Raw genomic sequence first — 57671 nt, forward strand, 5'->3', positions numbered from 1 at the left:
ACTAGTCGTGTATTCCCAAACGATGTAAATAATCACAATACTTTATTTGGTGGTCGGTTAATGAGTGATTTGGATCAAATCGCCTCCATTTCCGCAGCGCGTCATAGTCGGAGGGAATGTGTCACGGCTTCAACAGATTCAGTTGACTTTTTACATCCCATTCGACCAACAGATTCGGTCTGTTTCGAATCCTATGTGACATGGACAGGTACTTCATCAATGGAAGTATTTGTAAAAATTATTGCAGAAGACTTAAAAAGCGGTAAGCGTAAGATGGCAGCGACTGCCCTCATAACATTTGTTGCTCTTGATGAACATGAACGCCCAACGCGTGTTCCACAAGTTATTCCGGAAACAAAAGAAGAGAGAAAATTACACGAAACTGCTCCAGAGCGAGCAAGAATGCGCAAAGAAAGAAAACAAAAAAGTAAAGAACTAGCCGCATTTTTAACTACAAATTAGTTCTTGGATTAGTATAAAAGTTAAAAGCCTGTATCAATTAGGATCAGGCTTTTTTCTTTTTCTAACTATTGCTACTCTCATCAATTTTTTGTAACTTTTAAGTTGTTTTGTATTCTTCTGTATGATTGTGTAGGTCCTATTATAAATTAAAGCTATAGTATTAGAAATTATCTATGAGTCAATGAGAAAAGAGGAACATTAATCTTTTATTGGGGGAATTTTTAATGTGGGTAATCACTCTCTATTCAAACAAAAATACGTCGATGTTCGAATTTGATACAGAAAAAGAGGCAAGGGAAGCTTTCAAGAATATTAAAGGATGTAAGATTCTTTCCGAGATTATTTATTTTAATGATTATTGTTTTGCTTCAGCTACTTTTTAATTACAAAAATAAATTTGAAATCCACTACTTGAATGTTAAAGTAGTGGATTTGTTTTAGATAAATATGCAGGATACTACCAGAAAAAATCTAAAAGTATGTGTTTAAACGTCTTATTATTATATGGCCTTTTCCTTTTCTAAGGTTGAATCAACCTGAGAGAGTTCCCAACATTCAATGTTCTCATGATTCTTAATAGTATCTTTATAAAATACCGGATCTTTACCATCCTTTTTCTGTTTAATGTAATCGTTTAATGCACTAAATGCCACTTTTGATAATAGAAGAATGGCAATTAGGTTTACAATCACCATGAAGCCCATAAATAAATCAGCTAAATCCCATACAAGTTGAATCTTTGCAACTGAACCGAATATAATCATGGCGAATACGCTTATTCGGTAAAGCATCAACCATGCTTTACTTTTATGTAAAAAGCGAATATTTGTTTCCCCATAATAATAGTTACCAATTAACGCACCGAATCCAAATAATAAAATAAAGATGGCAAGACAGCCTGATGCCCACGAACCGATATGTTCACTTAATGCTGCTTGTGTAAGTGCAATACCATTTAGCCCGGGTTGTTTGTAAGCATCAGAAAGTAAAATAATAAATGCTGTGCTTGTACAGATGATCAGTGTATCCGTTAATACGCCAAATGCTTGAATAAGTCCTTGTTTCACAGGATGACTTGTTGTAGCTGTTGCGGCAACGTTTGGCGCACTCCCCATACCAGCTTCATTCGAGAATAAGCCACGTTTAACTCCATTCATGAGCGCAGCGCCGAGTGAACCGCCTGCCACTTGTTCAAAGCCAAAAGCGTTTTTAACAATAAGAGAAAGTATTTCCGGCATTTTTGTTATGTTCGTAGCAATGACAAATAATGCAACACCAATGTATAACATAGCTAAAAGCATAACCTTGTATTCAGCTAGTTTTGCAATACTCTTCAAACCGCCAAAGATAATCGCAGCGAAAGCAATTGCCATGATAATCCCTACAGTTAAACGATTTGTACCAAATGCGTTCTCAAAAGCAATTGTAACGGTATTTGATTGTACAGAATTGAATACAAGACCGAAAGAAAGCGTAATTAAAATGGAGAATAATACTCCCATCCAACGTTTGTTTAATCCTTTTTCCATATAATAGGATGGGCCGCCGCGGAAACCGTCTTTATCTTTTACTTTATATACTTGTGCTAACGTACTTTCAATAAAGCTGGATGCTGAGCTAATAATAGAAATAATCCACATCCAAAATACAGCTCCAGGACCGCCTACTGCAATCGCAATCGCAATTCCTGTGATATTACCTGTTCCAACGCGTGCAGCCATACCAACACAGAACGCTTGAAATGGGGAAATGCTGTCTTTAGAACCAGTTCTCCCCTCCATTAAAACACGGACCATTTCCTTCAACATTCGAAATTGTACAAATTTCGATTTAAATGTAAAATAAAGACCGAATAAAACTAGCATAAAAATTAATAACTTTGACCAAAGAAAATCATTTGATAATCTAATAATATCATGAAGTAATTGTTGCATGTTTATCACTCCTGTAAAAGTTTAGTAGTTTGATATCAAAATATAAAGATTTAGCGATTTATTGTCTTCCTTTATTATTTTCACCAGAGATTATGCTTTTTAGAAAATACTTAGATCCCATTCTTGTGCTATATGCTTCAATAACATAACACCTGTTAGGCTATTCCCATATTCATCAATAGCTGGTCCATATATACCAATACCACATCCAACTTGAAAAGGTAGTTCGCTTCTGACGTTTGGAGGAACTAATGCCATAATGCCCCCAGATACACCACTTTTGGCTGGCAAACCGACAAATGCTGCAAATTTACCCGAAGCATTGTACATTCCACAAGTAAGCATCAAGGCTTTGGCTAATTTAGCTACTTTTTTAGGCAGAACTTGTTCTTGACGAATAGGATGATATCCATCATGTGCAAGAATCAGTCCAATCAAGGCTATGTCTTCTGTATTTACTTCTATCGAACATTGTTTCATGTAAACCTCTAAAGCTACCTCTACATCCGATTCTAAATAATTCGTTTCCTTTAAATAATAAGCCAAAGCTCTATTTCGGTGAGATGTTTTCCACTCAGATTGATACACTTCCTTATTAATAGCCGGGCGTTTTCCTATCAATTTTTCAATTAATGTATAAAGGACTTCTAATTTTTTGTCTGAAGTTTCTCCTGGGAGGAGTGAAGCTATGGTAATCGCTCCAGCATTAATCATTGGGTTAAACGGCTTTCCCGTCTTATGCATTTCTAAACGAATAATTGAATTAAAGGCATCCCCAGTTGGTTCTACATCAACTCTCTCTAACACATAAGAAATACCAAAGCTCAAGCATGCGGCTATAAAGCTGAGCACTTTTGATATACTTTGCAAGGTGAAAAATTCTTCATAATCCCCTGACTTTATCGTTGTTCCATCCGGTCTTATGATGCAAATACCTAAATGCGATAAGTTTTTCTTTCTTAAAGCAGGAATATAATTCGCGGTTTGCCCTTTAGTAGCATAGGATCTATAATGTGCAACCCATTCATCTAAGCAAGCATTCCTTTGACTATAACGCTTAACGTTTTGGTCTTTGATCACCCATTCAACCATATTATTCCACCTCTCTTATTTTTTGAATTAAAACTTCCTACCTTTAATACTTTCTACTGAAAAAATAATAATAGACTGGTATAAAAACATAAAAATTAAATAACGTTAAGCGCTTTCAGAAAATTCCTACAAAAACCTAGCTTTAATTTATAACTGGAACTATATAATCTGACTGAAAACTACAAAAAAACTAAAAAATATATTTCAAACGTGGGATTAGCCCAATTAGAATGTTCGAGTTTAATAGATTATTTATAATAAATAATTTAAGCGTTGTATTGAGGTCGATGAGACTGTATACTGAGTTCAAATTAAACTAGGAGGTGATCTCCTTGAACCTAAGTACTTTAGTAAAAAAAGACGTCTATATTCTTGTTCTAATGGTGTTAACTGTTCCACTAGCAGGTGAAATAAAGTTTTATCCTTTAAATGAAACATTTCGAGTAAGCTTAGGTGCCCCGGCATTTTTCTTTTTCTTGTTAATGCTGCAGAAAACACCTGCAGTTATACCGGGTTTTTTAACAGGAACAGCTGTTGTTAATTTTCGGATTCTTTTAGACCTTATTGAGCAGGAGAATTTTGACTGGACAACCTCCTTCCAAGCCCAGTATCCAAGTTTTTTCTTTTATTTCACTTATTCTTTCCTCTTTTTTTTAGTGAAAACCAACCGCTTTCAAAATAAACCCTTGATGATCGGATTTATTGGCCTCTTAATCGAAAGTTTGTCCGACATTGTAGAACTAATTATTCAATATTTCGTATTAGAAACAACGATTACCTTCGCAAAACTAACTGTGATGATCATGATCGCATTCACCCACAGTTTTATTGTTCTAAGCTTTTTCAATATGATGAAGCTGTATGAAGTACAGACGAGGGAAAGACAAATTAGAAAACAAAATGAACACATGTTAATGCTTATTTCCAATTTATATGAGGAAAAGATTTATTTAAAAAAAACATTAAAAAATGTAGAGAATATTACAAAGGATTCTTATCATTTATATCGCAATTTAAAAGAACAGGAAAAACAACATAATGTATTTAAACACCAGTTTAGTCAAAAATTATTACGTATTGCTGGTGAAATTCATGAAGTTAAAAAAGATAATCAACGAATTTTTGCAGGACTCTCAAAATTAATTACTAATGAAAGTTTTCAAGACTATATGAAAGCTGCAGAATTAATTCAATTAATTATACGAATAAATGAAAAATATGCCGACTCACTAGGAAAAGAGATTAAATTTTTATATTCAGTAGAAGGGAACCATCCAAATTATCATGTTTATACCGTGTTATCACTCATCAATAATTTAGTAGCGAATGCAGTGGAAGCAATTATAGAAAAGGGAAGCGTTAGTTTAAATTTGCGTGAACTTAGCGATACTGTTGAATTTCAAGTTGCTGATACTGGACCTGGCATCCCTGGAAAATATGAGGATGCTATCTTTCAGCCTGGATTTACCTCGAAATATGATCATTTCGGAACGCCTTCAACAGGGATTGGACTTTCATATGTTAAAGAAGTAGTGAAAGACCTTGGAGGAGAGATCCTATTTCAGAATAAACATAACAACGGCGTTGTTTTTTCAATCAAGTTACCAATTATTAATTTGATACAGAAAGGGTAAGGGTGGTTCCATGCGTTTTTTTATAACTGATGATGATAGTGCTATACGTTCAATCTTAAGCCAAATAATAGAAGACGAAGATCTAGGAGAAGTGGTGGAGGAAGCGGAAGATGGGTGCCTATTAGAAGGACATATTTTGAATTTAAAACAAATTGATATTTTATTTATTGATTTATTAATGCCAATCCGCGATGGTATTGAAACAATTCGTCATATAAAAGGTGAGTTTTCTGGAAAAGTTATCATGATTTCACAAGTTGAATCAAAAGAACTAATTGGTGAAGCGTACTCTCTCGGGATCGATTATTATATTAGCAAACCAATTAATCGTATTGAAGTATTAACAGTTATTCGAAAAGTAATGGAACGGATTAATTTAGAAAGATCGATTAATGATATCCAAACCTCTTTAAATAGTTTATTAAATTTTAATCAGCCAAAATCTGACAAATCAAATATTTTAAATGAAAAAAGAATTCTAGAGGTCGGGGAATTTCTTTTGGCTGAATTAGGGATTGTAGGAGAAAATGGGCATAAAGATTTAATAGAAATTCTTCAATATTTATTTAAGTATGAACTTACTCATACTTTTGAACAACATTTTCCAACCCTTAAAGATATATTTGTACAAATATCGAAAAAAAAACTTGGACTATCAGCTACACAAGTTGATATCAATCGAGAGATAAAAGCTTCCGAACAACGCATTCGCAGGGCGATTACCCATTCGTTAAACCATTTTGCGTCTCTAGGTTTAACAGATTTTTCAAATCCTAAGTTTGAAAATTATGCTTCAAAATTTTTTGATTTTACCGTCGTCCACCAAAGGATCAAGGAATTGCAAAAAAATACAACAATACATGCAACTCAAACTCGAGTAAATACAAAAAAATTCATTCAAGTATTTTTTTATGAAGTGAAACGCTTGAATTCAGAGGAAATATTTAAGTATAGGTAGTTATTACATTATTTATATCCCAATTCAAGAGGAAATTTTTCGCATAAGACAAGATACCAGATAAGAAACACTTGCATATTTTACTACGAGGTGAATTCATCGTGAAAGTAAAATATGGTGAAAAAGGAACTTTTGATCCGGTGAAGGCAGCCAAGGGACTAATCGAATTGTATAATAAAATTAACAATCCAAATGTTCAAGATACAAAAGCAGAAGATAAAGCAAAAGATAAAAAAAATTAAACTCGTGTGCCATTATGGTATACGGGTTTAATTTTTTTATTACACAAGAGGTGATAATCCCTTAATAGTAAAACATTAATTATCCAATAAAATTAGAAAACTAACAGATGTAAAGTGGCTAGACGGGAAGTATGTATATGAAGTAAATAAAAGTGACGGATTATTCATTGAATCCGCCTTACAATTACTCTCAGAATTTGATGGCGTCGTAATGGAGAAAGAACAAATTGACATCGAATATAGTTTTTTCTTTGGTGATCTAGTTCAAGTAAGTGGATATGGCGCAGACTTGTTTAAAGTCGTAGGCTTCCGGACAGAAATTTGGCGCTATAAGGAAGATGCCTGGGAAGATGTCATTTACGAGCTATCAAGGGTTAGTGATGGTGAATGGCTTGAAGCAGGTGAAGAAGAATTGACACTGGTAGCCGATGCTGAAAATGCTGACACATTTATTCAAAAACTAGGGCTCCTATACTTAGTAAATAAGCAAGAAAAGGTAGTCGAAAATCCAAAAGTCCAAAACATGATTAGAAAAGCAGAATTTGAAGAAATTGAAAGAAAAAAAGAAAAAAAGGAACTAATCGATAATTTATTGGACATATTTAATGACTACCGGATTTTATATGAAATGTTTCAGGATCAGGAATATTATCAAGTCATGCGAGTGATTATCCGGAAATTAGAAAGTCTGGTCAGTAACGATGGCAAAAGCCATGTCTAATTACCATTTTGATATTTCAAATAGTAAATAGATAACAAATGGGATACCTGCCCATTTAATGAGAAAAAACATTGCATCTAAAAACTTCTCTAATATTTGGAGGGTGAGACCATCCTCCCGATTAACATCATCTATCCATGCCTCTAATTTTAATTGTAAATTTGACATCGAATCACCCCTTGGAAAGTTTCTTTCATTCATCTTATGCTTGTCCAATCAAAATAAGACATCAATTCTTGTTTAAAATTTCCAAGGCTAATATAAATGGTCACCATTATTGATATTCCGTTAGCTCTTCAAAGTAAATAGCATGAAAAAGCCATGTACATCATACATTCTCTAAAAAGGGGGCGATGCTATGAGAGAAATTGAAGTATTTATTGATACCGAGGAGATTGCCGAATTTTTCTTTCATGAGCTTGTGAAAAGGGGATACGTTCCTAGTGAAGAAGAATTGGAAGAAATTGCTGACATAACCTTCGAATATTTAATTGAGAAGAGTATTATCGATGAAGAAGAAGAGGATGAATAAAAAGTTAATTAGTCAAGAAGAGGAAAATATGTCTTTTCCTTTATCATAGATTAATACGAAAGACGAGCATTCAGTGCTCGCTTTTTGTTGTGTCTATATATATCTGTGAATTATATTTAAATAAAATTCACGATTGATGAAACCTTTACTTTTTGGATACGTATTATTATGTATTAAGCAGAGGAGGGAAATGAATTGTTAAAAAAAATCCTTAAAATGATTTTCGGAAGCAAATCATCTCACAAATATAGTTCCTCAAGTGATGCCTGGAAGAAAAAGAATCATTATAAACACAACAACCTAGGACATCATTATTATAAAAAGAAATATAAAAGTAGTAGTTTTTTTAGCAGTTAGTAGGGTTTTAAGTGATGATTAAAAAAATCGCTTTACTCTTTTCAAATTTATTTGAAAAACCCTTTTCCAAAGAGGAACTGATCGCTCGGCGTTATCAGGTGATAACCCATCTCGGAGCAGGTGGTTATGGTCATAGTTATTTAGTGTATGATTTAGAATGCAAACAGAAAATGGTTTTAAAAGCCTTGCGTCTCCATAAAAGATTGACACAATCGGGACGAAGAAACTTTGAATTAGAAAAAGAACTGTTAGAATCGATTGATCATCCAGGGTTTCCAAGGTATTTTGCGGGAGGGACCTATAAAAACATTCCCTTTTACACGATGGAATTTATCGAGGGAATGAATTTCGAACAGCTCATTTTTTCTGAAGGTAGGAAAATCTCAGAAAAAAAGGCTTTCCAAATTGTCAATGCATTACTTACACCATTAGAATATTTGCACAACCATAAAATAATCCATAGAGACATTCGTATTCCCAATGTCATTACCGATGGCTCAAACATTAGGCTAATTGATTTAGGATTGGGAAGACATTTTCATCAGGAAATTGAAGTTTTGTCAACGAGGGAAAGTCAATTGCGTAAAGAGATTACCTACCAGGCGGATTTTTATGGACTTGGACATTTCCTATTGTTTTTGTTGTATTCTAATTTTACATTTTCAAACGATACCCATGAAAAAAGCTGGGAAGATGAACTCAACATTTCGAACCCTGCTAAACACATAATCAGAAGGCTCTTGCAGATCGAACCAGCATATGAAAACTGTGCCCAAATAAGAGCTGAAATAATCAATTCATACTTAATCTAGGAGGAGAAACCATGTCTTTTTTTAACAAAGTATTTGCCAGTGTAGGAATAGGGTCTGCAGCTGTGGACACAAAACTAGAAAAGGATACGTATATGCCGGGTGAGACAGTTAACGGTGTAGTTGAAATTAAAGGAGGCAAGGTGGAGCAGCAGGTGGATGAGATTTACCTAACCCTGAATACCACCTACTTAAGAGAGTCAGATGACAAAAAGTATACCGTCACAGCTGCGATCGAACGGTTCCGATTAACAACTCCTTTTGTCATTCGTGCGAATGAGAATAAAGACATTCCCTTTTCCTTTCAGCTTCCATTTGATACACCTCTTTCGATTGGAAGATCGAAAGTTTGGGTAACAACGGGCCTTGATATTAAAGGCGGTGTCGATCCAAGTGATAAGGATTATCTTAAAGTGGTTCCCAATCCGTTAATGTCTGCTGTGTTTTCTGCCATTGATCAATTAGGCTTTAGAATACGGGAGGCCGATTGTGAAGAAGCACCGCGCCGATTACGAGGAAGATTACCATTTGTTCAAGAATTTGAATTTGTTCCAACGTCAGGATTATTTCGGGGCAAATTAGATGAATTAGAAGTTGTTTTCTTTCCCTCAGGGAATGGTAACCTTGATATTATGTTCCAGGTAGATCGACGGGCAAGAGGGTTATCAGGCTTGTTCTCAGAGGCTATCGGGGCAGATGAGACCAATGTACGCTTGTCAGTTACAAATGCAGATATCCCTTATTTACAACAAAAAATTCAAAATGTTATTCAACGATATTCATAAAATCCTGGAAAATAGGGCCCAATCGGTCCTATTTATTTTTATCCCATCAACTTGATTCGCTATTTTCTCGCAAGGAACAACCTGTCTGGATAAAAAAAGTGCGATTCGACAAAAAAAGAGTGCTTTCTATGGAGGAATTGACAAAGGGTATCGCTAATTATTAGAATAAGCATAAAATTCTAATAATTGGAGGTTCATGATGATCAATGTATTAACTAAGAGAGCTAATCTGCAATATGATGTAACGATCTTTCAAACTCCAAAGTACCGAGAACATAAAGGCCATAAAGAGGTTTATCGAACATCAATTCCTGCATCAAGTCGTAAACAATGCTTAGAGGAAACCTTCAGCCGCTTTAATGTGACTGATAGAATCCCTGCAAATTATCAAGGAAGATTTCTTTCAACAGGGGATATTGTTTTAATTGATGAAGGCCGCCGCGGCCAGCATTATTATCAATTAAAACCTGGTGGATGGTTTCCTATCAACAGAATCGTTCTCTTTTAACTCTAAAAAACCTAAGGACAATTCCTTAGGTTTATTTTACGCCGCGCAAAGGAAGCGAGTTTTTTTAGTTCAGTTCTTCCGTCCGCCTCTTGCATTGTGCTCTTTTGCATGTGCTTCATGCTCAGCTACGATGGCCTCAGCAGGGATATGATTATTTTTCTTTGGTGAATTAATGCGGCTTCGATGTTTTTTACCCATGATGATCTCCCTCCAATCTAAAAATAGCTTCCCACAAATTAAAAAATTCATGTCTAGTTCGTTGCAGAGTTTCTCATTGGAAAATGTTTATGATATATTGTCAATGATACAGTTTTAATAAATGAATACTGTGCGAAGTTCTTGATTGGAGGATTTTAAATGAGTGTACATATAGGTGCGAAGGAAAACGAAATAGCAGAGACGGTATTATTACCAGGTGACCCGCTTCGAGCGAAATATATTGCAGAAACATTTTTAGAAGATGCTAAATGCTACAACGAAGTCCGAAATATGTTTGGTTATACAGGAACTTATAAAGGAAAACGAATATCTGTACAAGGAACTGGAATGGGCGTTCCCTCGATCTCTATTTATATAAATGAACTGATGCAAAGCTATAATGTCCAGAATCTAATTCGGGTGGGGACATGTGGAGCTATTCAAAAAGATGTAAAAGTTCGTGATGTCATTTTAGCAATGACTAGCTCTACAGATTCTAATATGAATCGACTTACCTTTGGTCATGTGGATTTTGCCCCTACTGCCAACTTTGATTTACTTCGGAAGGCATATGATGCAGGACTAGCAAAAGGTCTTAACTTAAAAGTAGGAAATATTTTTACAGCAGATTCGTTTTATAATGATAACGCAGAATTGGAAAAATGGGCTAAGTACCAAATTCTCGCAATTGAAATGGAGACTACCGCACTTTATACTTTAGCGGCTAAATTTGATCGTAAAGCACTCTCCGTTCTAACCGTTAGTGACCACATTTTAACAGGCGAAGAAACCACAGCAGAAGAAAGACAATTAACGTTTAATGATATGATTGAAGTAGCATTAGAAGCTGCTATAAAGGAATAATCAACAAAAGCCTTTTCCATTAGGATAAGGCTTTTAATTTTCTCTCAAAAAACAGGAACTCCTCAACGGAATGGAGAATAAATAAAAATCAAACTTTTCTGTGACAAAAGTCATCGAAGCCCGACTATATAAGGCTTAAATTGAATAGAGCAGATTTTGTTTTTATTCGTTTGACCAACATCGCGGTTATATTATAAATAATAAGAAGGTGATCAAAATGAAAGAGCAGCTCAAGTTAGATATTACTGGAATGACATGTGCTGCCTGTTCAACACGAATTGAAAAAGTTTTAAATAAAATGGACAGTGTTGAAGCAAATGTTAATTTGGCAATGGAAAGTGCAGCTATTTCTTTCGATAAGGAACAGGTTTCAAGTAATGATATTATCACTAAAATAGAAAAGCTAGGATATGGAGTACGATTTGATGAAGCGGAACAAAAAAAACAATATAAAGAAGAGGAATTGAAACAGAAAAAACATAAGTTTCTTCTCTCGGTGATTTTGTCGATTCCACTTTTATATACCATGCTTGCACATATTCCTATTGATTTAGGTTTGCCCATGCCACATCTATTGATGAATCCATGGTTTCAGTTCCTCTTGGCAACCCCTGTACAATTTTATATAGGCGGACAGTTTTATGTTGGTGCCTTCAAGGCATTGAAAAATAAGAGTGCTAATATGGATGTCCTAGTGTCCTTAGGAACTTCAGCGGCCTATTTTTATAGCCTTGCTGAAGGAGTAAAATCAATCGGGAACCCTGCCTATATGCCGCATCTATATTTTGAAACAAGTGCGGTGCTGATTACGTTAATTCTTTTGGGGAAATTATTTGAAACGATGGCAAAAGGGAAAACAACTATTGCCATTTCAAAGTTGCTAAGTCTCCAAGCGAAAGAAGCGACCGTAATTAGAGATGGGAAAGAATTTCAAATTCCATTTGAAGAAGTGAAGGTTTCTGACCTTGTATTGGTGAAACCTGGGGAAAAAATTCCGGTTGATGGTGTTGTAACCTTAGGGCAATCTTCTGTGGATGAATCCATGATTACCGGTGAATCCATACCGGTTGAGAAATCGTTAGGGGATCAGGTCATTGGTTCAACAATGAATAAAAATGGAACTTTAACGATTAAAGCAGTGAAAGTTGGTAAAGACACAGCCCTAGCCGGAATCATTAAGATTGTCGAAGAAGCGCAAGGCAGCAAGGCTCCAATTCAACGTGTCGCTGATACCATTTCTGGATACTTTGTCCCCGTTGTCGTTGTCATCTCGCTCATTACATTTTTGATCTGGTATTTCTTTGTCCATCCTGGTGAGTTTTCAGATGCACTAGAAACAGCAATAGCTGTTTTAGTGATTGCCTGTCCTTGTGCGCTCGGCCTGGCAACTCCGACTTCGATTATGGTCGGGACAGGGAAAGGAGCTGAAATAGGCATCTTATTTAAAGGCGGAGAACATTTAGAAACTGCTCATAAGATTAATGCGATCATCCTCGATAAAACAGGGACGATTACCAAAGGACAACCAATGGTCACCGATTTTATTGCCTATGAGGAAGAGAAAAAAGTACTCCAATATCTTGTATCCGCTGAGAAGTCTTCAGAACATCCCCTAGCGGAAGCGATTGTAAAATATGGGGTTGAAAAAAGATCAAGTACACTTCCGGTTAAACGATTTAAAGCAGTACCTGGCTATGGAATTGAAGCAAAAATTGGTAAGGATGAAATATTCGTAGGAACCCGCAAACTGATGAATCTAAAAAATATTTCCAGCTTATCGGGAGAACAAGACTTGGCCCGTTTGGAAAACGAAGGAAAAACGGCTATGTTTATTGCTATTAATTCTAATATAATGGGTGTGGTTGCTGTGGCTGATACGGTGAAAGAAACCGCAAAATTAGCCGTACAGCAATTGCACCAACTAGGTATTGATGTGTTTATGTTGACTGGTGATAATGAACGGACCGCTAAGGCGATTGCTATTCAAGTTGGTATAACAAATATCATTGCAGAAGTCCTGCCAGAGGAAAAGGCCAATCATGTGAAACAATTACAACACAAAGGACTTAAAGTGGCCATGGTGGGAGATGGAATTAATGATGCCCCCGCACTTGCCGTTGCTGATATCGGAATTGCCATCGGTACAGGGACAGATGTGGCCATTGAAGCTGCCGATATAACCATTCTTGGCGGAGAATTAACCTTGATTCCAAAAGCGATAACTTTAAGTAAAAAAACAATGCAAAATATTCGTCAAAACCTTTTCTGGGCGCTTGTCTATAATTCAGGAGGAATTCCAATTGCTGCACTAGGTTTGTTAGCCCCATGGGTAGCTGGAGCAGCCATGGCATTTAGCTCAGTATCTGTAGTGTCTAATTCCCTTCGTTTGAAGCGAGTTAATATATAAAAAAATAGGCTATATTAAAGCTTATTGTTGATTTTGGCACCCTGTTGATTGGAGCGGAAGGCGCGAAGACTCCTGCGGGAGGCTCCCCGGACCGCCCGCGGAAAGCGAAGCGCCTGGAGTGGAAATCAACAGGCAAGTTTAACTAGCAAAAAAAAAAAGTGAGGTATTCGTCATGGAGAAAACAACTTTACAAGTGACAGGGATGACATGTGGACATTGTGAAAAAGCTGTTAAAAATGCACTTCTTAGTGTGGAAGGTGTAAGCGAAGTAAATGTGTCATTAAAAGATGGGAAAGTTGATGTAGGTTATGATTCAAGGAAAGCCCCTGTTGAGAAGCTAAAAGAAGCTGTTGAAGATCAAGGGTTTGATGTAGTATAAAAACAAACGGCACTCACCATTTGGTAGGTGCCGTTTGTTGTGAAAATCGATTCACAGTGATTATTATTAATTTCATTAACTTTTTCTTTGTTAATTTTATATGAAAGATGTTATTCTAATCACTAAGGGCTTATTTTTTTTAAGTATCTGAATTTAACTTCGGAAAATTTGAAAAATCATCTAGTAACTACAAAATTCAGTCAACTAGATCATTTCTAATTTTATGGTGAATGAAAGTGGTGAAGGCTTTGGAAGATGAGAAAATTGCACAAGAAAAAGTGGAAGATACCAATAATGATCATGGGCAAGTAGTAGAAAACAAAACAGGATACATACGATTAAAGAAATTTCATTTTATTATGCTATTGTTTATGGTTGTGTTTCTTTCTGCGGGAATTACAACATTTGCTCTTGCCTTTGGAGATGAAAAGGTAGTTACAGTTGGAACAGAAAGACAAGAATTTACAAAACTCTATGAAGCATTTGATACTTTAAAGAGTGGTTATTACAAAGAAATCGATCAAAAAAAGGTTATTAATGGTGCGATAAACGGAATGGTGGAGTCGCTAGATGACCCTTATTCTGATTATATGAGTAATGAAGAGGCAGAGAGTTTTCACGGCAGTATTTCTTCTTCATTTGAAGGCATCGGTGCCGAAATTCAGGAAAAGGACGGCCATATCATTATTGTTTCTCCAATCAAAGGCTCTCCTGCTGAAAAAGCTGGCCTAAAACCAAATGATATGATTATGTCAGTGAATGGAAAAAGTCTCCAAGGTATGAATTCAACTCAAGCAGTTACCCTGATTCGTGGGAAAAAGGGTACAAAGGTAGAGTTGTCCATCCAACGTCCAGGAACAGCTGCTCCAATGACAGTGCCGATTGTTCGGGATGAAATTCCAATTGAAACTGTTTATGGTGAAATGGTTGGAGATGGCATTGCTAAAGTTCAAATTACAAGTTTTTCAAGCAATACATCAAAGGAACTTGTTAAAAAACTCAATGAATTAAATGGTAAAGGGATGAAGGGTCTCGTATTAGACTTGCGGCAAAATCCAGGAGGGCTTTTAGACCAGGCCATCTCCATTTCGAGCATGTTTGTTCCAAAAGGAAAACTGATCTTAAAAGTAGAAGATCGAAATGGAAAGATCAAGGAGTATCCTTCGCAAAATGAAGGGAACCCAAATCTTCCATTAGTTGTCTTAATTGATAAAGGTAGTGCCAGTGCTTCAGAGATTCTTTCTGCTGCTGTAAAAGAATCTGCAGGTGTGAAACTAGTTGGCGAAAAGTCATTTGGGAAAGGTACTGTCCAAACTGCTTCAGACTTTAAGGATGGTTCAAATCTTAAGTTTACAACCGCTAAATGGTTGACACCAAACGGCAATTGGATTCATAAAAAGGGCATTGAACCAGATGTAGCAGTTGCCTTACCTGACTATGCAACTTTAACAATCATCGATCCGGATAAGGAACTAAAACAATCTAGTTCGGGGACGGAAGTGCAAACAGCACAAAAGATGCTAAAAGCAGTTGGATATGACCCAGGCCGAACGGACGGATTTTTTGACAAAAAGACAAAAGCTGCCGTTACTGCTTTCCAAAAAGCTCAAAAGCTCCCAGCTAATGGGATTCTAAAAGGCGATTCTACCTTGAAACTAATGGAATTATTAAGAGACAAAATTAAAAACAATGATACACAAATGCAAAAGGCGATTAAAGTATTAAAGGAAACAATGAAATAAACAAAAGTGACCCGACTCCATAGGAGTTGGGTTCATTTTTTGAGATTAAAGAATGAACATTGAAAGGGAGTTGAAAAATGAAAAAAGCTGAGGTTTATATTTTATCGGGTTTTTTAGGTAGTGGGAAAACAAGCCTTCTCAAGCGATTGTTAGCGGATGAACATCGAACGGGAAGAAAAACAGCTGTCATGATGAATGAATTAGGTCAGGTCTCAATTGATTCTGATGTAGTAGATGAGGGAGATGTAACATTAAAAGAGCTGTTAGGGGGATGTATTTGCTGTTCCATACAGGACAAGCTCGAAGCGCAATTGCAAGGTCTTTTAATAGAAGATGAACCAGAAGTGATCTATATTGAAACAACTGGTGCTGCCCACCCGGTGGAAGTTTTAGATGCGATTCTTTCACCATTATTTGCAGATAAGTTAATCATAAAAGGAATAATCACAACAGTTGATGGCACAAGGTGGATGGATCGAAAATTATTAAGTCCACAGCTTCAGCAATTGATCCTAGAGCAGGTAAGACATGCTGACTTTATTATTGTTAACAAAATGAATGAATTAAAAGAGAATGAGCAAGCAAAGATCACCTTTGAAATACAGTCCATTAATCCGAATGCTAGATGCCTGCTGACTAATTTTTCACAGGTTTCCATCGAACAGTTGCGAAACCTTTCTATTTCTGTTGAAAAGGTAGCCCAGCCATCCCGTCTAAATTTAACGACATTTGTTTTCCAATTTAAATCAGCCATTAGCCAAACCGCTTTTGAGGATTTCTTAAAACATCTGCCTGATACGATTTACCGCATTAAAGGCTATTTAAAGTTTGACTATTCGAACCTTCCTTTTTTATTTCAATTTTCTTATGGAATGCCGTTATATATGAAAGAGGATATGAATATGCCATTAAACCTTGTATTTATCGGTGAAAATATTCATTGGAATGAGATTAAAATGCAATTAGAAAATCTTGAAAAATAACAAAAACACTCGGATTGAATGAATGATAATTTCCTCTTCAGGTAACTCTTTTAATGTAGCAAAGTTTATTTAAAAGGAGGATACTATGAAGAGGGTAGTTATTTTTTTGGTATTTATTCATATCCTCCTGAATGGTCAAGGGGTTAATGCGGCATCAACTATTAGTTATAAAATTGAGATGTTGAACTGGAAGGAAGTTAATCATATCCTGCCAAAGTATACAAAATTTACAGTAATGGATATTGAAACAGGAAAAAAGTTTAAAGTGCAAAGACGTGCAGGGAGCCACCATGCTGATGTTCAACCGTTAACCTCTAAAGATACAAAGATAATGAAAAGAATCTATGGAGGGAAATGGAGCTGGAAACGACGGGCCATTGTTGTTATTTATAAGGACCAATGGATCGCAGGATCAATGCATGGGATGCCACATGGTGCTGGAGCACTCCAGAATAATTTTCCAGGCCACTTTTGTATTCATTTTTATGGCAGTACCACCCATCGTACAAACTCAATGGACTTATCACATATGCTTATGGTGTTGAAAGCTTCTGGGAAATTAAATCAGTATTTAGGGAAGGCGAATCCTTATGAAGTCATAAATGCCTATGTAGCGGGATTTAAGCAGCAAGATACCCGAATTACTTCCATGGCCTCGCTTCAAAAAATCAACTGGAAGCCTATCTTAGTGGATGTTGATAATGTCAGTATTTCTCGAATGGAACTTTTGCCAGCTGAGGATTTAACAGAAGAAATTAGTTTAGATGTTCCTGTTGTAATTAACTGGTATATTAAAAACAGAGGAGCACAAACCTTTAGGGGAAACATTCATCTAATCAGATTTTCACCGATTGATGGCTGGAAAGTGGATTCGAAGGATTTTCTTAAGGAAAATGAACTGCGATAAACAAAAAATAAAAACATCCTTTATTGGTCATTCCAATAAAGGATGTTTTTGTTTGGGAGGTAAAACGATCACGGTTGTTCGCCAAATTTGATAAAGGTCCGCTCATCCTCTATTAAACCACAAGCACCGCATTGGACTCGATATTCAGGGCCGTTATAAGGGAGATGAAAAGGTTCTAAATCGTTTCCTTCATACTCCTTAATGATGGAACCCGATTGCGGGTCCAGTTTAACAGAATGAGAAACTTGTTGAATCACATTAAAGCGGCTTCGATTCGTCTTGCAATTTGGACATTTATAGGGTGTTGACATATAAACTAACTCCTTCCATGGACTTGTTAACATCTATTTTTTGCAATATGGTTAGGAAATATGTAACAATGCAAGTGAAGACAAAAGGGGGGGATGGTTTGTCTAAAGAAAAGATATCCTTTGATCATTTATTAGAAGAATATCGGTTGATTTGGAATAATCGTTTACTAGAGGCTGTGGAGAAAAGCAGTAAGGAGACTTTGCTAGATGCGATAAAAAGGGAGCTTCTTGATGAAAATTCACACCCGAGGATCAGGAAAAGTACACTCGAGAAATATTTTTTTGCAATCAAAAGAGTGAGTGATTCAACAGTTTCGCTAGAGGCCAAGTTACAATTAATAAAAATTCACAATGAAGTGATGGAAGAATTAAGATAGGAGAGAGAAACCTTGAAAAAGTTTTCCGTTTTTTTGGTAATCGTTCTTTGTATAAGTATTGTTGTTTCTTGTAATAAAAAAGACCAAGGTGATAATCTACCACAAATGGTTGAAGTAAACTTGTCCATTAATCCAAATCCCGGTGAATTAAATAGGCCGGTCACCTTTGAAGCTAAGGTTACTCAGGGAAAAGATCAGGTGAAGGATGCAGAGGTTATTTTTGAGATTTGGCGTGCAAAGGACGAAAAGCATGAAAAATTTGAAATTAAACATACTGAAAATGGAATCTATCGCTTAGAAAAATCTTTCAATCAAGAAGGAACGTATTATATCGTTTCTCACGTTACTGCAAGAGATTTGCATAACATGCCAAAAAAAGAATTTATCATTGGGACCCCCAGTGAACCTGAGGACGCTAATGCTAAGAGTTCAATGGATAACATGAATATGGATGAAACGAAGGAAACAAATGACGGGCAGTAACATAAAGGACAGCTGAATTTGCTGTCCTTTATGTTACTCCCTTTTGCAAATAATTTGATTAAATTTCTGTAACATCTATTTGTGAAAACTGCAGATCAATATTTTTAGGAATTTTGACTTCAAGCACGCCATCTTTAAAAGTAGCAGTTGCACCTTTCTTTTTTACAATTGCTGGCAGGGTTATCATGTTCTTATCTTCTTGATGTGGAATATGTTCCACAATTAGTTGATTGGAGGTATGATAAATACGAAGCTGTTTTACCCATTCTTCTTTTTTTATTAAGATTCTTACATAAACAAAATCATGAGTCTCAAAGGTTGTTGAATTTAAACGATTGCTCGTGGAAACTGGTGAGGATACCGGCGATTGGAATCCTCGCAACATCTCCTCTGGATTCATTCCAGTTTTCATGTTTCCAGGCATAATTTTTCCTAATATGTCCTGTACATAAGTATTGATTTCTTCAGGCTTCATTTTTGTCATCTTTTCCTTGATATCTTTATCAAAAGGGAATATATTCCATGGGAACAAGGGTCTCATCCTTTCAGTGTTACTTAGATATATGTATCGTATGCAAGCACTTGCCCATTCGTTATTGAAACCGAATTACCTAACACGATTCGATACTTTTAACTTAAATTCATAAAACCAATATTGCGTATAAACAATTCTAGTTAACATATAGTTAAGAGAGAAATTCTAAACATAGAGAGGTAATAATTTGTGAAAAAGAAAACGGCTTTGATTACGGGGGGAGCATCTGGTATTGGCAAAAAAACTGCTTTATATCTCGCGGAAAATGGTTATCAACTAGCCATTAACTATCGTAATAGTAAAACGGAAGCAATTTCTTTAGCAAACCAATTAACTGAATGTTTTGGAAACAAAAACATTTCTGTTCAAGGTGATGTATCAAATAGGAATGATTGTATCCGAATTGTGGATGAAACACTTGCTGCTTACCAAACTGTAGACGTGTTAGTTCATAATGCTGGTCCATACATCCATGAACGAAAAAAATTAGCCGACTATTCCTTTGAGGAATGGGATTATTTAGTGCAAGGCAATTTAAATTCGGTTTTTTATTTGACCAAACTAGTTATTCCTTCCATGCGAGACCAAAAATGGGGAAGAATTATTACATTTGGGTATGATCGTGTCGAAACTGCACCAGGGTGGGTATTTAGGTCGGCCTTTGCCGCAGCGAAGACGGGTTTGGCATCTCTTACGAGGACAATTGCGATCGAGGAAGCCGAACATGGTATTACTGCGAATATGGTTTGTCCAGGAGATATAATCAACCAATGGAAAGAAAGTAATATCGAGGAGGCAAGGGGTGTGATTGGAAATGCCCCGATTGGCAGGTATGGAACAGGAGAGGATATTGCCAGAGTAATTGCTTTCCTTGCTGACGAAAAGTCCGATTTTATAACAGGAAGCATTATTCCTGTCACTGGGGGATTAAATGTATTAGGAAAGGTACTTAAAAATTAGTATAATTTTTTGAACTATTTGATTTTCTCGAATGAAAACTGCTTCTCTTGTGGACAATAGATAATAATCATCTATGAAAGGAGCAAAGATAATGAGTTTTAATATGAATAGGATAAACCCTAATCAAACCCAAGTATTTTTTCATGATGGCCGCTTTGAGACATTAACAAATGAGGAACTAGATGAATTTTTGCTCCAAATGGGTCTTAATGATGTGAATGAAACCATGGAACAGAACATAACGGAATAATCTTTCTTAAAAAACACTAAACAAAAAGCAATCGGACATGGCCGATTGCTTTTTTATGCTTCCAATAATTGTGAATCGTCTGATTGAGCAGCACCATTTCGCATTAGATAGAAGGTGTACTGGTCTTTTGGTATTTCATACAAATCGTATATATCACCAATGGCGTTCAATTGTTCATAAATAGATTTTCTTGTTTCATTTGCTTTTATAACATAAGGAAGTTTTTCAGCTGCTTTAATCGAGCGAACATTAACCTTACGTATTCTCATAAAGACTGTCTCGATGTCTAATTCATAAAAAAGTTCTTGAAAAAAGGCATCTTTAGCCGGGCTATTATATCCTTTGCCATGATAAGGCTTGCCAAGCCAAGTTCCTAAAAAACCGGCGTTATTTTCAATATCAAATAAGCTAATGGTACCAATAGGCGCACCCCATTCATCAAGAATGGTTCGTGAGATTAATTCTCCGCGTTCTTCGGCCTCAATGGTTTGTTTTGTCATGAATAAGAATTCTTCATAGGAATCAGCTTTTTGGCGCACGAAAGGGAAGACATCAGGGTGCGTCATTAATTCGTACAATGTGTGGCTGTCATGAAGATCACGTTTTTTAAGCATGAATATCCCTCCATTAGGGCATTCCGATCCCATATCAAAAGAAACGGTCCGGTCCACCCTCGAAATTTTTTATAAAGTTACTAAAAAATTTCGGGGTGGGAATCGAACCCACTAGAACCAGTAAAACTGGTGGCGCACCATTTGCCTTCCCTATATCATTTTTTTGTTAACCAGAATATGTTCATAAACCCCCAAAGACCTTAGGTTTTTAAATGGTTTCCTTAGAGTATAATACAAGAAAAAAGCTAAAAAATAAATAGGTTTTTTGTTGATTTTTCGTTAAATTTTTTACCAATTATCAACAAGATTCTACGTTTCTTGGTAGACCATTTCACCGCCAATCATCGTCCATTTAGGCTTTGCTAAATAATGGAAAGGATGGTGGCTCCAAAGGACTAAATCGGCTTCCTTACCCTCTTCGATACTGCCAACTTGCCTATCAATTTTTAAATTTCTAGCAGGCAGAATCGTAATCCCTTCCAGGGCTTTTTGTTCAGGTAATCCCTCTCGAACAGCAAGGCTCGCACAAATATTTAAGTATTGTATGGGTGTATAGGGATGATCAGTGGTAATGGAAACTTCGACACCGTGATTCGTCAATTCTTGATAGGTTTTCCAAGTTTTATTCTTCAATTCGACTTTCGACCTTCTCGTCAAGGTAGGACCAACTGAAACTTTTAAATCCATCCCTGATAAATCACTGGCAATTAGATGACCCTCAGTGCAGTGCTCAATTCGTAAATCAAGCTTAAATTCTTCTGCAAAACGAAGAGCAGAAATGATATCATCGGCACGATGGGCATGGATTCTAACGGGAATTTCTCTTTTTAAGGCCATAACGATAGGGGCGATTCTAGGTAAATCTGGATTATCTGCATGGATTGCTTGGTAGAAGGCTTCCCTAAGCATCCCCATAATCCCCATCCGAGTAATCGAATCATTATTTCCGTGACTATGATTTCTTTTAGGATTTTCCCCTAAGGCAATCTTTAAGCCTGAGATCTCTTGGATAATCATTTTTTTGATATTCCGGCCGGTAGTTTTAATCACGGAAGTGGTTCCTCCAATGACGTTTGCACTCCCAGGCATGACATGGGCTGTGGTAATACCGCTTTTAACAGCATCAGTGAAGGCTGGGTCTAACGGATAAACCCCGTCGATGGCTCGAATATGGGGCGTCAGCGCTTCTACCGTTTCATTGGCATCATTCCCAGCCCAGCCTGTTCCTTCATCATAAAGACCTAAATGGGTATGAACATCTATAAAGCCTGGAAAAAGAAATAAATTCCCACAATCGATGATTTTTACAGATATATCAGTCGTAAGATTCTTTCCTACCTTAAGGATCTTTCCATCTTCAATTAAGACATCACCATGTGGGAGGGGTTCAGATGTAATTGGATAAACCGTTGCATTTTTAAAAAGTATTTTTGTCATAATAAAACCTTTCTTCACGTTGATAATAGTTATTTTATCAATTTTACCAATTTGGGTGCCTAGTGAATAGTTTAACCTGATAATTTATTTCCATAAAAATAGTGAAACCTTTTAACAGCATTGGCGTAAATAGTAAGGAAATCAAAAAATATATTCCAATGGGGGAAAAGAGAATGGTCAATAATGATGAAAGGTTGTTTGCTGCAGGGATTTATGTGTTAAGTATTTTTTTTCCAGTTATCGCACCACTGGTTATTTGGTTAATAAAAAAGGATGAATCATCCTTCATTGATTACCATGGCAGGGAATACTTTAACTTTCTGATTTCCTATACGGTTTACCTTTTTGTTGCTGGAATCTCAACGATCATTCTAATTGGTTTTGTTTTACTCCCTGTAATAGGATTAATGCTCATTGTATTCACTATTATTGCTGCAATTAAAGCCTATGAAGGGAATCAATATCGATTCCCACTGATATTCAGGCTAATAAAATAATATTGAATTTTCAACCCGACAAAGATTATTTTGTCGGGTTTTTTTGAGGCTTTTATCCTTTATTTTTTCAACTTCTTACAGGAGCCAATAAAAAAGGTTATCCTCATAATAAAGTCGTTTCATTTTATAAATAAATAGAGAAGGACTATAATGTCAATTAACTATGATGTTTAATGTTAACAATGAAAGGGCGAAGCAACATGGAAAATAGAGTCGGTTTGGTACTAGAAGGTGGAGGAATGCGTGGGGTTTACACGGCTGGTATCCTTGAATACTTTTTAGAATCTCAGTTATTTTTTCCTTATGTAATCGGAGTTTCTGCAGGAGCATGTAATGCTGCCTCCTATTTGTCTAAGCAAAAAGGAAGAAATAAAACCGTTACGATTGAATATGCTTCCGACCCAAGATACATTTCGTGGAGAAATTATTTTCGAAATCGGCAATTTTTTGGAATGGATTTTATTTTTGACGAAATTCCCAATAATCATGTTCCGTATCATTATGATGTTTTTTACAATAGTCCTTCAGAATTTGTCGTGGGGACGACTGATTGTCTGACAGGAGATCCTGTTTATTTTAAGAAGCAGGATTACGAGAAAGACCTTTTAACCGTGTTACGTGCATCGAGCTCACTGCCATTTATTGCACCTGAAGTCCGTTTTAAAGATAAAATCTTACTTGATGGGGGAATTAGCGACCCCATTCCACTCAAGAAAGCTCAGCAGGATGGATTTTCCAAAAATATCGTTATTCTAACAAGAAATAAAGGATATTTGAAAAAGCCCTCGAAGTTTCATTATCTTGTCAATCGAAAATATCCTGAATATAAAGGATTGCAACAGTCCCTTAGAAATCGATACCAAATCTACAATGAAACGGTCGAATATCTTGAAATGGAAGAGAAAAAGGGAAATGTTTTAATTATTCGTCCAACCCAGCCATTAAAGGTAGGCAGGATGGAACGGAACCCACAAAGGCTAGAAGAGCTGTACAATCAAGGGTACGAAGATGCGAGATCAGCAATGCCTTCAATAGTTAACTATATTAAGGATTAAGAGAAGGGACAACTAGTCTCTTCTTTTTTTATCTAATCTAATTCTCCTATCATTTTTTTAGCTTATATTAAATAAACTAAGTAGTGAGGAATCGATAAGGAGTTTTCTAGATGAAAATAAATGAATATTACCGGGATACAGCTAATTTGCACCTAAATGGTAGTATTACGGCGCTAATTCCAGTGATCATAATCGTCGCTGGTAACCTTTCTATTTTTAAAACTAAAGAAATCATGTTCTTAACCATCCCATTTCTTATCTATAGCATAGTTAGTTTTCAATGCTATCTTTTTAGAAGGCAGCAGTCAATTTCAATTGACAGGAGTATGAGAAAATCTGAAGGCGGAAGAATATCTTTATTTGAAGCACGACATTTACTCGTATTATATCTGAACACTAACTCTTCAAAACTATTATTCTACTTTCCAAATGGGCATCTTGCTGGAATGATTAAAAGGTACCGCGGCAAGGGGATAAAGAAGTTATCGCTATCAAAAATTTATGCACTCTATAATATGGATCATCACGCAATCGGATATTATAAGGTTAGTGGCAAAAAAATGATTAAAATAGAAGTATTTAATGATAGAAGGCAATATCTAGGCAGCTTTGAAAAAAGAAAACATAATTGGAGAACATCCAAAAAGGAATTACTAGATTCGAAAGGCAGGTTTATTGGTTCGGTAGAAGGAGCAGTGGCTTTTATGGATGAACGGCTAATAAATCACCATCACGATCAGGAAGCACGGCTTCGTCGAGGTTGGATGCCAATCGATTGGAGTCCTTTGTTCCCAGAGTCCAATACGCCTGTACTTACCCTGAGAGAGACTTTATCTGAACAGGATAAGCTTCTCCGCCTGTCATTTCTGATTAATGAATATTTTATCGAAAGATAGAAGTTTCGACAGTTCCCCTCACGAACATTGTTTGATATGATAAATACAATATACTAATATCAAGGTAGTGGGGGTTTTACGATGGAAGTCCAATTAATTAAAGGTCATGGGTCGGGAAATGACTTTCTAATCATCGATGAAATGTCGAATGGATATGTATTCTCCGAAAGTGATCGCGGGGAGCTCGCGAAATTATTATGTAATCGTCGCGCCGAATTAGGTGCGGATGGAATTCTATTCGTAATGAATAGTAAAAATGCGGATGGTAGAATGCGTGTCTTTAATTCTGACGGGTCAGAAGCCTCGATGTGTGGAAATGGATTGCGTCTAGTGGCGAGATATGTATGCGAACATCTTGGGAAAAATAAAGCTGTAATTGAAACAATGAAAGCAAATTTAAAGGTTAGCAAACAAAATGACCTTTTACCAGATATCCACACCTATCAGGTGGAAATTTCTCCGGTACTGTTTGAATTAAATGCTCTCCCATTAAAATTAAATAAACCAACCTTATTCAACGAAAAAATCGAAGAACTATCAGCAGATTTAAGGTTTACAGCTGTCGCCGTTCCCAATCCGCATTTAATTGCGATTGTTGAAGCGGACCAACTTGAAAGCGACCTTCAAAAACAGCTTAGTGAAAAAGTAAATGGTCCTAATCATTTGTTTCCAGATGGAGTCAATGTCAGCTTCGTTAAAAACTTACAACCTGGTTCTATCTATGTACGAACATTTGAACGTGGTGTAGGTTTTACCAATGCCTGCGGGACAGCAATGTCAGCTTCCTCTCTCGTTACTTCTTTACTTGAATTAAATGAATTGGAAAACGTCGTAAATGTTTACAATAACGGCGGAAGAGTCCAATGTGTGGTTCATGAATGCGAAGGAAAATACACAATTGACTTAATCGGTAATGCTACCTATCTTTATAATGCCACAGTTAATGTTAACTTAGAGCATAATTCGTTTACTGTTTCATCAAAAACGGATTTGTCTGAGCAGTCTTCCTATGAACAGTTACAAACTGAAGCACAAAGGTATGTAGAAATGAATATCAAAGGATAGGGACAGCCCTATCCTTTTTTTCTCGTCCCTTTTTTTAATACCTCTAATACGGGACCAAACGGTTGGATTGATTTTGTTTGAAAATAATTTGAAAAGGGATCACCTTGCTGGCGAATACGTTTCAAGGCATTTTCCATGTTAAATGATTCGACCACAAGATTTTCAGTTACTTCCTCCCAATAAAGGGGGGTGGCCACACCAGCATGTTCGTTTCCCCTCATCGAATAAGGGGCGACAATTGTTTTCCCTTCGCTATGTTGCACATAGTCAACATATAGCCTGTTTCCGCGATTTTTCTTCATCCGCTCAATAGTGAAAGAATCAGGTTCCTTTGAAATTAAATATTCAGCAATAAAGCTTGTAAATAGCCTGGTATCGTCATAAGTAAATTCATTTTCTGGTAAGGGGAGGTAAATTTGCAGCCCTTTGTTTCCAGAGGTTTTAATAAAACCTATTAAATTTAATTGATCAAGGACTTCTTTAATTAGCAATGCTGCTTTTATCGCCAATTGAAAGTACTCCTTCGAGGGTGGGTCTAAATCAAAGACAATCTCACTTGGTACCTTGCTATGAATGGTTTGGAAAGGTATATGGAACTCAATGGCTATTTGATTGCCAAGCCAAACGAGAGTTTTTAAATTGTTGCAGAGAATATAGTCTATCCCCTCATCTGAATGCGTTTGTACAAATTCAGGAGCATAGTCTGGACAGTTTTTTTGGTAGAATGCTTCACCGAACATCCCATGTGGATAACGAATGACAGTTAATAGGCGGTTTGTTAAAAACGGCAGGATATAAGGTGAAATTTCTCGTAGGTACAGGATATAATCTGCTTTCCGAATGGCGAATTTTTCCCATAAGGGTTTATCAGGATGGCTGATATCTAAGTCATCCGGAAGGTTTTTTTGTGCAAAGATAAATCGATCATATGTACATGAAACGGGCTCTAAATCAAACCGAAAACGGTCAAAATGGGGCTCACGGAGCTGGTTTTCATAGAGCTCTAAATATTTCACTTCTAAGCATATGGCAGGCTCTACAATAATTAGTTGACCTTCTTCATGGAGCATATTTTGTTTAATCGTTTGCTGTAGTGCTTGTTTCTCCTCTGGTTTAAAACCGAAAAGAACCTGACCAATCGGATGGATTTTTTTATCCTTATAAACACTTACGGAAAAGTAACCATTTGATTTATCATAGGCGTTGATAAAACAACTTACATATTTCCAATTTTTATATTTTAACCACTGTAATGATCGCTTGCCTTCCTCCCAAAGACTGTTTTTATGTTTTGCAATAATTCCTTCCCCGTCAGATAAAACAATCTTTTCCCAAAGCGGATCAATTTCATCATGTGCCTGAACAAGCTGAAGGAGCTGCTCATTGTAGGGGTCAGCCTCTAAACTAAATCCGATTGTTTCAAACAGTTTGACGAGTTCTTTTTTACGTTTAAGAAAAACTAGTGAGTGTAATGGCTTTCCTGCACATAAAAGCACATCAAACACCATCAAGCGGCAAGGGGATTTAACGGCTTGCTCTAAAATCTTTTTTTCAGACTTTAATCGTCCCCGAACTTGGATCATCGAGAAATTAGCTTTATGTGTGTTTTCTAATGAGACTAGTTCCCCATCTAATTGTAATGGTAAGAAGGGTTTAAATTGTTTTTCGTGTTTTAATAAAAATTCCTTAATCTCTGGAAATTGGGGGAGAAGCGATTTTTCGTTCCTGCTAATAAGCTCAATTCCGCGGGAACTCCATTCTAAAAGGGCGCGAAATCCATCATATTTTACTTCGTAGAGCCAATCAGGCTGAACAGGCAGATCAAATGTAAGAGTTGGCAGCATCGGCTTCATTGATAAATTGTTCCTTTCCTTTTTCAGTTATTTTGTTTAAAAACATCTAGATTCATTCTTTTCCAATTGTTTTTAGGAATGTGATTGTCTCGGTAACGCAAAATAATAACAAAAAGATTGGAGAAATACCGATGCATACGATGTGGAAGGGCAGTATCAGTTTTGGACTTGTAAATATACCCATCAAACTCCATACAGCAACTGAAGATAAAGATATCAAACTTCGAACCCTGCATAATAAATGTCATGCCCCAATTAAGTATGAGAAAATCTGTTCTGTCTGTGAGGAAGAAGTGAAACCTGAGGATATTGTAAAAGCGTATGAATACACAAAAGGGAAATTCGTCGTTCTTGACAATGAGGAGCTTGAAAAGTTAAGGAAAGAAAACGAAGATAAAGCTGTTGAAATTATTGATTTTGTAAAAATGGAGCAAATAGATCCAATTTATTACGATCGAAGTTATTATATGTCTCCTAGTGAGGGAGGAGGCAAGGCCTATTCCTTGCTTAGAAAAGCCTTGCTTGAGTCACAAAAAGTGGGTCTTGCCAAAATCATTATTCGTTCAAAAGAGCAATTAGCAGTGATTCGTGTATATGAAAATGTCTTAGTCATGGAAACAATCCATTATCCGGATGAAGTTCGAAAAGCGGGCGATGTACCGAGCGTTCCTGCAGAAGATAAAGTGACGGAAAGAGAACTAGATACAGCCATCATGTTGATTGACCAATTGACAACCGAATTTACCCCAGAAAAATATACTGATGAATACCGAACTGCCTTGCTTGAATTGATTGAATCGAAACGAAATGGACAAGAAACTGTATCAGCTGCAACAAAGGAAGTGGCATCAAATGTCACAGACCTAATGGCTGCATTACAGGCATCAATTGACCGGACAAAACCTCAAAAAACAGCCACCCCAAGAAAGAAAGCAGCACCAAGAGTCAAAAAACGAGCGTGAGGGCAGTGAACCAAAACCGATTCGAATCTTCGAATCGGTTTTTATATGGAGTTCTTTCAATCATTTAAATCGCATATTTTTAAAAGATAGAATTTATTGGGGGAGATAGAATGGCTTATAATGTGCTCATGACTTCTGATCCTGGAATCGATGATTCTTTTGCCATAATGTATGCCTTACTAAATCCGAAGATTAACATAGTTGGTATTGTCAGTGGTTATGGGAATACACCGAAAGAGCAATCAATTAAAAATACAGCCTACCTATTAACTTTAGGTGGTAGAGCGGATATTCCAATTATTGCAGGTAGCGCAGGACCACTATTAGGTGAACCGATCACATATTATCCGGAGATACATGGCAAAGAGGGATTAGGACCGATAAAGCCTCCAGATACGATACAGAATGTGAAGGTATATGATATAAATAAAATTAGTGAGCTTGTTTCCCAGTATAAAGGGAATCTTGTTATTGTTTCTGTCGGAAGATTAACCGACCTTGCCTTGATGTTTATCTTATACGGAAATGATGCATTAAAGGAAGTCAACGGCTTTTATATTATGGGTGGGGCTTTTTTGGTCCCGGGGAATATTAGCGCTGAAGCAGAAGCGAATTTTTATGTTGACCCAATTGCTGCACATACTGTGATGGAAAAAGCACATAATATCTATTTATACCCGTTAAATGTTACAAACAAAGCACTGATCACGCCCGATATTATTGACTTTCTTAGCCAAAACAGCCCTACACCTTTTCGGCCATTATTAAAACCAGCCTTTGATTATTACTATAAGGCCTATCAGAAAAATGTCCCGGGCATTAAAGGGGCGCCACTTCATGATGTAGTCCCGCTCATGGCGTTAACGGAACCTGATTTGGTCAAATATATCCCAAAACGAGTGAGAGTCGAGAATTTTGGGAATGCCAAGGGCAAAAGTATTGCAGACTTTCGACCAAAACCAGATAAGGAACCCACAGAATCACTTGATTACATTGGGATGGAAATTGATACACAAAAGTTTTCCGTCAACTTCATGGAAATATTTTTACAAGGTGAATTTAATAAAGAATAATGAAACTCGGGGTCTCAAGTTTCATTATTACATCAGCATAAGACAAGTATGTTAATCTATTATTTTCACTGATATATTTTCACTGAATTTCCTAGTTTTTGAAATTTCATTGACGGTTTGGCAAAAATCGGTTAAAATAAAGATACGCTTTTAAGTTAGTTTAATATTTATTGGTTTAGGTAGTCGTAACTGCACGAACATGTGGGTGATGTCTATTACCCAAACGTGTCAGTACGTCTTTTTTATTTTTTTTACTGTAAAATAAATTAAAAGTGAACAATTATTTTGGGGGTTATTTCATGAACAACGGTAAAGTTAAATGGTTTAATGCAGAAAAAGGTTTTGGATTTATCGAAGCAGATGGCGGTCAAGACGTATTTGTTCACTTTTCAGCAATTCAATCAGAAGGCTTCAAAACATTAGAAGAAGGCCAATCAGTTTCTTTCGAAATCGTTGAAGGCGCTCGTGGACCACAAGCTTCTAACGTTCAAACTGTTTAATTCTATTGAAATAAAAAGGTGATGCAAGAGATTTAGCATCACCTTTTTATCTATAATATTTATTAATAATAACCTAGTTTCAATGGGCAATAGGAAACTGCTAAATGATGTATATTGATATTTTCCATATTATTTAGCTAACAAACAAAATAGTAAAAACAGTCATGCACTAATTATAAGGGGTGATCGTTTTGGCGTTTGGTAGAAAAAATGATGAGGAAATCAAATTAGAAGAAACGAAAATATGGGTATGTAATTCAGAAACTTGTAAATGCTGGGTCCGTGACAATTTTAAAAGCACGGATTTGCCTTTATGCCCGATTTGTAAAAGTGAAATGAGTTTAACAACAAAAGAATTACAAGTAATTCACAACCATAGTAAAAATTTTATGTAATATAAATAGTAGCAGGGAGGTATTATTTCTCCCTGCTTTTTATTATTCTTTGGCGTTTACTTTACAATAGGAAAGGACCATTGCTTCTTCATCCTCTTCAAGAGCAAAGTCTAGAACTTTCTCACTTCCCTGTTCATAAAGATAAAAGTTGGTAATTTTTTCACCATTTTCGTCGCTAACGAAGATTGCTCTTAGGCCAATTCCTTTTTCTGAATAAAGCTCATCTTCTTCATCTACATTTAGTTCTAAGAAAAACTCATAACGGTCTCCTGATAATAAACCGAATGGATCCTCTAATTTTTCAACGGAATGTCCAGTAATGTTCATATGTATCATCCTCTGCAAAGTATTCATCCATACTATTATACACATATTTAATTCAACAAGAAAAAATTGAATCGCTATTATTATTTTTCTCGAAGAATGTTATTTTTTACATATAAATTTCAAACCATTTTGAAATTATTGTGAATAAATTTTAAATAGGGTTTCTAAATAGCAATAAGGTAAGATAAATGGTGAAAAATAGTGGTCTCATAAAGAAAAGTAGGTTATTAGGTATAAGTTTTTATGTGAAATATTTCACAAATTTGGAGAGATTAAATGAATTCGATGACAGAGCCTTTATATATTCAGTGGCAGCCGTTTTTCTTAGCTAAAAAAAATTATTATCAGTTTCTGCATTTTTTATTTTTAGTACCTTCGAACATCGAGTCATTATTGGGAATTCGAAATAATGGTAATTTACAAGAATTAGAGGAAGTTCATAAGGGTGGAAAAATTCTTCGGAACTTTTTTGAACATTTAACGGAGGAGCAAATCAACAGGGAATATGAAGAGTTCCGTCGCTTATTTATTGGTCCAGGCCCGCTGGTTGCACCACCTTGGGAGTCATACTACCGGAGCAGGGAACAATTGTTATTTGAGGAATGGACCTATCAAGTCAGAGAGCAATACCATCACTTTGGTCTCCAATATAAACATGAAAATAAGGAACCTGATGATCACCTTTTACTTGAATTGGAATTTATGCTGTATCTGGTGGATTTAAGCTTGCAAGAGACCAAGGCAGATAAAAAAGCCAGAGAGAAATCTCTGGCTTTTTTAGTATACAAACACGATAATTTAACGTTTTTTTGAAAGAATATGTATGGAGGAGAAGATGAGATTCGAACTCACGCAACGGTTACCCGTCCTAGCGCATTTCGAGTGCGCCCCCTTATAACCACTTGGGTACTTCTCCAACTTAGCTCATGGAGCGGGTGAGGGGAATCGAACCCCCGCCGTCAGCTTGGGAAGCTGAAATTCTACCATTAAACCACACCCGCATACATCATTAATAACCATACAAATTATACCATAATAATTAACATTTTTGCAGATGAAAATTGTTTTTGGAGATTAAAATATTTCTGTGGTTAAGGAAAAACTTCAAAAAACGTTCAAAAACATTCAAATTATGATTGTTTTTGAAAGAAAATGATTGATTTTTGCAATCGTTTTCAGTACTATGTAATTAAGAACAAAAAAATTTAGGTGGTGATGACATGTTAACACCAGAACGTCATCGAATTATTCTGCAATTATTAAAAGAGAAAAATGTCGTTAAAATTAATGAAATTATGGAGTTAACGGAATCCTCGGAGTCAACTATTCGCCGAGATCTATCGCAATTAGAGGACCAAAAGTTTTTAAAGAGAATTCATGGAGGTGCCTCCAGATTACAGGGGAAACTTCAAGAGCCGAGTATGATTGAGAAATCCTCCAAAAACCTTCAAGAAAAACGATTGATTGCACAATATGCAGCAAGTTTGGTGGATGAAGGTGATTGTATTTATCTTGATGCTGGGTCAACTGTGATTGAAATGATTGAATTCCTTCCATATAAGGAAATCGTTGTTGTTACGAACGGCTTAATGCACTTAAAACCATTATTAGAGAAAGGCATCAACACCTACTTAATCGGTGGCTTGGCGAAGCCGAATACAAATGCTTTCATCGGCAGAGGTGCCTTAGCAGGCCTAGACCTTTACCGTTTTGATAAATGCTTCATAGGTGTAAATGGCATTCATCCGCAATTTGGCTTTACCACGCCAGATCAAGAGGAAGCCATGGTGAAGCAAAAGGCAATTGCTCTTTCTAGAGAGACATATGTGCTAGCGGATAATACAAAATTTGCTGAAATCTCATTTGCCAAAATTGCCGATATTCATGAAGCAGCGATTATCACGAATGAATTAGAGGAAGATACCCAGAAGCAATATTTAAATAGGACTACAATAAAGGTTGTGACAGCATGATTTATACATTAACGTTAAACCCCTCTGTTGACTATATCGTTAAACTGGAGAGTTTTCAGATTGGGGAGTTAAACCGAACAGTCGATGAAGCAAAATTTCCAGGTGGAAAAGGGATCAATGTGTCAAGGGTTTTAAACCAATTTGGTACACGCAGTAAAGCATTAGGTTTTGTTGGTGGTTTTACCGGGACTTACATTGAACAATATCTGCAAAAGGAAATGATTGAAACCGATTTTGTTCATGTCGACGAAGATACACGTATCAATGTAAAACTTAAAACGGGTCAAGAGTCAGAAATTAATGCAAAAGGCCCGAAAATAACGGAACAAAATTTTGGATTGCTTCAACAAAAAATAATGCAATTAGGTCCAGATGATTTATTGGTACTGGCTGGAAGTATTCCTAGTAGTCTACCGAAAACTACGTATGAGGAATTGGTGAAAATTTGCAGTGAAAGTCGAGCGCAATTTGTTGTTGATGCTGAGGGTGAATTGTTAAAAAAAGTTCTTCCTTATCAACCATTATTAATTAAACCAAATCATCACGAGCTTGGGGAACTATTTGAAACAACTATTACAACCGCTGAAGAAGTCATTCCATTCGGAAAGAAGCTCGTTGAAATGGGTGCAAAAAATGTGATAGTTTCGCTTGCTGGCGCCGGGGCGGTTCTGATTAATAGTCAAACAACACTTTTGGCAGAGGTTCCAAAAGGAGAAGTGAAAAATTCAGTAGGAGCAGGGGATTCTATGGTCGCTGGTTTCTTAGCAGCCTTCGTGGAAACCAGTAATATTGAGGAAGCTTTTCGCTATAGTGTGGCATCAGGAAGTGCAACAGCCTTTTCACTTGGTTTATGTACGAAGGAAAAAGTAGAGGAACTTCTTCCACATGTTCATATAAAAGAGATCCGATAAGGGGAGAGAATGTCATGAAAATTATTGAATTGTTAACAAAAAATACGATTCTTTTAAATATTGAAGGCAATCAAAAAGAAGCAACGATTGATCAGCTTGTTGATGTCCTTTACAATGCGGGGAAAATATCAGACCGTGCTGAATTTAAAGCAGCCATTTTAAAGCGTGAAGAACAAAGTACAACAGGTATTGGAGATGGAATCGCCATCCCCCATGCTAAAACAAAAGTAGTCAAAGAAGCAGCCATTGTTTTTGGCAAATCAGCAGCGGGTGTTGATTATGAGTCATTGGACGGAAAACCTGCCCATCTGTTTTTTATGATTGCTGCTCCAGATGGCGCGAATAATACACATTTAGAAGCATTAGCTCGGCTTTCTGGTCTGTTAATGAAAGCTGAAGTCCGTTATGATCTTCTCAAGGCAACCACTCCTGAAGAAATCATTGACACCATTAACCGAAATGATAAAGAAGAAAAACAAGAGACGGTGACAGTAAGTAAAAAGAATTCAATCGTGGCCGTTACTGGTTGTCCAACGGGTATCGCTCATACGTATATGGCGGCTGATTCCCTAAAAGCAAAAGCATCTGAAATGGGTGTGGATATTAAGGTTGAGACAAATGGCTCTGGCGGAGCAAAAAATGTCCTAACAAAAGAGGAAATTGAAAATGCAACAGCGGTCATTATCGCGGCAGATATTAATGTCGAGATGGAACGGTTCCAAGGAAAGCACGTTATTCAAGCAGCTGTAGCTGAAGGAATTCGCCGTCCGGAACAACTAATTGATAAAGCACTTAAACAGGATGCCCCTATTTTTAAAGGTACCGGTAGTCAAAGTGACAAAGGATCGGATCAAAAAGGTTCCCGGACAGGATTTTATAAGCATTTAATGAATGGTGTTTCTAATATGCTTCCGTTTGTTGTCGGCGGTGGTATCTTAATTGCCATCAGCTTTATGTTCGGTTATAATTCTGCTAATCCAGACGACCCATCCTATAACCCTATTGCGGCGGTAATTAAGGCCATTGGCGGTGATAATGCATTTGCGTTAATAGTCCCTGTTCTAGCTGGATTCATTGCCCTAAGCATTGCGGATCGTCCAGGTTTCGCTCCAGGTATGGTAGGAGGGATGATGGCGGCACATGGTGGTGCTGGTTTCCTTGGTGGATTAGTCGCAGGTTTTCTAGCAGGGTATATTGTTTTACTTTTAAAGAAAGTGTTTGCAGGACTTCCACGTTCACTTGAAGGGATTAAAAGTATCTTACTTTATCCACTTTTAGGAATAGCCATTACCGGATTTTTGATGCATTATGTCGTAAACAATCCGGTTGCATGGATTAACAAAGAAATTGCTGATTGGTTAACAAGTCTTGGAACTGGTAATGCCGTATTATTGGGTATTGTATTAGGACTAATGATGTCCTTTGATATGGGTGGTCCGGTAAACAAAGCAGCTTATGTATTTGGAACAGGGTTATTAGCAAGTGGTGTATATGAGCCAATGGCAGCAATTATGGCTGCTGGTATGGTTCCGCCGCTAGCGATTGCTCTAGCCACAACATTCTTCAAAAATAAATTTAATGACCAAGACAAAGATGCTGGAAAAGCTTGCTATGTCATGGGCTTATCCTTCATTACTGAAGGGGCGATCCCATTTGCTGCAGCTGACCCATTACGCGTCATTCCTTCCGTTATGGCGGGTTCAGCAATCGCAGGTGCGTTGTCGATGGCATTCGGGATTGGACTTCGTGCCCCACACGGCGGAATATTTGTAGTCCCATTGGTTGAAAATGGTGCTCTCCTTTATGCACTTGCCATTTTAGTGGGTTCAGTTGTTTCAGCTTTATTAATTGGATTTCTTAAAAAGCCAGTGAAATAATAGATCAAAAAAGAGCTGAGGATATTCCTCAGCTCTTTTGATCTTGTGCTGTAGGCTTAATGGCAATAAATGCGGTAAGTGAAGCGAAAATACTTAGACCACCAAGGAGAATGAAAATCCAGTGGGTCTCATTCTTTAATAACAATGCAATAATTGGAGGTCCAGCAGCAACTCCAATAAATCTCATTGAACTATAGATTGATGAAATTGTTCCTCTTTCTTCTTTTTCAACACCTTCAGTAATTAAGGCATCAAGACAAGGAAGGCCTAAACCGATCCCTATTCCACTAATTAGAAACATGGTAATTACGTACCAAAGATTTATGGAAAACCACAGGGCACCAATTGATAGGGCAGTGGCAATCAGACCTCCAAATGTAATCCATTTCATTAAAACTTTATTTTTCTTAATCACTTTTCCGCTGATAAACGAAGATAAACAAAGTGCGCCAAGTGGTAATGCGAGAAAAAATCCTTTTTTGATATCCTTTATGCCATATTCTTTTTCAAAAAGCTCTGAGAGGTAAAACAAAATTCCAAAAAGGACAAACATTAAGATTCCACCAATGAAAAAGATGGCGTAAAGCCAACGGCCCTTTTCAGTAAAGGTTTTCTTCACATTGATGAAAAAATCTTTAAATGGAATAGGTTTCTCAGTTGATTTTGGACATTTGACCATAAATATAATCATCAAAACGGAAATGGCACAAAACACAGGAAAGGAGAAAAATGGCAAAAACCAAACAAATCCCGCAAGAAAAGCCCCTAAAATAGGGCTTAATACTTTACCAAACGTATTCGATGTCTCAATTAGACCCAAACAAGAACTAACATCATCTTCATTTTTGAACATATCACCAACCAAGGGCATAACAATCGGAGCGGCACCAGCTGCTCCGACCCCTTGAAGGGCTCGGCCGGCTAAAATAATCCAATAGGAATCCTCTATTTTCCATGAGGCAAACCCTGAAATCAGCCCGCCTATCCCAGCTATGATGAGACTTGGGATAATGACCTTTTTTCGACCAATATGGTCTGACAAGTATCCAGCAACAGGTATTAAAAAAATGGCAACAATCGAGTAAACGGTTATAACCATACTGGTTTGAAACGAAGAAATCGACAATTTTTTTTCCATTGAAGGTAACACTGGTATTAACATTGAATTTCCCAATGTCATGACTAGAGGAATGGAAGACAGTGAGACGATTGCCCACTTCTGATTAGCTATTTCATTGGACCGCTTTTGTCCGGCTGCAGATTGTTTCTTCTTAGCAGCTTTTGGATTTTGGCTTAAATGTTCAATATGCTCCATTAATCTTCAATCCCGCCTTCATTATTTGCTATTATTACTATTCGCTTAATTACATCAAAAAACCCTAGATAAGGTTTCCTTTAAATGGAATTTATAAAACATTGAATGATATGCAAAATAAAGGATGAAAGCCAATTCTTAAGTTAATTTGAAATTTTCTAAATCTTTCACTTGACTTTATTATGAAATTTGCGTAGGATGTAAATCAAACATCGTCATTATTTTAAATAATTAACTCGTTGAACAAGAGGAGTACACTAATTTATTTCTTCCAAGAGAGTCGGGGTAGGTGGGAGCCCGATAAGAAAGGATTTGTGGAATGGACTTGTGAGAGGCATCTTGAATCGGAGTAGGGATGCACGGAGCTCCACCGTTAAAAGGATAGGATATCGAACTTTTTGTTCCGTATCTGAAGAGGAGGCAGGTTATATCAACTGCTTCAAACGGAGGTGGCACCACGACCATAGAATCGTCCTCTATATGCGTAATTCATTGCGCATATAGAGGACGATTTTTTTTATTTAGAAAGGGAGTCGTAATATGAAAATTAAAACGGATTATTTCATAAAGGAGATTAAAGGTGACACGCTTACACCAATCTCCATCTTAAAGAAAATAAGCGGAGATAAGAAATTCCTGTTGGAAAGCTCTCATAAGTACAATGATTCTGGTCGATATTCCTTTATCAGTGCCGATCCAGCTTTTGAACTAATTTCTAAAGGAGAATCCAATGAGATTATTAAGCGGAATGGTGAAAGGAAAATATTATCAGGTAACCCTCTGGAAGTTTTAAAAAATCTAATTCCGCCAATGAGCTTTGAAGAGTATCCCTTTCCGTTTATCGGAGGCGCAGTCGGATATGTAGGGTATGACATCATCAGGCAATATGAAGTGATAGGGGAAGAATATCCAAACGGTATGGAAATGCCAGATGTACATCTAATGTTTTATGAAGAAGTCATTGTCTTCGATCACCTTGAAGAAAAGGTATTGATATGTGGTTGTCCTTTAACGAAGGATAGCGACAACGCTTTAATTGAAAAAAGAATTAATCAAAGGATTGAGGAGCTTAAGCAGCCTACTTTCTACCCAACCGAAGAGTCATTTTATTTTTCTGGTTTTGACTCTGAAACAACAAAAGAGACTTTTATCAAAAATGTAGAAATCGCGAAAGAACATATTTTAGCCGGTGATATTTTTCAAGTGGTCCTTTCAAGAAGGATGAAATCCACATTTAACGGAGATCCTTTATCCCTTTATCGCAAGCATCGTGCTAATAATCCCACTCCTTATATGTTTTATATCGATTTTGAAGCGTATACGGTTATTGGCTCCTCTCCGGAAAGCTTAATAAAAACAAGAGGAAACACAGTTATTTCAAATCCAATCGCTGGCACAAAAAGACGCGGGAAAACCAATGAAGAAGATTTGTTGATTGAACAAGAATTGAAAAATGACGAAAAGGAACTAGCAGAGCATAAGATGCTTGTGGATCTTGGTAGAAATGATCTCGGAAAAATCTGCGAATTTGGTTCCGTTCGAGTGGATAAGTATATGGCGGTTGAAAAATACCGACATGTGATGCATCTCGTCTCTGAAGTAAGCGGCCATTTAAATTCCGATAAAACAGCCATTGATGCCCTCGCTGCTTGTCTTCCTGCTGGAACTGTCTCAGGAGCTCCAAAGGTTCGAGCTATGGAGATTATTAACTCCTTGGAAAAATCAAAACGAGGGTTATATTCAGGAGCAGTTGGTTATCTATCCGCAGACGGCAACATGGATTTTGCCCTTGCGATTCGGACAATGATTTTAAAAGAGGGTTTGGCCTATATTCAAGCAGGAGCCGGAATTGTGTATGACTCGAATACAGAGTCAGAATATCAAGAAACAATAAACAAATTAAACTCTTTCTTGGAGGGTGAGAAATGATTTTACTGATTGATAATTTCGATTCGTTCACATTTAATCTTTATCAATATCTAGGGGAACTAGGGGAAGAAATTACTGTTTATAGAAATAATCAGTTAAGCATGGAACAAATCAAAACATTAAACCCTAAAGCGATTATTCTATCCCCTGGACCGGGTAAGCCGGAGGATGCGGGAATTTGTATTGAATTGATTCAAACATTTTTTAATAAAATCCCTATTTTAGGAATTTGTCTCGGTCATCAAGCCATCGGAGCAGCTTTTGGTGGAGAGATTCAAAGAGCAGACCTAATCAAGCATGGTAAAACATCATTAATTACCCATCAGAGTGATGGATTGTTTAACGAACTTCCTAACCCATTAGAGGTCATGAGGTATCATTCTTTAATCATTGAGAAGAGTAGTTTTCCAGAGGAACTCGAGTGTATTGCACTTTCTATTGATGATCAGGAAATTATGGCCATAAAACATCGTCACTATCCTGTTTTCGGTCTTCAATTTCATCCGGAGTCGATTGGTACTCCTTCAGGCAAACAAATCCTAAATACCTTTTTAAATGAGATAGAGAGGATGAAGAAAAATGAAGAATTATTTACTCCAATTAGCTGAACGTGAATCATTTTCCGAAAACCAGATGAAAGAAGCTGTTAGTTCCATTTTAGGGGAGGAGGTTTCCGAATCTGAAATAGCCGCCTTTTTAATGGGCTTGAAATCAAAGGGGGAAACAGTCGAAGAAATTACTGGGATTGTCAAAGCGATGAAGGCAAATACACTGAAATTTAATGAGAAATTTTCTGGCGTTATTGATAATTGTGGGACCGGAGGGGACGGATCTTCTAGTTTTAATGTGAGTACTACTTCTGCTTTTGTGATTGCTGCAGCTGGAATTCCTGTTGCCAAGCATGGCAATCGTAGTGTGTCGAGCAAAACGGGTAGCGCGGACGTGCTGGAATACTTAGGTATTAATTTAAATCTTTCCGCAGAAAGAACAGAAGAGATTCTTCAGGAAATAGGATTATCCTTCTTGTTCGCACCAAATGTTCATCCCAAATTAAAGAAAGTCATGACCGTCCGAAAGCAATTGAAGATTCCAACTATTTTTAACTTTATCGGACCACTTACCAATCCGATTGAGTTGGACTATCAATTGTTGGGTGTGTATCGGAGGGATTTATTGCATGTGTTTGCTGAGGTACTTTTGAAGTTAGGGCGCAAGCGGGCTATTGTCATAAATGGAGCAGGTTTTATGGATGAGGCATCACTTCAAGGGGAAAACCATTTAACCCTTTTAGAGAATGGGATCATAACTAAACAATCCTTCTTCCCAGAAGAAGTTAATCTCCCGCAATATGATAACAGCTGTATTAAGGGTGGAGACTCAAAGGAAAATGCTGAAATTTTAATCAATGTGTTAAAAGGGGAAAAAGGTGCATGCCGTGATACGGTCTTACTTAATTCAGGACTTGGAATCTTTACAGCAGGGAAAGCAAACTCCATTAAAGAGGGTATCGATGTGGCAAGAGAAATCATTGATTCTGGCGCTGCTTATGAAAAATTAACCATTCTAATTGAAAAATCTCAAGCAGCAGGTCAGAAAGAGGCGATATAAGTGGCAACAATCTTAGATAAAATTATTGACCAAAAGAAAAAAGAAGTTCAATTCCTTCGCGAAGAGAACTATCCATACCTTGATTCGATCCAGCCGAAAAGATCCTTGATTCAAAAGCTGAAAACAGCCAATCAAATATCGATTATCTCAGAGTTTAAGCGGGCATCACCTTCGAAAGGAATCATTAATAGCACAATTGAGCCATCCTATCAGGCCGGTTTGTATGAAGAATATGGTGCGAGTGCTATTTCTGTCCTAACAGATCAAACCTTTTTTAAGGGGTCTTTCAGCGACCTAAAAGCTGTTCGGAGCAAGGTAAACCTGCCCATCCTTTGTAAAGATTTTATTATTGATGAGCTGCAAATAAATCTTGCTGCTTCGAATGGGGCAGATCTTATATTACTAATTGTTGCTGCCTTAGATGATCAAAGATTGGTTGAACTTTTTCAATATGCAAAGGGTTTAGGTCTTGAGGTTTTGGTAGAGGTTCATAATCAGAATGAATTAGAGAGGGCATTTAAGACTGGGGCGAAGTTGATTGGAGTAAATAATCGCGACTTAAAGACATTTCATGTCTCGCTTGAGGTGACCGAGACCTTAGCTTCAATTGTAAAAAGCACTGGTGCCTATCTTATTAGTGAAAGCGGGATCCATCACGAAGAGGATGTAGCACGGGTTAGAAATGCAGGAGCAAATGGGATTTTAGTGGGAGAAGCATTAATGAAAAGTGCGGATGTGAAACAATCCTTTTTGGACTTTCGTTTACCGCTTAATGAAGGTGTCAAAAGATGAAGGTAAAAATTTGTGGAATCACAGATGTCGAAACTGCCGTAACGGCGGCTCAATTTGGTGCTGATGCTTTAGGGTTTGTTTTTGCAGAAAGTAAGCGAAGAGTCTCGGTTGCGGAGGCGCAAGAGATTATTAGTCATTTGCCAAAAGAGATTTATAAGGTTGGTGTCTTTGTAAATGAATCAAGTGATGCAATAGAGAAAATTGCTTCGACTGTAGGTCTTACTCATATCCAATTACACGGCGACGAACCAGCAGCATTCAGTGCATTGCTTTCCTTGCCAGTCATAAAGGCAATCAGTTTTCAAGGGAATGAAAAGTTAACGGCTTTGGCCAATTTTCCAAGTGACTTTATTTTACTCGACAGTCCCAAAGGGAAATACAGAGGTGGAAATGGGACGGTGTTTAATTGGAGTGAGGTCGATCCTGATGTGATTAATACGAAAAAAATCATCCTTGCCGGCGGTTTACATGCAGATAATGTAGAAGAAGCGATAAAAATTATCAAGCCATTTATGGTAGATGTTAGCTCTGGGGTAGAAACCGATGGGAAAAAGGATTTAAGAAAGATTAAAACATTTATAGAAACAGCTAAAAGCACACTTGTAGGGAGGTAAAGGGAATGAACACATATATATTACCAAATGAGAATGGCCACTTCGGCATTTTTGGGGGGAGATTTGTCCCTGAAACATTGATGAAAGCAGTAATTGAACTTGGTGAAGCATATGAAATAGCAAAAAGGGATCCTTCCTTTCAAACTGAAATTCAACAGTTGTTAAAAAACTATGTTGGTAGAGAAACGCCATTATACTACGCTGATAACCTAACACGCCATGCGGGCGGAGCAAAGATTTTTCTAAAAAGAGAAGATCTAAACCATACAGGTGCCCATAAAATTAATAACGCCATTGGGCAGGCACTGCTAGCGGTCCGGATGGGAAAGAAGAAAATTGTTGCTGAAACGGGGGCAGGTCAGCATGGTGTCGCAACGGCTACGGTTTGTGCCTTATTAAATCTTGAATGCATCGTATTTATGGGCGAGGAGGACATCAAAAGGCAGGCACTAAATGTTTTCAGAATGGAATTGCTTGGCGCAAAGGTCGTCAGTGTTACTTCTGGGAGCGCGACATTAAAAGATGCGGTAAATGAAGCCTTAAGATACTGGGTTGAACATGTGGATGATACCCACTATTTATTGGGATCTGTAATGGGGCCACATCCATTTCCGCAAATGGTCAGAGATTTCCAAAGTGTGATTGGTAAAGAAACTAAACAACAATTCCAATTAAGTGAAGGTGCACTTCCTGATGCCGTGGTCGCTTGTATTGGAGGCGGGAGCAATGCGATGGGAATGTTCTATCCATTTATCGAGGATGAGGAAGTATGTCTCTATGGTGTCGAAGCCGCTGGACAGGGTGTTGATACAAAGTATCATGCAGCATCCTTAACAAAAGGAAGTCCAGGGGTATTACATGGAGCACTCATGTATCTTTTGCAAGACGAAGATGGTCAAATTCAAGAAGCACATTCCATTTCGGCTGGACTTGATTATCCTGGTATTGGACCTGAGCATAGTTATTTACATGATATTGGTCGTGCAAAATATCACTCGATTACAGATAAAGAAGCACTAGACGCCTTCCAGCTTTTATCAAAACTTGAAGGAATCATTCCTGCTCTAGAGAGTGCACATGCAATCGCCTTTGCAGTGAAGCTGGCTGCAGAAATGGACGAATCACAAAAGATTGTTGTTTGCTTATCAGGGCGCGGGGATAAAGATGTTGATACTGTGAAAACACGTCTGAGAGAGGAGAGATAAGAAATGAACCGTTTTGTAAAAACATTTAAAGCATTAAAAGAGAATAATACCAAAGCGTTTGTTCCCTACATAATGGCAGGGGATGGTGGACTGGAATGTTTGGTTGACCGCTTAAAATTGTTAGAGAAATTTGGTGCAACTGCCATTGAAGTGGGGGTGCCATTTTCTGACCCTGTGGCGGATGGCCCAACCATCCAACGAGCGGGGATTCGGGCCCTTGCAAATGGAACAACCTTAAAGAATATAATTACTGAACTTGGGAAAGCACGAAAGGAAGTGAATATTCCAATCTTGCTTATGACATATTTAAATCCCATTTATCGTTATGGGATAAATGAATTTGTCGAAGATATGCGTACTGCAGGTGTAGACGGATGTATTATCCCTGATTTGCCGATTGAAGAAGAGGGAATTATCACAGCTCTATTAGAGGAAGCAGAAATTGAATTGATTCGCCTTGTAACGTTGACCACACCTATGGAGCGGATCCAAAAAATTGCTGGTAAAGGTAAGGGATTTTTGTACACAGTGACTATTAAGGGCATTACCGGAGCGAGAAATGAATATGATTCAGAATTGAATCAATTTTTACAGGATGTAAAAGCTAACAGCCCAATCCCTGTCTTAGCGGGCTTCGGGATTTCCAATCAGGAACAAATAACCGACTTAACAAAATATTGTGATGGAGTTATTGTTGGTAGTAAAATTGTCGATTTATTTCACAGCGAAAACCTGGTTGAGATGGAAAAGTTGATGTCCGTTTTTAAACCAATATCAAAGATCGTATAGTTGAATCGAAACAGTAAATCTCTACTTCTTGAAAGCAGGAGATATATCCTGTATAATATGTATATACTTTAGTAAGAAAATATTTTTCTCATGAGTTACTTATTCGAAACTTCCCGTTGTGGAAGTTTTGTTTGTTTTAATAGATATTTATTTTTTTGTGCTTTTAGAAGGAGCGTAGAAGTAATGAAAGAAATGATGGTCGAAGAACTTTTTACGATTAAGAATCCAATAATCATTGATATACGCTCACCGATTGAATTTAATGATGGTGCAATTCCTGGAGCAATCAATGTTCCCTTATTTACTGATGATGAACGGCAAGTGATCGGTACGTTATACAAACAAGAAGGACCGGCGAATGCTAAATGGAAAGCAATGGAAGTTGTTTCTCCGAAAATTCCGGAACTCCTTCAAACGATAAAGAAATTCGTTTCTAACGATTCTGAACTTATTATCCATTGTTGGCGCGGTGGGATGAGAAGTAAAGCAGTGGTCACTTTCTTAGAGTTTGCAGGAATTTATGCTTATCGGCTAGTAGGTGGATATAAAGAGTACCGCCATTATATACTTGAACAGTTACCAACGATGCTTCCCGACAAAGCAGTTGTCCTTCATGGACTAACAGGCGTTGGGAAAACAGAGGTCTTAAAGGTTTTGAAAAAAAGAGGATATCCAATTTTAGACCTTGAAGAGATGGCAGGGCATCGCGGTTCGATATTCGGTACAATTGGTTTAGGTGACGGTCATAATCAAAAAACATTTGACTCTTTATTGTTTAAAGGGCTTCAAGAAATAAAGGGTGTAGAATACTTTCTCGTAGAGGCGGAAAGTAAAAGAATTGGAAAAGCAGTCCAAACAGAGGAACTAATGGATAAAAAAATGAAGGGTATTAATATCAACCTAAACACCCCGATTGATCACAGGGTAACACATCTTGTTGCTGAATATGTGCTTCCCTACCAGGACGAGCCCTGGTATTTCGATAAAATCTCTGATGGAATAGAAAAGGTGTTAAGACGTATTAAAGTTGTCGACATCAGAAATTCACTGATCCAAACGTTAACTAATCGAGATTATTCAGAGATGATTCGGATTCTTCTTGAACATTATTATGATCCACGCTACGATCACGCAAAACAAGAGTATGAAGGGGAGTTCGTTGAGATTTTTGCTAATAATCCAGTGGAGGCTGCTGACGAGATTGCTGCTAAACTAACTGAATTATCCTTTCATCCTAATGTATTAAAAAATAACGAAATCAAAATATAAAAAACCGCTGAATCTTTTCAGCGGTTTTTTCATGTTAACGTTTTTTAAAAGGTTTTAGGCCACGACGTTTAATTTCATCCTTTAAAATCTTTATCCATTCTTTTTCCTTGTCAGATTTTAATGCATCCCGATACGAAACAATCAATTGCTCATTACTCATAATTTTCATACTTATGAATGCCTCCTCAAGAAAATGGATTGAATATTCAGTTTTTATAATTGTAATGGTTTTTAATTCATTTGAGAACCCAAAATTTATAAAATTTTAAAATAGTTCACACAATCTAAATAAAGAGTAAATTATATTTTAAAAAGATTGAATATTCTTATAAATATGTGATAACATTTTTGAAAGCGCTTTTTTGTGAATACTCGTTTTGTAGGGGGAAAATAAATGTCGAACTTATTAAATGTGACCATTGGGAGACTTTTAGAAGAAAAGGCAGAATTGTATCCTGAACATGATGCAGTGGTATATTCAGACCGTGGCTTAAGATGGACCTATCGTGAATTTGATGATATTTGCAGAAAAGCGGCTAAAGGGTTTCTGAAACTTGGAATTGACAAAGGGGAGCAACTTGCTGCTTGGTCGACCAATACGCCCGAATGGCTGGTCACTCAATTTGCAACAGGGAAAATGGGAGCCGTCCTCGTAACAGTGAACACGAATTATCGAACAACAGAGCTAGAGTATTTATTGACCCAATCGGATGCAACAACGATTTTGTTAATGGATTATTGGAAGGACTCTTCTTACATAGATATGCTTTATGAAATCGCACCGGAATTAAAAGGTTCAGAACCAGGGAAGTTAAACAGCAACCGGCTGCCATTTCTTAAAAACGTAATTGTATTAGGTGAAAAAAGATATCCAGGAACCTATTCTTGGGAGGACATAATTAAGCTTGGTGAGACTGTCTCAGATTATGAATTAAATAGGCGTGAAGGGTGGCTTCATACCGGTGATTTAGCCGTGATGAATGAAAACGGTTATTGCAAGGTTACTGGCCGTTTAAAAGATTTGATTATCAGGGGCGGGGAGAATATCTATCCTCGTGAAATTGAAGAGTTCCTCTATTCTCATCCTAAGGTACTTGATATCCAAGTTATTGGGATTCCCGATCAGGTTTACGGGGAAGAGGTAATGGCATGGATTATCTTAAAAGAAGGGGAAAATGCGACTGCAGAGGAAATGAAGGAATTTTGCAAAGGCAAGATTTCTAAACATAAAATTCCTAAGTACATTGAGTTTACAGATGCCTATCCGATGACTGCATCTGGTAAAATACAAAAAATTTCGTTTGAGGGATCAAGCAATTGAATTGGTGAAAATAAAATAACTAATTACCGTCAGGAAAGAAGAATGATATGGTTGCGCACCACTTGCCATTTTGATTATACTAGAAATGGGACATAGAACGAAAGGAACGGTGGCAACAATGATTCATCTATCATGGCGTGATCGGGAAACTATTAAGAAAATAAAATGCATTCATACGGATGCCAAAAAATATCTTGTCAATAATGCCTTAACGGCTGGTAATATCTACGATGTAAAAAATGAGACAGAAGAATTTTATTACATCATTGATAATACTGGAAAAGTAGGCGGCTTTTACAAGGAATATTTTCAAGATGCATAGATAAAGAGGACTGTGGAGCATAGCCCGCAGTCTTTTCTTATGGGAAAAGGGGTTTTGAGAAATGGTGAAATTGTGGAACGACCTATTTTCGTTACATGGGGAAACGGTAAAATTAATTCCAATCAGTATGGACCATTTAGACGGTTTATGGGAAGCGGCCCAACCAGATGAAATCTGGACCTATATGGCGACAAAGGTTCGTTCAAAGGATGAAATGGAACAAATGATCAATGCAGCTATAAATGGACGAGAAAATGGTACAGAATATGCCTTTACTGTTGTTAACAATGAAAATCAGATCATTGGGAGCACACGATTCTTAGACATACTCCCACGCCATAATAGTGCGGAAATTGGTTCGACCTGGTATCATCCGGATGTATGGCGGACAAAAGTAAATACAGAATGTAAATTCCTTTTATTAAGGCATGCATTTGATATTTGGAACCTTACACGTGTCCAATTAAAAACGGATTCCCGAAATATAAGATCCCAGCAGGCCATAGCTAGAATTGGTGCCGTAAAAGAAGGAGTATTACGTAAAGATCGGATTATATCTGATGGATACGTTAGGGATACGGTCTTTTTTAGTATCCTTAAGGATGAATGGCAAGACGTATTCATCCAATTAAAATTGAAATTGCAGAAATGAGAAAGAAGCCTGGATATGTAGCCAGGCTTCTTTCGTTTGAACCCACTATCTCGCATTTGGAAACACTCTCCGGATAATATCGGAAAACTCATCCATAAAACCTGAAATTGGTCGTCCCTTTTGAATATCTTGGGAATAAGATTTCATTCGGTCATAAAAATCAGGGTTAATGGAAATATAAACGTTGTCAATGTCTTCATCAACAGATTTGACTGCGCGTGCAATCTTATCCTTAATATCTGAAGTCAATTCATTTCGAGAGGAACGGTCCAATTTAGCCGCCACATAAGCATTATTATCGTTTACAATGATGAATGCATCGTCGACTTCACCTAAGTTAATTACTCTATCTGCTGCTTGATCGGCTACTCTTGTTTTGGTTTGATTATTATTCCGCGTATTTGTTATCGTGTTATTATTTCTGTGTCGGTCTAATTCCGGATCACTAGTATCAGCGCTTGAAATCGCTGGTCCGACTTGATTGGGATTCTTATAATTTACATAGGTGATATCAGTTGTATTTCGTTGACGGGATGAGACATCATTATCGAGATCATTCTTAGCACAACCAGATAAATAAATACATGAAATTAGAGTAGCAATGATGAATAAGCTGTTTTTCATGTGGTAATAACACTCCTTTGGCAAAATACTACAAAATTAGGTTGCCATAATTGTAAAAAACTATCCTTACCACTCAAAATGGTTAAACGGTAGGAAGATGGAAATAAAAAAGAAGCATCCTGGGATGCTTCTTTTTACTATGATTATTTTTGTTTGACTGGAACGGTTGGTGTTTTTTTTGTTTGATAAAGGCTTTTGCTGATCATTGTTTGTACAATTAAGAATGTACCGCCAACTACCCAATAAAGAGGAAGGGCTGCCGGTGCGTTAAATGAAAACATAACAATCATTAAAGGCGAAAGTAAGCCCATATATTTCATTTGGTCTTGCTGTGCAGATGGCATATTGGACTGGGAAACCTTGAACTGAAAGTAGTAAATAACCCCAGCAATAATCGTAATAATGATGTCTGGATTTCCAAGACTAAACCATAAAAACTCGTGGGTTTTAATCTCTTCTGACCCGCGAATGGCATAATAGAAACCAGTTAAAATAGGCATTTGAATGAGTAATGGTAAACAGCCCATATTTAATGGATTTACCCCGTGCTTTTTATAAAGCCCCATCATTTCCGCTTGTAGTTCTTGCTTTTTCTTTGGATCCTTTTCAGTTTTCATCTTAGCCTGAATAACATCCATTTCAGGTTTTAAGACATCCATCTTTTCCTTCATGGCCATTTGATTTTTATATTGCCTTAACATAAGCGGCATTAAGGCAAGCCTGATAATCAGTGTAACTAGAATAATTGACAAACCATAGTTGCCATTAAATAGTTCCGCTAAATAATGGATAAAGGTTGAAAAAGGTTCGACAAAATAATTATTGAAAAATCCATTTTTGTTACCATTTGAGGCTTGAGATGAACAAGCAGATAATAATAATGTAGTTAAAGCTAGCATTGCGACAATAATGAATGAAGATCGTTTTGTTTTCATATTTCCTCCTTGAATGTTGTAAATATATTTATGAAGTAAAAAGGGAGGAAACAGGTTCTTCAGAATCATCCTGTGAATATTCTTTTCTACGAAAATATATAACAATTCTTTTCAGAATAAAGCTTCCATTTAAGCAACTTTTCTTTCGATAAAGAACCAATGGGTGAGTAATATTTGTTCTTGCCGATTCAGATAAGGAACCAACAAAAGAATATTCCATACTCCATGCCCATAGTAATTTTAAGGTAATTCCTAAAAAGATACTAACGTAAAGAGCATTTAGGGCATTTATATCTGAATTATCAATAAGCAATTGAAACAAAAATTATCACCTCACTTAATGTCAATGATATGAGTATATAGGAGAAAGGGTAAAGAATCAATTTTATAATTGTCATTTTGCCATAATTTGAAGACATTACTAATTCCTCATTTATCAATTAACAATTGGTCTGCTCAATGTTCTGCTAAAACGGGCTTTAAAAAACACTGATTCAAACTCGAATCAGTGTTGGAGTGGTGCCTTCCAGTGTGCAGTTATCAAATTATAAGCAAACTCAACTTTTTCCTCTGTTGGTGGCTCGACAGATTTAAGCGGATATTCATGTCCAAGTGCTTCCCACTTATAAACACCAAGTTTGTGATAAGGAAGAATCTCGATCTTTTGGACGTTTTTAAGTGTTCCGATGAACTCACCAAGTTTTTTTAAATCCTCAGGATCATCTGTTACCGTGGGGACGAGCACATGACGCACCCATATTGGAACTTGATGGTCGGATAAGAATGCTGCAAATTCAAGAATATGGTCATTAGCCATCCCTGTTAGTTTGATATGCTTTTTCCGATTAATATGCTTTAAATCCAAAAGAACGAGGTCAGTATATTGTAGTAATTCCTCTAACTGATCGATAAAAAGCTTAGAATGAGAGAAGCAGCCGCCGGAAGAATCAATGGTAGTATGAATCCCTTTCTTTTTGCACTCCTTAAACAATTCTGTTAAGAAGGGAATTTGTAGCAAGGGTTCACCGCCGCTAACTGTAATTCCGCCGCCAGAAGACCGAATGAAAGGAAGGTAGGACATAAGATCATTCATGATCTCGGAAACAGTCATTTCTTTACCGCTGCCAATTTCCCATGTATCAGCATTATGGCAAAACTGGCAGCGAAGGAGGCAGCCTTGTGTAAAAATTACATACCTGATACCAGGTCCGTCGACTGTTCCTAATGTTTCAATAGAATGAATATTTCCGTTCATGATGATGATCCCCCTTAGTTTTTCAGGAGGCCCTCAAGTGAGGGCCCCTGGTTTTTATATTATAGTGATTCGTGGAAAGTTCGATTTATAACGTCTAATTGCTGTTCTTTTGTTAATTTAATGAAGTTAACTGCGTAACCAGAGACACGGATAGTTAATTGTGGATAAAGCTCTGGGTGTTCCATGGCATCAATTAATGTTTCGCGGTTAAAGACGTTAACATTTAAGTGATGACCTGCTTTGATTGCATATCCATCTAAGATGGATACTAGGTTACGTACTTGGCTTTCTTCCTCTTTACCTAATGCTTTAGGTACGATGGAGAAGGTATTTGAAATACCATCCATTGCATAACTGTATGGAAGCTTTGCAACAGAAGAAAGGGAAGCTAGTGTACCTTTTGTGTCACGTCCATGCATTGGGTTTGCCCCTGGTGCAAATGGTTCTCCCATTCGACGGCCATCAGGTGTGTTACCAGTTTTTTTACCGTAAACCACATTTGATGTAATCGTCAAGATTGAGAGTGTATGAACGGATTCCCGGTAAGTTTGGTGCTTGCGAAGCTTTTTCATAAAGGTTTTAAGAATTTCGACTGCAATGGCATCAACACGGTCATCATTATTTCCGTATTTAGGGAAGTCACCAGTTGTTTCGAAATCAACCGCTAGACCATTTTCATCCCGGATTACCTTAACTTCTCCATATTTAATGGCACTAAGTGAATCAGCAACAACGGAAAGACCTGCAATACCAGTTGCCATGGTTCGAAGGATCTTGGTATCGTGTAATGCCATTTCAATTCTTTCATAGCTGTACTTATCATGCATATAGTGAATAACATTTAAGGTGTTAATATAAAGTCCAGCAAGCCATTCCATCATAAGGTCAAATTTTTGCATTACTTCTTCATAATTTAACACTTCAGAAGTAATTGGTTGATATTGTGGACCAACTTGGATTTTTAATTTTTCATCCACACCGCCGTTAATAGAATAAAGAAGTGCTTTTGCTAGGTTTGCACGTGCTCCAAAGAATTGCATTTGCTTACCAATTTCCATTGCCGATACACAGCAGGCAATTCCATAGTCATCGCCGTATTCTGGACGCATAATATCGTCGTTTTCATATTGAATGGAGCTGGTTTTGATTGACATTTTCGCACAATATTTTTTAAAGTTCTCAGGTAACTGCGGTGACCATAATACCGTTAAGTTTGGTTCAGGAGCTGCACCTAGATTATCTAATGTATGAAGGAAACGGAATGAGTTTTTCGTTACAAGAGAACGACCATCACTTGCCATACCGCCAATGGATTCAGTTACCCATGTCGGGTCCCCACTGAATAACTCATTATAATCTGGTGTACGAGCAAATTTAACTAAACGAAGCTTCATAATAAAGTGGTCTACAATTTCTTGTACTTCTTCTTCGGTTAATGTTCCGTTTTGTAAATCTCTTTCTACGTAAATATCTAAGAATGTTGACACGCGACCAAGACTCATCGCAGCACCATTTTGTTCCTTAATTGCAGCTAAGTAACCAAAATATACAAACTGGAATGCTTCAGCAGCATTTTTTGCAGGCTGGCTAATATCAAATCCATAGCTATTTGCCATTTCCTTCAATTCTTTTAACGCACGAATTTGTTCAGCAAGTTCCTCACGAAGACGCATGTTATCTTCTGTCATTACTTTACTTGTGTTCTTTTGGTCTTTTTGCTTTTCTTGGATTAAGAAATTAACCCCGTATAATGCAACCCGACGGTAATCGCCGATAATACGTCCACGGCCATATGCATCAGGAAGTCCAGTAATAATCGCTGCTTTTCGAGCTAGCATCATTTCATCTGTATAAGCATCGAAAACACCTTGGTTGTGTGTTTTACGGAAATCTGTAAAGATTTTTTCAATTTCAGGATTTAATTGATAGCCATATGCCTCACAAGCTGCTTTTGCCATGCGAATTCCACCAAATGGCTGCATTGAACGATTAAATGGTTTATCGGTTTGAACTCCAACAATTTTTTCAAGATCCTCGTTAAGGTAACCAGGTCCATGGGAAGTAATCGTAGACACAGTTTCTGTATCCATATCCAGCACGCCGCCATTTTCACGTTCTTGTTTTGTTAAATCCATTACCTGTTCCCAAAGTTTATTTGTTGATTCTGTAGGGCCTGCTAAAAAAGAATCATTTCCTTCATAAGGAGTAAAGTTTTTAAGGATAAAATCACGAACGTTAACTTCTTTTGACCATGCACCTTTAGTAAATCCATTCCATTGTTCCATTATTAATCACCTCGTATTTATTTTGAAAAATTATAACAGATTGGTTATTCTTTCTATAAATCGAGTATAACAGAAAAATAAACGTTTATTAGTTAGTAAATGTTAAGGTTTTGTGAAGTCTTATGTAATGAGGGGTTTTTCAATATTTACAGTGGATTAATAGTTTCAGTTTCGAAAACTGTACTATAATTATTGAAGGTTATATTCAATCTGTTATATAGGAAGAAATTAATAATAACAAGTTGTTAATAATGAAAACCGATGAAACAGCTCTTCTTTTTAAATGAAGGGCTGTGATAAAGGTTAGAGTTGATTTTGCCACTCTGATGATTGGAGCGGAAATCAACAGACATGTTTAATACAGCCAAATGAAAAAGCAGGAGAATTTTCTCCTGCAATTAGTTAACGACAATATAGGCAATCATTGGACCATTCGTTTTTCGATCGGAATGAACTTCACAGATTAAACGATAGGTTCCCTTTTTTTCAAATTGTATTGGAACAACCGTTTCTTCCCCTTTTTTTACAATCCCTTTAATTTTTGTTCCTTCTATATAAAAGGGATGCTCCTCCCCGTTAATCCCGTTAATGGACAACCTTACTTTTTCGCCCTTCTCTAATAATATGGTGCCAGGATCCCAGCGGTATGCCTCCATTTCTTTCCCGTTTTTCATTTTTGTGCTGAATTCAGCGGTAACCATGTGTATTTCACGGATATCCTCTGCTCCCTGTTGATTAAAGACAGTTAAATCCCCAGCCTTTAATATGAACCATGCTGACAGAGAGAAAAGTACAACTCCTATAGCTACAAAAAACAGGAGTGTTTCCTTTTTTAAGACTAAAAATTTCATTTGCTGCCCCCTTATAAATTTGTCCTACTTTATACTTATGCCTAGTGGGGGAGTAAACTTGTCTATTTTTTTACAACATTTTGTGCTGTTTTTATTAAAGGCATTTTCGCAAAGATTGTTGTTTTTCGTATATGTTAATCAACCCGTATAAATAGATACTTCGTGGCATCTTTTCGTAAGAACCTTTGCGAAAATTGCCAAGAAACTTAGTAAAAGACTCTTATTAAGCTCCAATAGCAACAACGTTTACGAAAAGAGCCTTATTAAAAAATGTACCTGGTCCTCAAACATTTATAATGGTTGAACATTAAAAAAAATGTCTACAATGAGTAGAAACATACTCCAAATTGAGCATATTTATCTTTGTTTTTCTAATAGAAAAGTTTATAGTAAAAACAGGATGTATGCGTCTGAGGAATTAGATGGTAAATGTGGCTTTATGAATTAGCAAATAATTAGGTGGTTAGTTTGTTGGGGATTAGAAAAGAAAGAATTTTAAAGACTGTAAAATTTATTTTCCCGTTGTTATTGTTAATCTTTGCTATTATCGAAATAAAAAAATTTACTCAAAACTTAAATATGCATCTACTTAAGGAAGAGCTGGGTCAACTTAATCTTTGGCTTCTTCTATTTGTATTAATCATCACCTTTTTAGCGGTATTGCCAATGTTGCTTTATGACGTGATTTTAGTACGTATATTAAAATTGAAGGTTCCAACCAGAGATCTATTGGAACAATCTTTCATTGCTAATTCCTTTTCAAATTTAATTGGCTTTGGCGGAATTATCGGGGCCATGTTAAGGACGTACTTCTTTCATAAGCACGAACAGGACAAGCGCAAATTACTAGGGGTTATTGCTACAGTATCGTTATTTTATTTAACAGGTATTTCAGTGCTTTCATGGATCGTCACAATCAATTATCGTCACTTTCAACTGTTTGCTGATACAAAATGGCTCTATTTTGCGGTGTTAGTGGTTGGTTTATATTTACCCCTCTTTTTAATAATACATATAATTAAGTCAAAAAAAGGCAATCAATCATTATTAAGTACCAATATTACTGTTAAGCTTATTTTGGTATCGATAATCGAATGGTTGGCTGTATTTTTGGCGATATGGGTTTTATGCAGGATTTTAGGGATTTCAATTACTGTAAAGACTCTTTTTCCTGTCTATATTGTAGCAGCGTGTGCCGGTATCATTAGTATGATACCAGGTGGGTTAGGCTCCTTTGATTTGGTGTTTATTTGGGGGATGCAAGATTTATTTGTTCCGGAAGAAAAGGTCCTTGTTTTATTATTATTTTATCGTATTGGCTATTACTTTGTTCCTTTTTTAATAAGCCTAGTTTTCTTTGTTAAACTTTATTGGGAAAAATGGAACCAAACTTGGAATGATCTTCCTAAAGCAATTGTTCAAGGCTTAAGTCATGTATTATTAACAATGCTAGTATTTCTATCAGGGTTAGTCCTGCTTTTATCAGCTAGTGTACCAGGGATCATGTCTAGGTTGAGGGTTGCCCAAGAACTCCTATCATTTCCAATCATTAACGTATCGCATCAATTATCTGTTGCTGCTGGATTTTTATTATTAGGATTATCGCGAGGAATCGAATATAGCGTGAAGAGGGCGTATGAGTTATCGATGTTTGCGCTTATTCTGGCCGCGCTTTTCTCCATATTTAAGGGAATTGATTATGAAGAAGCAATCTTTTTAATTATCGTCGCGCTGTTGCTAAGGATGTCAAAAGGTCAATTTTATCGGGAAAGTTATGTGCTAACCTGGGGTAAAACGATCTTTGATATTATGATTATTCTTGTGATTACTTCTATGTATCTCCTGATTGGTTATCTAAACTTACCGATCTCTAAAATAGCAATACCACCGAAGCTTTTGCCATATGTGATTGTTGATTCTCGCGATTTATTTACAAGTGCTGCTATTGGCCTTATCATCGCTTTGTTCATTCTTTTGTTTGGTTATTTAATTAGTTTACCAAAAAATTGGATTTTAGAGCGGTCGGTTAACCGGGAGAAAGAAGTTTTGGAACACTTATCGAAGTATCAAGGTAAAGTGTTGTCACACTTAATTTTTTTACATGATAAATTCATCTTCTGGAATAGCAAGAAAAATGTATTAATTTCTTTCCAACAATATGCTGACAAGTTAGTGATACTAGGAGATCCCATAGGTGAAAAAGATGAATTATCAAAGGCCATAGAGGAATTTCAGGAAATAGCCGATTTACATGGCTTTACTCCGGTTTTTTATCAAGTTAGTGATGATATGCTTCCATATCTTCATGGACATGGCTTTGCTTTTTTTAAGTTAGGTGAAGAAGCATTTGTTGATTTAAAAAATTTCTCCTTAACTGGGAACAAAATGAAAGGGTTACGTGCATTAAGAAATAAATTTATGCGCGCAGATTATTCTTTTGAAATAATCAGTCCTCCTTATTCCGTCGATCTACTGAAGGAATTAAATGATATATCAAATGATTGGCTTCAAGGACGAGAGGAGAAAGGTTTTTCGGTTGGTTTCTTTTCGGAGGATTATTTAAATAAGGCGCCCATTGCCATTGTTAAAGATGAAAATAAACAGATTCTTGGCTTTATGAGCATCATGCATGTGTATGACGACCATCAAACGATTTCTGTAGATTTAATGAGGTTTAGACCAAAGGCATCATCCGGTGCGGTTGATTTTCTTTTCCTTTGTTTATTTGATTGGGCAAAAGAAAAAGGGTATGATCGTTTTAATATGGGAATGGCCCCACTGGGAAATGTAGGGTTATCAAGGTTCTCCTTTTTAAGCGAGAAAATTGCCGCACAAATTTTCCTGCATGGACATTTTTTTTACCACTTTCAGGGTCTGCGGAAATTCAAAGAAAAGTATACAAATACTTGGGAACCTAAATACTTGGCCTATCGAAGAAAATCATCATTACCGTTAATCATGGCCCAAATTACTTTACTAATATCGAAAAAAAGGAACTAGATCCATGACCGGTAGGAGGTACCCCTACCGGTTTTTCTATTTGGGAAATATAGATAATTTCAATTGAAACTATTATTCTCCAAAACAATCTGTTAATATTAAATAGGAAATACTGTAAAAGTTGGGTGTAATTTATGAAAAAATTTGTATCCGCAATCGTCGTTATTCTGATCCTTTGTTCTAACCAATTAAACATCTCAGCAGCTAAAAATGGACAACTAGATTTAAAAAGTAAAGGAGCTGTTCTCTTAGATTCTGATACTGGTGCCGTCCTGTTTGCGAAAAATGCTGATAAAAAGATGTACCCTGCTAGTCTAACGAAAATTGCCACGGCCATTTATGCCATTGATAAGGGGAATTTAGATAGTGTTGTTACTGTAAGTGCCAATGCTGTCAGGCAAGATGGGACAAGGGTTTATTTAAATGAAGGGGAAAAAATCACTTTAAAACAATTGATACAAGGAATGCTGGTTAACTCTGGTAATGATGCTGCCGTAGCGATTGCAGAACACTTAGATGGAAGTGTCGAACAGTTTTCGGTTCATTTGAATACATACTTAAATACAACCATAGGTGTTCATCATACCCATTTTATTAATCCCAATGGTTTGTTTGATAAAAACCATTATACCACTGCAATGGATTTAGGAATTATAACCAATTATGCAATGAAGAATCCCGTTTTTGCAGAAATCTTTGGTACTAAAGTGCTAAAGTGGAAGGGACAATCATGGAAAACGAACATCCTAACCCACCACCGCATGCTGAAAGGGGAGCTCGCATACCCAGGAGTAACGGGAGGGAAAACAGGATATACAGTTAAAGCAAAACAAACACTTGCTACAACAGCTGCCAATCCGAAAATAAGGCTGACAGCCGTTGTCTTAAATTCCGAACAACCACGAGATAAATATGATGATACAGCTGTTTTGTTTGATTATGGCTTTAAAAACTTTCAGCATGCAACCTTAATGCAAGGTGAGAGTTATACCACCGACAATAAACAATACTTCCCTGAAAAGAATACCCTTATTACTGAG

At 36.9% G+C, this 57671-nt stretch carries 62 protein-coding genes, 2 tRNA genes, 1 pseudogene and 1 other annotated feature (2 of these 66 cut by a window edge); of the genes and pseudogenes, 45 read left to right on the plus strand and 20 right to left on the minus strand.

Annotated elements, in window-relative coordinates:
* Positions 1–462 carry the 3' portion of an acyl-CoA thioesterase gene (locus ACJ004_RS22220; RefSeq protein ID WP_410895321.1) on the plus strand. Its footprint begins 39 nt before the window's first position, so 462 of the gene's 501 nt are visible here — the last part of the coding sequence; its start codon lies off the left edge, out of view; it ends in the stop codon at positions 460–462.
* A gap of 224 nt (positions 463–686) precedes the next feature.
* Complete coding sequence (locus ACJ004_RS22225; protein ID WP_410895322.1) at positions 687–845, plus strand: hypothetical protein; 159 nt, start codon at positions 687–689, stop codon at positions 843–845.
* 117 nt (positions 846–962) lie between these two features.
* Here ACJ004_RS22225 and ACJ004_RS22230 read toward each other — a convergent pair whose 3' ends face one another.
* Together ACJ004_RS22230 and ACJ004_RS22235 are read right to left on the minus strand one after the other, a co-directional pair.
* Positions 963–2396: an alanine/glycine:cation symporter family protein gene (locus ACJ004_RS22230; protein ID WP_410895323.1), complete on the minus strand. Its 1434-nt coding sequence runs from the start codon at positions 2394–2396 to the stop codon at positions 963–965.
* 99 nt (positions 2397–2495) lie between these two features.
* Positions 2496–3488: a glutaminase gene (locus ACJ004_RS22235; protein WP_410895324.1), complete on the minus strand. Its 993-nt coding sequence runs from the start codon at positions 3486–3488 to the stop codon at positions 2496–2498.
* Positions 3489–3811: 323 nt separating this feature from the next.
* Here ACJ004_RS22235 and ACJ004_RS22240 point away from each other — a divergent pair, with 323 nt between their 5' ends.
* From ACJ004_RS22240 to ACJ004_RS22255, 4 genes and pseudogenes are all read left to right on the plus strand, one after another.
* Complete coding sequence (locus ACJ004_RS22240; protein ID WP_410895325.1) at positions 3812–5122, plus strand: ATP-binding protein; 1311 nt, start codon at positions 3812–3814, stop codon at positions 5120–5122.
* 10 nt (positions 5123–5132) lie between these two features.
* A complete protein-coding gene (locus ACJ004_RS22245) occupies positions 5133–6080 on the plus strand; it encodes a response regulator (RefSeq protein ID WP_410895326.1) in 948 nt (315 codons plus the stop codon).
* A gap of 101 nt (positions 6081–6181) precedes the next feature.
* Positions 6182–6322, plus strand: coding sequence for a hypothetical protein (locus tag ACJ004_RS22250; RefSeq protein WP_410895327.1), 141 nt, complete (start codon positions 6182–6184; stop codon positions 6320–6322).
* A 91-nt stretch (positions 6323–6413) separates the two neighbouring features.
* Positions 6414–7043: pseudogene (locus tag ACJ004_RS22255) on the plus strand (hypothetical protein); the annotation flags it as partial.
* Here the strand turns inward: ACJ004_RS22255 and ACJ004_RS22260 are convergent.
* Positions 7044–7211: a hypothetical protein gene (locus ACJ004_RS22260; protein WP_410895328.1), complete on the minus strand. Its 168-nt coding sequence runs from the start codon at positions 7209–7211 to the stop codon at positions 7044–7046. It abuts the pseudogene before it with no gap.
* Between the two features lie 190 nt (positions 7212–7401).
* On the opposite strand from ACJ004_RS22260, the gene ACJ004_RS22265 reads away from it, so the two are divergent.
* The 4 genes from ACJ004_RS22265 (at position 7402) to ACJ004_RS22280 (ending at position 10034) form a co-directional block, all read left to right on the plus strand.
* Positions 7402–7575 carry a YozD family protein gene (locus ACJ004_RS22265; RefSeq protein WP_066256754.1) on the plus strand — a complete coding sequence of 58 codons (174 nt, stop codon included), beginning with the start codon at positions 7402–7404 and terminating at the stop codon, positions 7573–7575.
* Positions 7576–7946: 371 nt separating this feature from the next.
* Entirely contained in the window at positions 7947–8744 is a 798-nt protein-coding gene (locus ACJ004_RS22270) for a serine/threonine protein kinase (RefSeq protein ID WP_410895329.1), read from the plus strand.
* Between the two features lie 11 nt (positions 8745–8755).
* Positions 8756–9526: a sporulation protein gene (locus ACJ004_RS22275; protein ID WP_410895330.1), complete on the plus strand. Its 771-nt coding sequence runs from the start codon at positions 8756–8758 to the stop codon at positions 9524–9526.
* A 196-nt stretch (positions 9527–9722) separates the two neighbouring features.
* Entirely contained in the window at positions 9723–10034 is a 312-nt protein-coding gene (locus ACJ004_RS22280; protein WP_410895331.1) for a YodL domain-containing protein, read from the plus strand.
* A gap of 69 nt (positions 10035–10103) precedes the next feature.
* Here the strand turns inward: ACJ004_RS22280 and ACJ004_RS22285 are convergent, their stop codons facing one another.
* Positions 10104–10232, minus strand: coding sequence for a hypothetical protein (locus tag ACJ004_RS22285; protein ID WP_410895332.1), 129 nt, complete (start codon positions 10230–10232; stop codon positions 10104–10106).
* 159 nt (positions 10233–10391) lie between these two features.
* Between ACJ004_RS22285 and deoD the strand changes: the two genes are divergently transcribed.
* The 6 genes from deoD to ACJ004_RS22315 all read left to right on the plus strand — a co-directional run bounded on the left by deoD (position 10392) and on the right by ACJ004_RS22315 (position 17514).
* A complete protein-coding gene (deoD, locus tag ACJ004_RS22290; protein ID WP_410895333.1) occupies positions 10392–11096 on the plus strand; it encodes a purine-nucleoside phosphorylase in 705 nt (234 codons plus the stop codon).
* Positions 11097–11313: 217 nt separating this feature from the next.
* Positions 11314–13503 (plus strand): heavy metal translocating P-type ATPase, encoded by a 2190-nt coding sequence (locus ACJ004_RS22295; RefSeq protein WP_410895334.1) that lies wholly within the window; start codon positions 11314–11316, stop codon positions 13501–13503.
* A gap of 172 nt (positions 13504–13675) precedes the next feature.
* Positions 13676–13882, plus strand: a complete 207-nt coding sequence (gene copZ / locus ACJ004_RS22300) for a copper chaperone CopZ (RefSeq protein ID WP_410895335.1) — start codon at positions 13676–13678, stop codon at positions 13880–13882.
* 230 nt (positions 13883–14112) lie between these two features.
* Positions 14113–15624, plus strand: a complete 1512-nt coding sequence (locus ACJ004_RS22305) for a lmo1851 family serine protease (protein ID WP_410895336.1) — start codon at positions 14113–14115, stop codon at positions 15622–15624.
* A 77-nt stretch (positions 15625–15701) separates the two neighbouring features.
* On the plus strand, positions 15702–16607 hold the full coding sequence (locus tag ACJ004_RS22310) for a CobW family GTP-binding protein (protein ID WP_410895337.1): 906 nt from the start codon (positions 15702–15704) through the stop codon (positions 16605–16607).
* Positions 16608–16692: 85 nt separating this feature from the next.
* Positions 16693–17514 (plus strand): hypothetical protein, encoded by an 822-nt coding sequence (locus ACJ004_RS22315; RefSeq protein ID WP_410895338.1) that lies wholly within the window; start codon positions 16693–16695, stop codon positions 17512–17514.
* Positions 17515–17582: 68 nt separating this feature from the next.
* Here ACJ004_RS22315 and ACJ004_RS22320 read toward each other — a convergent pair whose 3' ends face one another.
* A complete protein-coding gene (locus ACJ004_RS22320) occupies positions 17583–17825 on the minus strand; it encodes a DNA alkylation repair protein (protein ID WP_410895339.1) in 243 nt (80 codons plus the stop codon).
* A 98-nt stretch (positions 17826–17923) separates the two neighbouring features.
* Here ACJ004_RS22320 and ACJ004_RS22325 point away from each other — a divergent pair, with 98 nt between their 5' ends.
* Positions 17924–18202, plus strand: a complete 279-nt coding sequence (locus ACJ004_RS22325; RefSeq protein ID WP_410895340.1) for a hypothetical protein — start codon at positions 17924–17926, stop codon at positions 18200–18202.
* A 12-nt stretch (positions 18203–18214) separates the two neighbouring features.
* Positions 18215–18685: a FixH family protein gene (locus tag ACJ004_RS22330; protein ID WP_410895341.1), complete on the plus strand. Its 471-nt coding sequence runs from the start codon at positions 18215–18217 to the stop codon at positions 18683–18685.
* 58 nt (positions 18686–18743) lie between these two features.
* Here the strand turns inward: ACJ004_RS22330 and ACJ004_RS22335 are convergent, their stop codons facing one another.
* A complete protein-coding gene (locus ACJ004_RS22335) occupies positions 18744–19226 on the minus strand; it encodes an Hsp20/alpha crystallin family protein (RefSeq protein ID WP_410895342.1) in 483 nt (160 codons plus the stop codon).
* Positions 19227–19409: 183 nt separating this feature from the next.
* Here ACJ004_RS22335 and ACJ004_RS22340 point away from each other — a divergent pair, with 183 nt between their 5' ends.
* Both ACJ004_RS22340 and ACJ004_RS22345 read left to right on the plus strand, forming a co-directional pair.
* Positions 19410–20180: an SDR family oxidoreductase gene (locus ACJ004_RS22340; protein ID WP_410895343.1), complete on the plus strand. Its 771-nt coding sequence runs from the start codon at positions 19410–19412 to the stop codon at positions 20178–20180.
* Positions 20181–20271: 91 nt separating this feature from the next.
* Entirely contained in the window at positions 20272–20430 is a 159-nt protein-coding gene (locus tag ACJ004_RS22345; RefSeq protein ID WP_410895344.1) for a hypothetical protein, read from the plus strand.
* A 53-nt stretch (positions 20431–20483) separates the two neighbouring features.
* On the opposite strand, the gene ACJ004_RS22350 is transcribed toward ACJ004_RS22345, so the two are convergent.
* Positions 20484–21044, minus strand: coding sequence for a GNAT family N-acetyltransferase (locus ACJ004_RS22350; protein WP_410895345.1), 561 nt, complete (start codon positions 21042–21044; stop codon positions 20484–20486).
* Positions 21045–21353: 309 nt separating this feature from the next.
* Positions 21354–22481, minus strand: a complete 1128-nt coding sequence (locus tag ACJ004_RS22355) for an amidohydrolase (RefSeq protein WP_410895346.1) — start codon at positions 22479–22481, stop codon at positions 21354–21356.
* A gap of 173 nt (positions 22482–22654) precedes the next feature.
* Here ACJ004_RS22355 and ACJ004_RS22360 point away from each other — a divergent pair, with 173 nt between their 5' ends.
* From ACJ004_RS22360 to dapF, 4 genes are all read left to right on the plus strand, one after another.
* Positions 22655–22978 (plus strand): DUF4870 domain-containing protein, encoded by a 324-nt coding sequence (locus ACJ004_RS22360; RefSeq protein WP_410895347.1) that lies wholly within the window; start codon positions 22655–22657, stop codon positions 22976–22978.
* 200 nt (positions 22979–23178) lie between these two features.
* Positions 23179–24033, plus strand: a complete 855-nt coding sequence (locus ACJ004_RS22365) for a patatin-like phospholipase family protein (protein WP_410895447.1) — start codon at positions 23179–23181, stop codon at positions 24031–24033.
* A 110-nt stretch (positions 24034–24143) separates the two neighbouring features.
* The gene (locus ACJ004_RS22370) at positions 24144–24929 is read left to right on the plus strand and encodes a hypothetical protein (RefSeq protein WP_410895348.1); all 786 of its coding nucleotides are present in this window, start codon (positions 24144–24146) and stop codon (positions 24927–24929) included.
* 81 nt (positions 24930–25010) lie between these two features.
* Complete coding sequence (gene dapF, locus ACJ004_RS22375; RefSeq protein ID WP_410895349.1) at positions 25011–25994, plus strand: diaminopimelate epimerase; 984 nt, start codon at positions 25011–25013, stop codon at positions 25992–25994.
* 8 nt (positions 25995–26002) lie between these two features.
* On the opposite strand, the gene ACJ004_RS22380 is transcribed toward dapF, so the two are convergent.
* Positions 26003–27847 (minus strand): DNA ligase D, encoded by a 1845-nt coding sequence (locus tag ACJ004_RS22380; protein ID WP_410895350.1) that lies wholly within the window; start codon positions 27845–27847, stop codon positions 26003–26005.
* A 131-nt stretch (positions 27848–27978) separates the two neighbouring features.
* On the opposite strand from ACJ004_RS22380, the gene ku reads away from it, so the two are divergent.
* The 4 genes from ku to ACJ004_RS22400 all read left to right on the plus strand — a co-directional run bounded on the left by ku (position 27979) and on the right by ACJ004_RS22400 (position 30777).
* The gene (gene ku, locus ACJ004_RS22385) at positions 27979–28809 is read left to right on the plus strand and encodes a non-homologous end joining protein Ku (RefSeq protein WP_410895351.1); all 831 of its coding nucleotides are present in this window, start codon (positions 27979–27981) and stop codon (positions 28807–28809) included.
* A gap of 110 nt (positions 28810–28919) precedes the next feature.
* Complete coding sequence (locus ACJ004_RS22390) at positions 28920–29882, plus strand: nucleoside hydrolase (RefSeq protein ID WP_410895352.1); 963 nt, start codon at positions 28920–28922, stop codon at positions 29880–29882.
* Positions 29883–30181: 299 nt separating this feature from the next.
* The gene (locus ACJ004_RS22395) at positions 30182–30382 is read left to right on the plus strand and encodes a cold-shock protein (protein WP_026563781.1); all 201 of its coding nucleotides are present in this window, start codon (positions 30182–30184) and stop codon (positions 30380–30382) included.
* 191 nt (positions 30383–30573) lie between these two features.
* Positions 30574–30777 carry a cold-shock protein gene (locus ACJ004_RS22400; protein ID WP_410895353.1) on the plus strand — a complete coding sequence of 68 codons (204 nt, stop codon included), beginning with the start codon at positions 30574–30576 and terminating at the stop codon, positions 30775–30777.
* Positions 30778–30819: 42 nt separating this feature from the next.
* Here the strand turns inward: ACJ004_RS22400 and ACJ004_RS22405 are convergent, their stop codons facing one another.
* Positions 30820–31104, minus strand: coding sequence for a DUF6509 family protein (locus ACJ004_RS22405; protein ID WP_410895354.1), 285 nt, complete (start codon positions 31102–31104; stop codon positions 30820–30822).
* Between the two features lie 276 nt (positions 31105–31380).
* Between ACJ004_RS22405 and ACJ004_RS22410 the strand changes: the two genes are divergently transcribed.
* Positions 31381–31917: a TorD/DmsD family molecular chaperone gene (locus ACJ004_RS22410; protein ID WP_410895355.1), complete on the plus strand. Its 537-nt coding sequence runs from the start codon at positions 31381–31383 to the stop codon at positions 31915–31917.
* Between the two features lie 11 nt (positions 31918–31928).
* Here the strand turns inward: ACJ004_RS22410 and ACJ004_RS22415 are convergent.
* Positions 31929–32020 (minus strand) — tRNA-Ser (locus tag ACJ004_RS22415).
* A gap of 11 nt (positions 32021–32031) precedes the next feature.
* A tRNA-Gly gene (locus tag ACJ004_RS22420) sits at positions 32032–32105 on the minus strand.
* Positions 32106–32324: 219 nt separating this feature from the next.
* On the opposite strand from ACJ004_RS22420, the gene ACJ004_RS22425 reads away from it, so the two are divergent.
* The 3 genes from ACJ004_RS22425 to ACJ004_RS22435 are packed head-to-tail and all read left to right on the plus strand — an operon-like array spanning position 32325 to position 35865.
* Positions 32325–33077 carry a DeoR/GlpR family DNA-binding transcription regulator gene (locus ACJ004_RS22425; protein ID WP_410895356.1) on the plus strand — a complete coding sequence of 251 codons (753 nt, stop codon included), beginning with the start codon at positions 32325–32327 and terminating at the stop codon, positions 33075–33077.
* A complete protein-coding gene (pfkB, locus tag ACJ004_RS22430; RefSeq protein WP_410895357.1) occupies positions 33074–33988 on the plus strand; it encodes a 1-phosphofructokinase in 915 nt (304 codons plus the stop codon). The genes ACJ004_RS22425 and pfkB overlap by 4 nt, the downstream gene beginning before the upstream one ends.
* 14 nt (positions 33989–34002) lie before the next feature.
* Entirely contained in the window at positions 34003–35865 is a 1863-nt protein-coding gene (locus ACJ004_RS22435) for a PTS fructose transporter subunit IIABC (RefSeq protein ID WP_410895358.1), read from the plus strand.
* Between the two features lie 28 nt (positions 35866–35893).
* Here ACJ004_RS22435 and bcbE read toward each other — a convergent pair whose 3' ends face one another.
* On the minus strand, positions 35894–37180 hold the full coding sequence (bcbE, locus tag ACJ004_RS22440; protein WP_410895359.1) for a bacillibactin exporter BcbE: 1287 nt from the start codon (positions 37178–37180) through the stop codon (positions 35894–35896).
* A 230-nt stretch (positions 37181–37410) separates the two neighbouring features.
* Positions 37411–37660, plus strand: a binding site (T-box leader).
* 60 nt (positions 37661–37720) lie between these two features.
* Here bcbE and trpE point away from each other — a divergent pair.
* The 8 genes from trpE to mnmH all read left to right on the plus strand — a co-directional run bounded on the left by trpE (position 37721) and on the right by mnmH (position 45386).
* Positions 37721–39109, plus strand: coding sequence for an anthranilate synthase component I (gene trpE, locus ACJ004_RS22445; protein ID WP_410895360.1), 1389 nt, complete (start codon positions 37721–37723; stop codon positions 39107–39109).
* A complete protein-coding gene (locus ACJ004_RS22450) occupies positions 39106–39717 on the plus strand; it encodes an anthranilate synthase component II (protein WP_410895361.1) in 612 nt (203 codons plus the stop codon). The genes trpE and ACJ004_RS22450 overlap by 4 nt, the downstream gene beginning before the upstream one ends.
* Positions 39689–40717 carry an anthranilate phosphoribosyltransferase gene (gene trpD / locus ACJ004_RS22455; protein ID WP_410895362.1) on the plus strand — a complete coding sequence of 343 codons (1029 nt, stop codon included), beginning with the start codon at positions 39689–39691 and terminating at the stop codon, positions 40715–40717. The genes ACJ004_RS22450 and trpD overlap by 29 nt, the downstream gene beginning before the upstream one ends.
* The gene (gene trpC / locus ACJ004_RS22460; protein WP_410895363.1) at positions 40718–41509 is read left to right on the plus strand and encodes an indole-3-glycerol phosphate synthase TrpC; all 792 of its coding nucleotides are present in this window, start codon (positions 40718–40720) and stop codon (positions 41507–41509) included.
* Positions 41506–42123: a phosphoribosylanthranilate isomerase gene (locus tag ACJ004_RS22465; RefSeq protein WP_410895364.1), complete on the plus strand. Its 618-nt coding sequence runs from the start codon at positions 41506–41508 to the stop codon at positions 42121–42123. The genes trpC and ACJ004_RS22465 overlap by 4 nt, the downstream gene beginning before the upstream one ends.
* A gap of 5 nt (positions 42124–42128) precedes the next feature.
* On the plus strand, positions 42129–43328 hold the full coding sequence (trpB, locus tag ACJ004_RS22470; RefSeq protein WP_410895365.1) for a tryptophan synthase subunit beta: 1200 nt from the start codon (positions 42129–42131) through the stop codon (positions 43326–43328).
* Positions 43329–43331: 3 nt separating this feature from the next.
* Positions 43332–44117 carry a tryptophan synthase subunit alpha gene (gene trpA, locus ACJ004_RS22475; protein WP_410895366.1) on the plus strand — a complete coding sequence of 262 codons (786 nt, stop codon included), beginning with the start codon at positions 43332–43334 and terminating at the stop codon, positions 44115–44117.
* 183 nt (positions 44118–44300) lie between these two features.
* On the plus strand, positions 44301–45386 hold the full coding sequence (gene mnmH / locus ACJ004_RS22480; RefSeq protein WP_410895367.1) for a tRNA 2-selenouridine(34) synthase MnmH: 1086 nt from the start codon (positions 44301–44303) through the stop codon (positions 45384–45386).
* Positions 45387–45420: 34 nt separating this feature from the next.
* On the opposite strand, the gene sda is transcribed toward mnmH, so the two are convergent.
* Positions 45421–45546, minus strand: a complete 126-nt coding sequence (sda, locus tag ACJ004_RS22485) for a sporulation histidine kinase inhibitor Sda (protein WP_410895368.1) — start codon at positions 45544–45546, stop codon at positions 45421–45423.
* A gap of 234 nt (positions 45547–45780) precedes the next feature.
* Here sda and ACJ004_RS22490 point away from each other — a divergent pair, with 234 nt between their 5' ends.
* The 3 genes from ACJ004_RS22490 to ACJ004_RS22500 all read left to right on the plus strand — a co-directional run bounded on the left by ACJ004_RS22490 (position 45781) and on the right by ACJ004_RS22500 (position 47681).
* Positions 45781–46707 (plus strand): AMP-binding protein, encoded by a 927-nt coding sequence (locus ACJ004_RS22490; protein ID WP_410895369.1) that lies wholly within the window; start codon positions 45781–45783, stop codon positions 46705–46707.
* A 118-nt stretch (positions 46708–46825) separates the two neighbouring features.
* Positions 46826–47029 (plus strand): DUF6501 family protein, encoded by a 204-nt coding sequence (locus ACJ004_RS22495; protein WP_410895448.1) that lies wholly within the window; start codon positions 46826–46828, stop codon positions 47027–47029.
* Between the two features lie 61 nt (positions 47030–47090).
* Positions 47091–47681 carry a GNAT family N-acetyltransferase gene (locus ACJ004_RS22500; protein WP_410895370.1) on the plus strand — a complete coding sequence of 197 codons (591 nt, stop codon included), beginning with the start codon at positions 47091–47093 and terminating at the stop codon, positions 47679–47681.
* Between the two features lie 45 nt (positions 47682–47726).
* On the opposite strand, the gene ACJ004_RS22505 is transcribed toward ACJ004_RS22500, so the two are convergent.
* The 6 genes from ACJ004_RS22505 to ACJ004_RS22530 all read right to left on the minus strand — a co-directional run bounded on the left by ACJ004_RS22505 (position 47727) and on the right by ACJ004_RS22530 (position 53631).
* A complete protein-coding gene (locus ACJ004_RS22505; RefSeq protein WP_410895371.1) occupies positions 47727–48305 on the minus strand; it encodes a YhcN/YlaJ family sporulation lipoprotein in 579 nt (192 codons plus the stop codon).
* Positions 48306–48448: 143 nt separating this feature from the next.
* The gene (gene yidC, locus ACJ004_RS22510) at positions 48449–49240 is read right to left on the minus strand and encodes a membrane protein insertase YidC (protein ID WP_410895372.1); all 792 of its coding nucleotides are present in this window, start codon (positions 49238–49240) and stop codon (positions 48449–48451) included.
* Positions 49241–49268: 28 nt separating this feature from the next.
* On the minus strand, positions 49269–49562 hold the full coding sequence (locus ACJ004_RS22515; protein WP_410895373.1) for a hypothetical protein: 294 nt from the start codon (positions 49560–49562) through the stop codon (positions 49269–49271).
* A gap of 183 nt (positions 49563–49745) precedes the next feature.
* Complete coding sequence (gene pflA, locus ACJ004_RS22520; protein ID WP_410895374.1) at positions 49746–50495, minus strand: pyruvate formate-lyase-activating protein; 750 nt, start codon at positions 50493–50495, stop codon at positions 49746–49748.
* A gap of 59 nt (positions 50496–50554) precedes the next feature.
* Positions 50555–52780 carry a formate C-acetyltransferase gene (gene pflB / locus ACJ004_RS22525; RefSeq protein WP_410895375.1) on the minus strand — a complete coding sequence of 742 codons (2226 nt, stop codon included), beginning with the start codon at positions 52778–52780 and terminating at the stop codon, positions 50555–50557.
* 398 nt (positions 52781–53178) lie between these two features.
* Entirely contained in the window at positions 53179–53631 is a 453-nt protein-coding gene (locus tag ACJ004_RS22530) for a cupredoxin domain-containing protein (RefSeq protein WP_410895376.1), read from the minus strand.
* Positions 53632–54102: 471 nt separating this feature from the next.
* Between ACJ004_RS22530 and mprF the strand changes: the two genes are divergently transcribed.
* Together mprF and ACJ004_RS22540 are read left to right on the plus strand one after the other, a co-directional pair.
* Complete coding sequence (gene mprF / locus ACJ004_RS22535) at positions 54103–56631, plus strand: bifunctional lysylphosphatidylglycerol flippase/synthetase MprF (RefSeq protein ID WP_410895377.1); 2529 nt, start codon at positions 54103–54105, stop codon at positions 56629–56631.
* A gap of 134 nt (positions 56632–56765) precedes the next feature.
* On the plus strand, positions 56766–57671 hold the 5' portion of the coding sequence (locus ACJ004_RS22540) for a D-alanyl-D-alanine carboxypeptidase family protein (RefSeq protein WP_410895378.1). Its footprint extends 264 nt past the window's final position; the window shows 906 of its 1170 coding nt (coding positions 1–906); it begins with the start codon at positions 56766–56768; its stop codon lies beyond the right edge, outside the window.

The organism is Neobacillus sp. 204 (assembly GCF_046562815.1).
Taxonomy (GTDB): Bacteria; Bacillota; Bacilli; order Bacillales; family Cytobacillaceae; genus Neobacillus.

Bases quoted from the DNA above. Each gene is read 5' to 3' on its own strand.
- ACJ004_RS22225 (WP_410895322.1), top strand. From the start codon at position 687: ATGTGGGTAATCACTCTCTATTCAAACAAAAATACGTCGATGTTCGAA.
- ACJ004_RS22230 (WP_410895323.1), bottom strand. From the start codon at position 2,396: ATGCAACAATTACTTCATGATATTATTAGATTATCAAATGATTTTCTT.
- ACJ004_RS22235 (WP_410895324.1), bottom strand. From the start codon at position 3,488: ATGGTTGAATGGGTGATCAAAGACCAAAACGTTAAGCGTTATAGTCAA.
- ACJ004_RS22245 (WP_410895326.1), top strand. From the start codon at position 5,133: ATGCGTTTTTTTATAACTGATGATGATAGTGCTATACGTTCAATCTTA.
- ACJ004_RS22260 (WP_410895328.1), bottom strand. From the start codon at position 7,211: ATGTCAAATTTACAATTAAAATTAGAGGCATGGATAGATGATGTTAAT.
- ACJ004_RS22265 (WP_066256754.1), top strand. From the start codon at position 7,402: ATGAGAGAAATTGAAGTATTTATTGATACCGAGGAGATTGCCGAATTT.
- ACJ004_RS22270 (WP_410895329.1), top strand. From the start codon at position 7,947: ATGATTAAAAAAATCGCTTTACTCTTTTCAAATTTATTTGAAAAACCC.
- ACJ004_RS22275 (WP_410895330.1), top strand. From the start codon at position 8,756: ATGTCTTTTTTTAACAAAGTATTTGCCAGTGTAGGAATAGGGTCTGCA.
- ACJ004_RS22280 (WP_410895331.1), top strand. From the start codon at position 9,723: ATGATGATCAATGTATTAACTAAGAGAGCTAATCTGCAATATGATGTA.
- ACJ004_RS22285 (WP_410895332.1), bottom strand. From the start codon at position 10,232: ATGGGTAAAAAACATCGAAGCCGCATTAATTCACCAAAGAAAAATAAT.
- deoD (WP_410895333.1), top strand. From the start codon at position 10,392: ATGAGTGTACATATAGGTGCGAAGGAAAACGAAATAGCAGAGACGGTA.
- ACJ004_RS22295 (WP_410895334.1), top strand. From the start codon at position 11,314: ATGAAAGAGCAGCTCAAGTTAGATATTACTGGAATGACATGTGCTGCC.
- copZ (WP_410895335.1), top strand. From the start codon at position 13,676: ATGGAGAAAACAACTTTACAAGTGACAGGGATGACATGTGGACATTGT.
- ACJ004_RS22305 (WP_410895336.1), top strand. From the start codon at position 14,113: ATGAAAGTGGTGAAGGCTTTGGAAGATGAGAAAATTGCACAAGAAAAA.
- ACJ004_RS22310 (WP_410895337.1), top strand. From the start codon at position 15,702: ATGAAAAAAGCTGAGGTTTATATTTTATCGGGTTTTTTAGGTAGTGGG.
- ACJ004_RS22315 (WP_410895338.1), top strand. From the start codon at position 16,693: ATGAAGAGGGTAGTTATTTTTTTGGTATTTATTCATATCCTCCTGAAT.
- ACJ004_RS22320 (WP_410895339.1), bottom strand. From the start codon at position 17,825: ATGTCAACACCCTATAAATGTCCAAATTGCAAGACGAATCGAAGCCGC.
- ACJ004_RS22335 (WP_410895342.1), bottom strand. From the start codon at position 19,226: ATGAGACCCTTGTTCCCATGGAATATATTCCCTTTTGATAAAGATATC.
- ACJ004_RS22345 (WP_410895344.1), top strand. From the start codon at position 20,272: ATGAGTTTTAATATGAATAGGATAAACCCTAATCAAACCCAAGTATTT.
- ACJ004_RS22350 (WP_410895345.1), bottom strand. From the start codon at position 21,044: ATGCTTAAAAAACGTGATCTTCATGACAGCCACACATTGTACGAATTA.
- ACJ004_RS22355 (WP_410895346.1), bottom strand. From the start codon at position 22,481: ATGACAAAAATACTTTTTAAAAATGCAACGGTTTATCCAATTACATCT.
- ACJ004_RS22360 (WP_410895347.1), top strand. From the start codon at position 22,655: ATGGTCAATAATGATGAAAGGTTGTTTGCTGCAGGGATTTATGTGTTA.
- ACJ004_RS22365 (WP_410895447.1), top strand. From the start codon at position 23,179: ATGGAAAATAGAGTCGGTTTGGTACTAGAAGGTGGAGGAATGCGTGGG.
- ACJ004_RS22370 (WP_410895348.1), top strand. From the start codon at position 24,144: ATGAAAATAAATGAATATTACCGGGATACAGCTAATTTGCACCTAAAT.
- dapF (WP_410895349.1), top strand. From the start codon at position 25,011: ATGGAAGTCCAATTAATTAAAGGTCATGGGTCGGGAAATGACTTTCTA.
- ACJ004_RS22380 (WP_410895350.1), bottom strand. From the start codon at position 27,847: ATGAAGCCGATGCTGCCAACTCTTACATTTGATCTGCCTGTTCAGCCT.
- ku (WP_410895351.1), top strand. From the start codon at position 27,979: ATGCATACGATGTGGAAGGGCAGTATCAGTTTTGGACTTGTAAATATA.
- ACJ004_RS22390 (WP_410895352.1), top strand. From the start codon at position 28,920: ATGGCTTATAATGTGCTCATGACTTCTGATCCTGGAATCGATGATTCT.
- ACJ004_RS22395 (WP_026563781.1), top strand. From the start codon at position 30,182: ATGAACAACGGTAAAGTTAAATGGTTTAATGCAGAAAAAGGTTTTGGA.
- ACJ004_RS22405 (WP_410895354.1), bottom strand. From the start codon at position 31,104: ATGAACATTACTGGACATTCCGTTGAAAAATTAGAGGATCCATTCGGT.
- ACJ004_RS22410 (WP_410895355.1), top strand. From the start codon at position 31,381: ATGAATTCGATGACAGAGCCTTTATATATTCAGTGGCAGCCGTTTTTC.
- ACJ004_RS22425 (WP_410895356.1), top strand. From the start codon at position 32,325: ATGTTAACACCAGAACGTCATCGAATTATTCTGCAATTATTAAAAGAG.
- pfkB (WP_410895357.1), top strand. From the start codon at position 33,074: ATGATTTATACATTAACGTTAAACCCCTCTGTTGACTATATCGTTAAA.
- ACJ004_RS22435 (WP_410895358.1), top strand. From the start codon at position 34,003: ATGAAAATTATTGAATTGTTAACAAAAAATACGATTCTTTTAAATATT.
- bcbE (WP_410895359.1), bottom strand. From the start codon at position 37,180: ATGGAGCATATTGAACATTTAAGCCAAAATCCAAAAGCTGCTAAGAAG.
- trpE (WP_410895360.1), top strand. From the start codon at position 37,721: ATGAAAATTAAAACGGATTATTTCATAAAGGAGATTAAAGGTGACACG.
- ACJ004_RS22450 (WP_410895361.1), top strand. From the start codon at position 39,106: ATGATTTTACTGATTGATAATTTCGATTCGTTCACATTTAATCTTTAT.
- trpD (WP_410895362.1), top strand. From the start codon at position 39,689: ATGAAGAATTATTTACTCCAATTAGCTGAACGTGAATCATTTTCCGAA.
- ACJ004_RS22465 (WP_410895364.1), top strand. From the start codon at position 41,506: ATGAAGGTAAAAATTTGTGGAATCACAGATGTCGAAACTGCCGTAACG.
- trpB (WP_410895365.1), top strand. From the start codon at position 42,129: ATGAACACATATATATTACCAAATGAGAATGGCCACTTCGGCATTTTT.
- trpA (WP_410895366.1), top strand. From the start codon at position 43,332: ATGAACCGTTTTGTAAAAACATTTAAAGCATTAAAAGAGAATAATACC.
- mnmH (WP_410895367.1), top strand. From the start codon at position 44,301: ATGAAAGAAATGATGGTCGAAGAACTTTTTACGATTAAGAATCCAATA.
- sda (WP_410895368.1), bottom strand. From the start codon at position 45,546: ATGAGTAATGAGCAATTGATTGTTTCGTATCGGGATGCATTAAAATCT.
- ACJ004_RS22490 (WP_410895369.1), top strand. From the start codon at position 45,781: ATGTCGAACTTATTAAATGTGACCATTGGGAGACTTTTAGAAGAAAAG.
- ACJ004_RS22495 (WP_410895448.1), top strand. From the start codon at position 46,826: ATGATTCATCTATCATGGCGTGATCGGGAAACTATTAAGAAAATAAAA.
- ACJ004_RS22500 (WP_410895370.1), top strand. From the start codon at position 47,091: ATGGTGAAATTGTGGAACGACCTATTTTCGTTACATGGGGAAACGGTA.
- ACJ004_RS22505 (WP_410895371.1), bottom strand. From the start codon at position 48,305: ATGAAAAACAGCTTATTCATCATTGCTACTCTAATTTCATGTATTTAT.
- yidC (WP_410895372.1), bottom strand. From the start codon at position 49,240: ATGAAAACAAAACGATCTTCATTCATTATTGTCGCAATGCTAGCTTTA.
- pflA (WP_410895374.1), bottom strand. From the start codon at position 50,495: ATGAACGGAAATATTCATTCTATTGAAACATTAGGAACAGTCGACGGA.
- pflB (WP_410895375.1), bottom strand. From the start codon at position 52,780: ATGGAACAATGGAATGGATTTACTAAAGGTGCATGGTCAAAAGAAGTT.
- ACJ004_RS22530 (WP_410895376.1), bottom strand. From the start codon at position 53,631: ATGAAATTTTTAGTCTTAAAAAAGGAAACACTCCTGTTTTTTGTAGCT.